This window comes from Streptomyces sp. NPDC059917 (genome assembly GCF_042730635.1).
Taxonomy (GTDB): domain Bacteria; phylum Actinomycetota; class Actinomycetes; order Streptomycetales; family Streptomycetaceae; genus Streptomyces.
This window is the reverse complement of record NZ_JBHWLC010000008.1, coordinates 92,836-148,172: the sequence shown is the minus strand read 5'-3', so window position 1 is coordinate 148,172 and position 55,337 is coordinate 92,836. Positions and strand designations below refer to the sequence as shown.

The following is a 55,337-nucleotide window of genomic DNA, read 5'->3' as shown; positions in this document are numbered from 1 at the left end:
GCCCCACCGTCGCCAGGAGCCGGTTCCCGTCCTGGTCGATGACCTCGAGCGCGGACCCCGTGCCGGTGACGCGCTCGACGCGGATCGGGGTCGTCCCCCGGAAGGAGACCGTGATCCCGTACTCCTGCGCCAGGGCGGCCGCGAGGACCTCCTTCTGCACCTCGCCGTAGAGCGACACCGACAGCTCGGGGCCGTCCGGGTCCTGCCGCAGGCCGATCAGCGGGTCCTGTGCGGCGAGTTGGGTGAGGGCGTGGTGCAGGGCGCCCCGGTCGCCGGGGTCCATCGGCACGACGACGCTCTCCAGGGAGGGCGCGGCGAAGACCCGCCCGTAGGGGCGGCCCTCGGGCTCCTGACCGAGCACGTCCCCGATCCGGACCGCCGACAGGCCGTGCAGCACCGCGATCTGGCCGGCTCGGGCCACCGGAGCGCGCACCGCGGCGCCCCGGTCGAAGACGGCGAGGTCGGTGACCTTGGGCCGGGCGCCCGTGCCCGCGACCGGGACCCGGTCGCGGACCGCGAGTCGCCCGGCGAAGAGCCGGGCGTAGGCGATCCGCTCGCCGCCCCCGCCCCGCTCCACCTTGAACACCCGCGCCGACAACGGCGCCCGGTCATCGCCGCGTTCGGCGGGGAGGAGGTGCTCGATGCCCTCGACGAGGTCCGCGATCCCGGCGCCGGTGATCGCCGAGCCGACGTACACCGGGTGCACGCGCCCGCTGCGGGTCTGCGCGACGAGCGCGGAGCGGAGCCGCTCGTGGGGGACGGACCGCCGGTCGGCCAGGTAGGCGCCGAGCAGGTCGTCGTCGTGGGTGGTGAGCACGTCCAGGAGGCCCTCCCCGAAGTCGGCGTCGTCCCGGGCGAAGGCGGCGACCTCGGCCGAGGCCGCGCCGAGGTCGGCCACGACGCGCCCCATCGGGACGACGGGCACGTCCAGGGCGCGCCGGACCTCCCGCAGGACGCGGGCGTCGTCGGCGCCGCGCCGGTCCACCTTGTTGATGAACACCAGGGTCGGGATGGCGAGCCGCTTCAGCGTCCGCATCAGGACGCGGGTCTGCGGCTGCACGCCCTCCACCGCGGAGACCACGAGGACGGCGCCGTCGAGCACGCCGAGGACCCGCTCCACCTCGGCGATGAAGTCGGGATGGCCCGGGGTGTCGATCAGGTTCACGGAGAGCGCCGAACCACCGCTTCCGAGCGGGAAATTGACCACCGCCGACTTGATGGTGATGCCACGGCGGCGTTCCATCTCCAGGCTGTCGGTCAGGGTGCTGCCGGCATCGACGCTGCCGATCTCGCCGATGACCCCGGCCGCGTACAGCAGCCGTTCGGTCAGGCTGGTCTTACCGGCGTCGACGTGGGCCAGGATGCCCAGGTTGAGCGTGCGCGAGGTGGTGTGCACAGAGCGTCATGTCCTTCAGGTGGATGATCGTTCCTTTCGCGGGGGACATGGACGGACGGCGCATCGATCGGCTCCTCTGTGACGTCGGGTTCCCCCGACGCTCGCACACCGGGCGCACCCGCGGCCACCGCATTTCGCCGCCGGGCGGGGGGACGTACGACCGTCGCACGGAGCGCTTGCGATCAAAGTCCTCGCGGTCGCACGGTGTTGACGTGCTCGGGGTCACGCCCGGGCGCCCGGAGTTCCCCGGTGGGGATCGGTCATCGGCGTTCTGCCGCCGGTCCCGTGGTCGGCCGTTGCCTTCACGCCGATCCACGCACCAGGAACCCGGCTCGGGCTCATTCTCGCGTGGGGCGGCGTCCTGTCGGTGCTGCTCTTCGTGCTCCAGGGGTTGATCAAGCAGGTCCACGAGGTCGTCGTGGCCCTGCGCCCGCTCCTGGAGGGCCTGCGCAAGTGGTCCCGCGCCCGGTCGCGGCGCCGCGGTCGGGAGCGCCGGTGAGCGGGAGACCCCGCCTCCACCCCTCCCCTCCAACGCCGCTCTCCACCCCCGTTCTCCACCCCCTCTTCCACCCCCGATTCCACCCCTGGGTCCAGGTGCCGCCGGCCGATCCGCAGCAGTCTTGAGGCATGACAACGACCGAGTGGATCACCGACATCGCCCTCCTGCTGATCGTCTTCCGCCAGCTCCGGGAAGGCCGGCTCGACCTCAAGTCCTTCCTGATCCCGCTGGGGATCGTGGCCTTCGTCGCCAACTCCTACCTCGACACCATTCCCACCGAGGGCAACGACCTGGTGCTCATCGGACTCCTGGTCGCCGTCGGCGCCGCGCTCGGCATCGCGGGTGGCGTCTACACCCGGATCCGGTCCCTCGACGGGCACGTCCTGATCAAGGCCGGTGCGGTGTCCGCGGTCCTGTGGGTCGTGGGCATGGGTGCCCGGATGGGCTTCCAGCTCTGGGTCCAGCACGGCGGCGCCGCCAGCGTCGGGCGGTTCAGCGTCACCCACCAGATCACCAGCGACAAGGCCTGGGTGGCGGCGTTCGTCCTGATGGCCCTCACCGAGGTGGTCACGCGGCTGGCGACGATCTACATCCGGAGCCGGAGCGTCGCCGTGACCCGCCCCGTGGCCGTCCTCGACCGCACCGCCTGACCGTGCAGTACGTTCAGCACATGCCCACGACCCACAGCGCTCCGCCTCCGGGAAGCACACCGCCCCCGGAGGCGGTCCCGCATCCGGTGCCCGGCCAGGACCCCCGCGTCCGGTGGGCCCTGACCCTGACGGTGATCGTCGTCGGCCTCGTGACGGTCCGGCCCATGGGCTTCACCGGCCGGGGCCTGGCCGTCGCCGTGCTCTTCGCCCTCTGCACGGCCGCGCTGCTGGCCCGGGGCCTGCCGGAGAACGAGACGACCCAGCGGTTCGCCCCCCTCTGGCTGGGCGGCGGAGTCCTCGCCGCGGCCGGTCTGATCGCGGTGAGCAGCAGCGGGACGGGCTACCTGTTCGCCTTCTTCCTGTCCGGTCACATCGGCTACCGGCTGGAGACGAAGTGGGCGCTGGCCCTCGCGGCACTGTGCAGCGCGCTCTGCGCGGGCGTCCTGTACTTCCACCTCGGGCCGGGACACCAGCAGGTCCCGTGGACCCTCGGCCTCTCCACGGGCACTCCGGTCCTGGTCGGCATCCTCAACCGCAGCCAGCGCCAGGCGGTGCGGGCGGTGATCGCGGCCTCCGAGTCGGCCGAGCGCGCGGCCCGCGCCGAGGCGCGCACGGCCGTCCTGGCCGAGCGCGGCCGGATCGCCCGGGACGTGCACGACGTACTGGCGCACTCGCTGGCCGGGATCAACATGCAGCTGGAGCTGACCGACGCGCTGATCGAGACCGGTGACATGGAGAAGGTCCGGGAGGCCAACGCCAAGGCCCACGCCCTCGTCAAGGAGAGCCTGCGGCAGGCCCAGTGGACCGTGCACGCGCTGCGCGAGGACGCGCTGCCGCTGGTGGAGAGCCTGACCGCCATGGTCGAGTCCTCGGGCCACCGCGACGCCCTCACCGTCACCGGTACGGTCCGTGAACTCCCGACCCGGGTGACCCAGAACCTGCTGCGGATCGCCCAGGAGGCGCTGACCAACTCCGCCCGGCACGCGCCCGGGGGAAGCGTCGGGGTGGAGCTGACGTTCGCCGCCGGATCGACGACACTGAAAATCCGCAACGGCCCCGGCACCCGCGAGGTGACCTCGGGTCCCGGCAGCGGGATGGGGTTGATCGGCATGCGCGAACGCGTCGCGCTGCTGGCAGGAACCGTCACCGCGGGCCCGGTCACGGAAGGGCCGGACCGGGGCGGCTGGCACGTGGAGGCAGTGATCCCGGGATGAGCGAAGTGAGCGAGCAGCAGCAGAAGTTGCGGGTGGTCGTCGCCGACGACCAGGCCGCCGTCCGGGAGCCGCTCGCCGCGGTGCTCGGACTGTCCGAGGACATCGAGGTCGTCGCGGCCGCCGCGGACGGGACCGAGGTGCTGGCGGCGGTCGCCGCCGGTCCGGTGGACGTGGTCCTGATGGACCTGCGGATGCCCGTCATGGACGGGATCGAGACGACCCGCCGGCTGGTCGAGCAGCACCCGGGGGTGGCGGTGGTGGTGCTCACCACCTTCGCCGACGACGAGTCGATCCTGGGCGCCCTGGGCGCGGGAGCCCGCGGGTACCTGACCAAGAACGCCGGGCGCCAGGACATCACCCGGGCCATCCGGGCCGCCGCCGCCGGCCAGTCCGTCCTCGACCGCGAGGTGCAGGACCGGCTGCTCGCGTCCGTACGGACCACGGCGTCGACGGCGTCGCCCGCGACGCGGACCGCCCTGCCCGCCGACCTCACGCCCCGCGAACGCGAGGTCCTCACCCTGATCGGTCGGGGCCTGCCCAACCGCGGCATCGCCGAGAAGCTCTTCATCAGCGAGGCGACCGTCAAGACCCACATCAACAACCTGTTCGCCAAGGCGGACATCCCCGACCGCGCGGCCGCCGTCCGCCGCGCCATCGAGGCCGGTCTGGCCTGAGCGGCGGGTACGGCCGCCCCGGCCCACGTGCGGTCCTGACGCCGGGGTCGGGGTCGACGGCCGCCCCGCGGACCCGACCGCGCCCCCGGACCCGACCGCGCCGCGCGGTTCCTCAGCGACCGGCGCCGGGCCGAGCGTGGCGGTCCACGGTGGCCTCGACGATCCGCACGAGCAGCTCTCCCGCGTCCACGATGCTCGCGTTCTGGGCGCTCACCTGCGCCCCTTCGAGGGTGAAGGTGATCTCCGCGGCGGCGCCGTCCGGATCGGCCAGTCCGGCGCGGTCGCACAGGGCGGTGAGCCGACGCAGTTGGGCGGCCTTGTGGGCTTCGATCAGCCGGCGCGCCGGGTGCGTGCGGTCGGGCAGTTCGGCCACGGAGTTGATGAACGGGCACCCCCGGTGGGAGATCTCGGGAAGTCCGTCGGCGATGAACCGGGCCACCCCCAGGATCTGCGCCCGGGGGTCGTCGGGGTGCGCGTGTTCCACACGGTCGAACACCGCGGCGTAGTCGGCCGCGACAATGCGCAGCCATTCCTCCACCAGTGCGTCCTTGGTCGCAAAGTGGCGGTAGAGCGCCATCTTGGTGGTCTCGGCCCGGTCGGCGATCGCCTGGACGCCCACCGCTTTGATCCCCTCGCGCGAGAAGAGTTCCTCCGCCGCGTCCAGGATCCGCTCCCGGGGCGGCAGCTTGGCCACCCTGCTCTGCCTGCCGACCCTGTCCGTGCTCGACATGCGGCCCTCCTTCGGTCCGGTGGGTGATCGCACCGCCTGATCACGATGCTACGGTACCGATCAGTCCCGCACGATACCGCTCGGTATCATCAGATACCGAGCGGTCCCGTCGTGCCCTGAACGACACCCCTGGACGGACGAACATGAAGCTCTCCGAGTACGTGACCCACGACGGCGTCGGCCTCGCCGACCTGGTGGCCCGCGGCGACGTGACGGCCGCGGAACTCGCCACGACCGCCCAGCAGGCGTCGGACCTGGTGAATCCGCGGATCAACGCCGTCGTCGAGACCTGGCCCGGCGAGGACGCACCGACTCCGGGCAGCACCGCGCTGGCCGGGGTGCCCTTCCTGATCAAGGACATCGCCATCACGATGTCCGGCAAGCGGGTGGAAATGGGCAGCCGGCTCACCGCGGGCACCGTCGCCGACGCCGACTCCTCGCTCATGACGCGCCTGCGTCGCGCCGGGCTGGTCACGCTCGGGCGCACGGCCACCCCCGAATTCGCCTACAGCACCACCACGGAAGGCGTCCTGTACGGCGCCACCCGCAACCCCTGGGACCCGACCCGCAGCCCCGGCGGCTCCAGCGGCGGCGCGGGAGCCGCCGTGGCCGCGGGCATCGTCCCGATCGCGCACGCCACCGACGCGGCCGGCTCCATCCGGGTCCCCGCCTCCGCGAACGGCCTCTTCGGTCTGAAGCCGACCCGCGGCCGGATATCCATGGGCCCCGACGCGGACGAGGTGTTCAACGGGCTCGCCGTCCACGGCGCCCTCAGCCGGTCGGTGCGCGACAGCGCCGCGCTCCTCGACCTCGTCCACGGCCCCGAGGCCGGCGACCCCTACGCGGCGCGGCGGCCGGAGCGGCCGTACGCGCACGAGGTCGACCGCTCCCCCGGCAGCCTGCGGATCGGCCTCCTCACCCGCCCCTGGAACGATCGGCCGGCCCACGCCGCCGTCGTCGAGGCCACGCTGCGCTCCGCACGCCTCGCCGAGTCCCTGGGACACCGGGTGGAGGAGGTCCGGGTCGACCTCGGCGTCGGCTGGGAGGAGTTCGTCCTGGCCAACGCCCGCCTGTGGAGCACCAATCTGGTGCCGTGGATCGACGCCGGCGCCGCCGCCTGCGGGCGACCGGTCGATCCCACCACCGTCGAGCCCGAGATGCTGGCCAGTTACGCCTACGGACGGCGGGTCAGCGGACCCGAGTTCGTCGACGCGCTCGCGCTGCGGGGCCGCGTCGCGCGCGCGATCGGCCGGTACTTCGCCGACCACGACCTGCTGCTCACCCCGACCCTGCCCGAACTGCCCGTCCCCCTGGGCACGTACGCCCGGGGCGCCGAGGGAGCGGACGGCCTCGGCTGGGTCGAGCGGCTCTTCGACCGCTCCCCCTTCACGGCCGCGTTCAACGTCGCGGGCACCCCCGCGATGTCCGTCCCGCTGGAGAGCGACCCGGCCACCGGACTGCCCGTGGGCGTCCAGTTCGCCGCCGCGTACGGACGCGAGGACCTGCTCTTCCGGCTCGCCGGGCAGTTGGAACGGGCCGCTCCCTGGGCGCGGCGGACCCCCGCCGTGTGGGCCGGGCGCCCTTAGCGCGGTGCGGGGGGCGGTCGGCTCGGGTCCGTCCCCCGCGGCGTCCGGCCCACCGTCCCTCAAGCGGCGGGCTCAGGAAGGACCTTCACGTAACCGTCGGTTCCGTGCACGCGGATCCGCTGGCCGTCCCGGATCCGCCGGGTCGCCCCTTCCACGCCGACCACGGCCGGCAGTCCGTACTCCCGGGCGATGACCGCGCCGTGGGTCATCAGCCCTCCCACTTCCGTCACCAGCCCCGCGATCCCGACGAACAGCGGGGACCAGCTGGGGTCCGTGAAGGGCGTGACCAGGATGTCGCCGGCTTCGAGATCGGCGTCCGCCATGTCCAGGATGACGCGGGCCCGGCCTTCGACGGTCCCCGCGGAGACCGCGAGTCCGATCAGGGAGCCGGCCGGTGCGTCGTCGCGCCGGTACGCCCCGCTGAGGGCCTCGCCGTCCGAGGTCAGGACGCGGGGCGGGGTGAGCGCGTGGTGCGCGCGGAAGGCTTCCGCGCGCTGCCGGACGAGCCCCTCCGGCACCCGGTGCGTGCGCGCGACCTCGTGGAACTCCTGGAAGGTGAGGTAGAAGACGTCCTCCCGCTCGGCGAGCACGCCGGACCGCACGAGGCGGTCGGCCTCCGCCAACAGGGCCTGCTTGTACAGGAAATAGCGGCTGATGATGCCGTACTTCGGGTACTCCCGGTAGCCGATGAAGGTCCGGAGCCGGTCGATGGCCCGCTTGACCTCGGCGGCCTTGGCCTCGCCGTCGGGCAGGGCCAGCAGCCGGGTGAGCACGTCCCGTTCCTTCTCCCGCGCCTTGCGCCGGCCTTCCTCGAAGCGCCGTTCGGCGGCGCCCGGCGCGAAGTTCCTGATGTTGTCGAGGATCACGGGAACGAGCGTGCCGGGGCGCTCGCTCCAGCGCGGGCGGGTGATGTCGATCTCGCCGACGCAGCGCATGCCGTACCGGTCGAGGTAGGCCTCCAGGGCGGCGCGCGCTTCGGTCCCGCCCGGGAGCGCGTCCAGCGCGACCAACCCGTCGGGCCCGTCCGGCCCGTCCGCGAGTGCCTTGCCCCCGACGCCCTGGAGGAACGCCACCACCTCGGGGTGCGGGCGGATCACGTCCGCGAGGTCGAGCAGCTCCAGGCCCATCTCCGAGGTGACGTTGCCGGGCGCGGAGAGCGTGAGCGTGTCGGCCGCGTTCTTCTCGCCGAGCCACTCCTGGAGCGTGTCCGTCAGCCACCACGTGGCCTCCATCCCGGCCATGATCGCCTGGATGCTCAGCGGGTCGGCCAGGACGCGCTTGTGCTCCTCGAACGCCTCCAGCAGGAAGTCGAACAGCTCCGGTCCGCTCTTGGTCCGGATGTCGCGGGCCAGCGCGGCGACGGACTCCCGGCTGCGCTCGATCAGCCGCGCGACCACGGCCGGATCGGTCTCGATCGGGGTGGGCGGGCCACCGACCGGCGGCCCTGCGGGCACCGCGTCCGGCAGCGACGGGACGAAGCCCTCGCGGCCCAGTACGGTCTCCAGGGCGTCCCGCATCAGTGGATCGCCCTTGCCCAGGGCGTCCAGGAGTCCCTCGCGGCTCGCGGGAGAGGCGAGGCGCCGGGTCACGTCGACGAAGAGCCGCCCACCGGCCTGGTGCATCCCCACCATGGCCGTCAGCTGCCACATCGAGTACCCCAGCGGCCTCATCGGGTCGGTCATCATCTGGCCGTGCCCGACGGAGACGTAGACGCGGTTCTCCTCGGGGCCCTGCCCACCGGCCCCGGCGGCGGGAGCGGGGACGGACGCGGGCGGGGGGACCGGTACGGGGAACAGCGTCGTGATCGGGCGGCTCTGGACGATCTGGAAGCCGTCGCCCGCCAGGCACCACTCGATGTCCTGCGGAGCGCCGAAACGCGCTTCGATCCGCCGTCCGAGTCGTACCAGCCGCACGACCTGGGCGTCGGTGAGCGCCGGCTCCTTCGCCCGCCGCGGCTCGACCGCCACGTCCCGCGTACCGCCACCGGTGAGGGCCCGCACGGCCCGCTCCTTGACGGCGACCGCCTTGGCGACGATCTCATCGCCCCGCACCTTGTAGACGTCGGGGTTCACCAGACCGGAGACCAGTGCCTCGCCGAGGCCGAAGCCCGCGTCCACGGTGGCGACCTTCCGGTCGCCCGTGACCGGGTCGGCCGTGAAGAGGATGCCGGCCGCGTCCGGGAGGACCATCCGCTGCACGACCACGGCCATCCGGACCGTGCGGTGGTCGATGCCGGCCCGTCGGCGGTAGGCCACGGCCCGGTCGGTGTACAGCGAGGCCCAGCACCGGCTGACGTGACGCAGGACCTCCTCGGGTCCCACGACGTTCAGGTAGCTGTCCTGCTGGCCCGCGAAGGAGGCCGTCGGCAGGTCCTCGGCGGTCGCGCTGGAGCGGACGGCGTAGGCGGCCCGCTCTCCGTACCGCCCGAGCGAGCGGGTGATCGCCGCCGCGACGTCGGCCGGGACGGGAGTCTCCTCGACGGTCCGGCGGATCCGCGCGCCGAGCGCGCGGGCCGCCTCCTGGTCGGCCGGGTCCAGGCGCGCCAGCCGGTCCAGCTGCTCCTGGAGCGACGGCTGCGACGCCACGACCCGTTGGAAGGCGTGCGTGGTCACGCAGAAGCCGTCCGGCACCACGACGCCTTCGATCCGCGCCAGGGCGCCCAGGTGCGCGCCCTTCCCGCCGACGACCGCGAGCCGCGTCTCGTCCACCTCCCCGAGTCCGCACACGTACCGCTCGGTCATCGCGCTCTCCATGCCTTCATGCCCCTCGTTCGCCCAGGTTGTGGACCAGATCGATGATTTTGCGCCGTGCCGGGGGCCTTGCCGCAAGCCCCCCTGTGCGCTATATCTTGATAGTGGCGAGGAGAGGTCTCCTTGCCCTTTTTCTTTTCCCGTCGGCCGGAGCCGACGAGCGCTTCGCGCCGCCTCCCTCCTCCCCCCACGCGGTCCGCGCCGACCTGCGCCGTTCCCGATTGCGGGATATCAAGGAACGGGTACACGAGCGCGGGAGCCGACCGCCGCCCCCCGGCCGAGGAGTGGGTTCCCTTGGAGTTCGAGGTCAATGGCGCCCGGCACGCGGTGGACGTGGAAGACGACCCGGCGGCCGTGGACGTGGTGCGCGACCGGCTGGGCCTGACCGGTACGAAGCTGGTCTGCGCGGGCGGGGTGTGCGGCGCCTGCACGATCCAGGTCGACGGTGAGCCCCGGGTGTCCTGCCTGACACCGGCGGTCCTGCTCTCCGGCCGCCGGGTGACGACGGTGGAGGGCCTCTCCGGCCATCCGGTGACGCGTGCCTTCGCCGCGGCGGACGCGCTCCAGTGCGGCTACTGCACCCCGGGGTTCGTGGTCGAGGCCGCGGCCTTCTGCGACCGGTGGCGGGCCGCGCACGGCCGCGGTCGTCCGGCGCGGGAGGAGATCGCGCAGGCCCTGTCGGGCCACCTGTGCCGGTGCGGCGCCTACGAGGGGATCTTCGCGGCGGTGGCCGCGGCCTGCGCGGGTGACCACGACGCGGCGCCGGCCGAGGGGCAAGCACCGGCCGTCGCGCGCACCGAGGCCCCGGAGAAGATCGACGGCTCCGCCAAATACACCACGGACCACCGCCCCGAAGGGCTGCTGGAGGGCGTGATCATCCGCTCGCCGCACGCGCACGCCCACGTGCGCTCCCTGGAGGCCGGCGAGGACCCCCTCGTCTCGCTGCTGCCGCCCGACGGCGTGGTGCGCTACGTGGGACAGCCGGTGGCCGCGGTCGCGGGGCCGGACCGGGCCGCCGCGCGGGCGGCGGCGGCGCGGGTGCGCGTGGACTACGAGGTGCTGCCCGCCGCCCTGGACGTGCGCGAGGTGCGGGCCGGGGAGGGCCCGTTGGTCTACGCGGACAAGGCGGCGCGCAAGCGGGCGCCGGGCTCCGGCGAAACGCCCCAACTGGTGCCCGCGCGCTGGCGCGGCAACCTGCGCGGCCCCTCCGCCATGAACAGCCGCCCCGCCACGGCCGTGCGCCGCGTCCTCGCCGCCCGGGACCGCAGCCCCGAGCGGCTGGTGGAGGCGGTGTTCACCACCTCCGCGCAGACGCACACCCCGCTCGAACCGCACGCCGCCCTGGCCCGGTGGATCGATGGCGCCCTCCACCTGGAGGTGTCCACGCAGTCGGTCAAACGCGTGGCCGAGCTCGCCGCCGAGCGCTTCGGCGTGCCCGTCGACCGGGTGGTGGCGCGGGCCGTCCACGTCGGCGGCGGCTTCGGTTGCAAGATGGGGCTGACCTCCGACGTGGTCGCCGCTGTGGAGCTGGCGCGGCTGCACGGGGCTCCGGTGCGGGTGGTCCTGGACCGGGACGAGGAGCTCGTGGACGGCGGGTACCGGCCCGGCACCCGGATCCGGCTGGCGATGGCCGCGGACGCCGACGGTCGGCTGAGCGCGCTGGTCATGGACGCGGACAACGACGGCGGGGTCGCGGTGGGCGGGACCGTCGCGGCGCTGGCCCGGTTCGTGTACGGGAAGGCACCGCGCCGGTTGCGCGACTTCGACACGGTCACCCACCGGGCGCCGGGCGCCCCGTTCCGCGGGCCGGGCGGACCCACGATGTGCTGGGCCCTGGAGCAGGCCGTCGACGAGATGGCCCACCGGCTCGGCCAGGATCCGATCGCCCTGCGGCGGCGTTGGGACGGCAACCCCAAGCGGCACGCCCTGTACGACTGGGCGGCCTCCCTTCCCGTCTGGTCGGGTCCCCGGGGCGGCAGCGGGCGGTTCCGCCGCGGCGTCGGCGTCGCGGCGGCCAACTGGCTGTACTTCCTCGATCCCGTCACCGAGGTCGAACTCACCGTCGAGGACGGCACGGTGGTGGCCCGCTGCGCCGTACAGGACATGGGTACGGGCTCGCGGAGCGTCCTGCTCCGGGCCGTCGCCGCGGGCCTCGGTGTGCCGGAGGCCCGGGTGCGCGCCGAGATCGGCCACAGCGACACCGTCCACGGGCCGACCTCGGGCGGCAGCCGCACCACGCCGTCCCTGGTGCCCGCCGCCGCGGACGCCGCGGCCCGGCTGCGCGACGCGCTCGGCGGCGGTGACGTCGGCGCGCGGCTCGACACGGCGCACGGCCTGCGGGTGGTCGGGCGGCGCCCCCGGGACCGCCGGGGCTTCGTGACCCCCTTCCCCCTGGGCGGCGTGGCGATCGGGCGCGGCTTCACCGGATCGGTGCAGGTGTCCGAGGTCGAGGTGGACACGCGGCTCGGGATGATCCGTCCGCTGCGCGTGTGGAGCGGCATCGCCGCCGGCCGCATCCACGAGGAGCGACTCGCCCGCAGCCAGTGCGAGGGCGCGGTCATCCAGGGGATCGGTTACGCCTTCTACGAGGAGCGGCGGACCGATCCGGTGACCGGCCGGGTGCTGACCGAGAACCTGGAGGACTACCGCGTCCCCGGGATCGGCGACACCCCCGAGATCACCGTCCACTTCCATCAGGAGGGCTTCGAGCACGTGCCGGGCGGGGGCGTCGGTCTCGGCGAGATCGCCACCTTGCCGACGGCGGCGTGCCTGGCCAACGCGGTCCACGACGCGACCGGTTGGCGCCCGTACGACATGCCCATCCGCCCCGACCGGCTCCTGGAAGGACTGGGCACATGAGCAGCACCGAGCCCGCCCTGGCCGACCTCTCCGCCGCCGTCCTGGCCCGTGGCGGCGAGCTCCGCGCGGGTGGCACCGACACCACCGCCCGGCAGCGCAGCGGGGTCGCGTCCGGGCCCTTCACCGACCTCGCCGGCGCCGAGCACCTGCGCGGGTGCACCCCGCTGCCCGGCGGTGGACTGCGGATCGGCGCCCTGACCACCCTGGCGGCGCTGGCCGCCGATCCGCGGCTGCGGGACGGCTGGCCCGGCATCGCCCTGGCGGCGGGGGCGGCGGCGACCCCGCAGATCCGCGCCGCCGGCACCCTGGGCGGCAACCTGTTGCAGCGCAACCGGTGTTGGTACTTCCGCAATCCGCACGTCAGCTGCCTGCAGAAGGGCGGGACCGACTGTCCCGCGCGGGCGGGCGACCACCACTTCGGCGTGGTCAGCGGTGACGGTCCGTGCGTCGCCCCGCATCCGTCCACCCTGGCGATGGCCCTGCTCACCTACGACGCCGACGCCGAGGTCCACGGCGAGTCCCCGCGCGCCGTGGCCGACTTGTACGGCGACGGCGACGCCCTGCACCGCGGCGACCACCTGTTGGCGCCGCAGCGCATCCTGACCGCGGTCCGGCTGCCCGCCCCGCTGCCCGGCGAACGCGCCGCCTACCACCGGTCCACGAGTCGCGCGTACGCCGAATGGCCCCTGGTCGAGGCCTCGGTCCGGCTCGCCTTCGACGGCTCCACGGTGACGCACGCGGCCGTCGCCGCGGGCGGGGTGGCGCGCGTACCGCTGCGGCTGCCGGAGGTGGAGGCGTCCCTGATCGGCCGGGAGGCCACTGCCGCGGTCCTCGCCTCGGCGGCCTCGGCGGTGCTGGGTCGCTGCCGCCCGCTGCCGCGGACGGGATACAAGGTGGGGCTCTTCCGCGACACCGTGCTGGAGACCCTGGAACGAGCCGCGGGAGGGGCCGTCGCGGGAGAAACCGCGTGCGCCGATTGATCACGGTGGGTGACACTGTGCGGATGAGCTCCGCACCCTCCCCGACCGCGCGCGAACGCGCCCTTCGCCACGTCTCGGACCTGGCGTCGGGCCCGGCAATGGACCCGACGCTGCGGGTGACCCTCAACTTCCACCCGGACCGGCTGCTGCGCGGCGAGCCGATCCTGGACGCCATGGCCGGGGACGGCGGCTACCGCTCGCAGTTCGTCACGGGGACCAGCAACGGCGGGCTGACCGCGCATCCGGGCGGTGACCGGTGGCATTGGGAGAGCCGGATCTTCGGCGGCGCGTACGACGACGCGGGCGCCGACGAGCGGCCCGTCTACGGCGCGTTGAACTTCCGTCGCAAGCCCGTCGGCGGGGCGCCCCGGTTCGGCTCGGCCCACTTCCGGTTGGCCTCCGAAGCGCTGGAGCGGACCACCTTCTGCTACCCGGACAGCTTCCTGGAGCCCTCGGACTTCGGTGTCGCGGCCCGCATGGGGCTCGTCGAACTCGCCCTCGCCGATCGTCAGGACGCGCTCGACGACTACGTCGAGGCGCAGGTGCACGGACCCGTCCTGCCGCGCCACCACGCGGAGGCACTGGTCCTGGACCCCTGCTACCGCGGCACGGCCGTCGAGGCCGCGGCGGGGCGCCTGGGCTGCCCGGTGGAGTGGCACCCCGGCTTCCGGCTCTCCGTCGAGGAGCTGCGCCGCCACCCCGACTACCGCGGGCAGGAGTACGTCGACCTCGCCGCGGGCCTCGCGGTCGACGGCGTCCTCGACCCCCGCAGCATCGGAGAAGCGGTCCGCGCGGGCCGCCACGACCCCCAGTCGCTCAAGAAGGTCTGGCACTACCTGGCCCGCTTCGGCGCCCCCGGCGGCGACGGGGCGTCCGACCGGGCCCTCAGGCGGACTTCGGTGTGAGACGGCGGGCGCCGGGGGACGGAGTGGCGGGGAAGAGCCGCGGGGGGCGGTGCCCGGCCGCGGCGAAGGCGGTCGTGACGCGGCGGGCCACCGCGTCCTGCCGCGCCTCCTCCACCAGCGCGATGACGGAGCCGCCGAAGCCCCCGCCCGTCATCCGGGCGCCGAGCGCACCGGCGGCCAGCGCCGCGCTCACGGCCAGGTCGGTCTCCGCGCACGAGACCCGGTAGTCGTCGCGCAGGGAGGCGTGGCCCGCGGTGAGGATCGGGCCGAGGGCCGCCACATCGCCCTCCCGGAGCCGGGAGACGGCCTCCTCGACCCGGGCGTTCTCGGTCACCACGTGGCGCACCAAGGGGGCGAGTTCCGCCGGTAGGGCCGCCAGGGCCCGCGGCAGCTCCGCGGGGTCCAGGTCGCGCAGGGCGGGCAGCCCAAGCAGTGCGGCCGCGCGTTCGCAGCCGGCGCGCAGGGCGGCGTACGCGCCGTCGCCGAGGTCGTGGGAGACGCGGGTGTCGATCACCAGCAGGCACAGCCCCCGGCTCCGGAGGTCGAGGGGCACCTGCCGGTGGTCCTGCGGGGTGCGGGCGTCGAGGTGGAGGGCCGCCTCGGCGGTGCAGCACGTCGAGGCCATCTGGTCCATGATCCCGCAGGGCACGCCGGCGAAGGCGTTCTCCGCCCGCTGCGCGATCCGGGCCGCCTCCGGCCCGCTCAGGCCCAGTCCGTACAGCGCGTCGCAGGCGACGGCGACCGCGCACTCCAGGGCGGCCGAGGAGGACAGGCCCGCGCCGGTGGGCACCGTGCTGTCGAAGTGGAGGTCCGCTCCCCCGACCCGGTGGCCCGCCTCGGCGAGGGCCCAGACCACGCCTGCCGGGTAGGCGGCCCAGCCCGTCACCGCGCCGGGGGTCAGGGCGGCCACGGACACCTCGGTGATCCGGCCGTCGCCCTGCGCGCTGTGCAGCCGCAGCCGCCCGTCCGTGCGGGCGCGGGCGGCGAGCTGGGTGTTCTGCGGGAGCGCCATGGGCAGGGCGAACCCGTCGTTGTAGTCGGTGTGTTCACCGATGAGGTTCACCCGCCCCGGCGCCGCCCAGATCCCGTCCGGGGGGCCGCCGAAGAGGCGCGCGAAGGCGTCCGCGACACCGTCGGCGCGGTGGTCGTCCGCGTGGAGGTCGTCCGGGTGGCGGTCGTCGCCCCGCTGTGCGCTCGGCTTCATGCCAGGGCCTCCCGCAGTCGTCGTGCGGCCGTCTCGGGGGCCACGTCGTTGATGAAGGCTTCCGTCCCGGACTCCGTCCCGGCGAGGAACTTGAGCTTGTCGGGCGTGCGCCGCACCGTGAACAGCTCGAGGTGCAGGGCCAGTTCCTCCCCGTGGGTGCGGGGGGCCTGGTGCCAGGCCGAGATGTACGGGGTGGGGCCCGGCCCCTCGGGCCGCCCCGGCACGGGGAACAGCCGGTCGAAGCGGCGCAGCAGGTCCAGGTACAACTCCGGGAACTCGGCCCGTTCGGCCTCGCTCAGGCGGGTCAGGTCGGGGACGCGGCGGTGCGGGTAGAGGTGGACCTCGTACGGCCAGCGGGCGGCGTAGGGGACGAAGGCGGTCCAGTGCTCCCCGGCCGTCACCACCCGGTCGGTGGCCGCGCGGGCGTCCGCCAACAGGTCCTCGAAGAGGTTGCGTCCGGTGCGCGCGCGGTGCGCGGCCGCGGCGGCCGTCATCTTGGCGGTGCGCGGGGTGACGAAGGGGAAGGCGTAGATCTGGCCGTGCGGGTGGGCGAGCGTCACCCCGATCTCGACCCCCCGGTTCTCGAAGCAGTACACCTGCTCGACGCCCGGGAGGGCCGCGAGCCCGGCGGTCCGGTCGGTCCACGCGTCCAGGACCAGGCGGGCGGCGCGCGGGGTGAGGTCGGCGAAACCGGCCCCGTGCTCCGGGGTGAAGCACACGACCTCGCAGCGTCCGACCTCGCCCGCCAGGGAGGGGAAACGGTTCTCGAAGACGGCCACCTCGTAGTCGGCGGCGGGGATCTCGGTGAGCCGGCCGTCCCGGGAGGGGCACAGGGGGCATTCGCCCGCGGGCGGGTGGTAGGTGCGGTCCTGCCGGTGGGAGGCGATGGTGATCCAGTCACCGGTCGCCGCGTCCCGCCGCACCTGCGGTCGGCTGCTCACCCGGTCCAGGGGGCGCAGGTCGGGCGCATCGCGCACGGCGCCTTCGTCGGTGTCGAAGTAGATCAGTTCGCGGCCGTCCGCGAGTTTCGCGAGGGTCTTCTTCACCCGCCAAGACTAAACAGATCTCAAAGCAAATCAACAGTCTGGCGAGGCCATTCCCACAGGACCGAACAACAATCCCATGCTATCTTGTTGCTTTCCGACCGGATTCCCCTGATAGCCGGGAGTGACCCCGTGGCCGAGCAGGCTGCGCAACTGGCCCACCAGCGACGCGCGTTGATTCTCGAAGCGGTCCGACGCGACGGCTCGGTACGGGTGGCGGAGCTGGTCGAGCGGCTCGGCGTCTCGGACATGACGGTCCGCCGCGACCTGGAAGCCCTGGCCCGCGACGGCTCCGTGGAGAAGGTGCACGGCGGGGCCGTCGCCACCACGGGGGCCAGCGGGCACGAGCCCGGCTTCGACGCCAAGTCCGATCTGGAGGGGGCGGCGAAGGCCGCCATCGCGGACGCGACCGCGGCGCTGGTGGAGCCGGGCAGCGTCGTGGCCGTCTCCGGCGGCACCACCGCCCATGCCGTGGCGGCCCGGCTGCTCGGCGTCCCGCGGCTCACCGTCGTCACCAACTCCCTCCCGGTGGCCGACCTGCTGCGGTCGGCCGGCCGGGGCGGCGGGGCCCCGGCACCCACCCTGTTGCTCACCGGCGGCTCCCCCACCCCCTCGGCCGCACTGGTCGGCCCGCTGGCCGACCTGGTGATCGCCTCGCTCCACGTCGACCTGCTGGTCCTCGGCGCGCACGGGGTGACCGAGGAGGCCGGGCTGACCACACCCAACCTGATGGAGGCCCAGACCAACCGGGCACTGGTCGCCTCCGCACGGCGGGTCGCCGTGGTGGCCGATCACAGCAAGTGGGGGGTGGTAGGGCTCAGCGGTTTCGCGGCGCTCGACCGCGCCGACTGGTTCGTGACCGACGCGGGCATGCCCGCCCCCGCCCGGGCCGTGCTCGGCGAGCACGTGGGCGAACTCCTCGTCGCCGGAGACTGACCGGCTCACCGGCTCCTTCGAGGAGGAGCACCGCCGGATCCGCGCTTCTTACACGCCTTTGCCGCAGCTCTTGCCCGGCCCTGTCACGGGCCGGGCAAGGTCGTGTCCACACCGCAGGACGCGACGAAGGAGCGGACATGAGCACGTACACGAGCGGGGCCCGGAAGACGGTACTGGCCGTGGGCACGATGGCACTGCTGCTCTCGGCCGTACCGGCGGCGAGCGCCGCCGATCCGGCCGGGAGCGGCCCGAAGTGGTGCCCCACCGTGGCGGGCCACCAGGTGGACTGCGGCTCGCTGCGGCGCCCGCTGGTGGCGGGCAAGCCCGAACTCGGCACGATCGGGGTGAGTTACGCGGTCGTGCGCCACCGGGGCCAGGGCGCCGCGAAGGGCACGGTCGCGGTCAACCCCGGCGGTCCCGGCGAGGTGGCCATCGGCAAGGCCGCCGAGTTCGCGGCGGGGTTGGAGGACGTCCTCGACGACCACGACCTGCTGCTCGTCGACCCGCGGGGCACCGGCGCGTCCGAGCGGATCCCCTGCGGGGTCACGGACGCCGAGTACCGCTTCGGCACCCGCCAGCAGCAGCGCGACGCCGTCGCGCGCTGCGCCCGCACCCTCGGCCCGCGCGCCCAGGGCTACACCACCGCGGCCACCGCCGACGACATCGACGCCGTCCGGGCACGCCTGGGCGTGCGCCAACTCAGCCTCTACGGACTCTCGTACGGCACCTACTTGATGCCGGTGTACGCGAGCAGGCACCCCGAGAACGTGCGCAACATCGTGCTCTCCGGGGCCTACCCGCACGACTTCGACCCGCTCGTGCGGCCGAGCGCGCAGGCCGTCTCCCTGGCCCTGCGCCGGGTGTGCGAACGCTCCGTGCCCAAGGCGTGCGACGGCGACAAGGCCGTCCGGGACCTCGCCACCACGGCGGCGCGGCTGCGGGAGCGCCCCCTCACGGTGCCGATCGTCGCCGAGGGCAAGACGTACCGCGAGCGGTTCACCGAGGGCAAGCTCGCCCAGCTCATGTTCGAGTCCGCGAGCCGGGGCGCGGGGATGGCACCGGCCGAGCCGTCCCTCCTCGGCAGCGCCCCGTGGGCCCTCGACCGCTTCGTCAAGGGCGACACGGAGCCGCTGCGCCGCCTGGTACAGGAGGAGGGTTCCTCGGGCAGCACGGAGGACCAGGCCCCGTACATCGCCGTGGTCTGCAACGACTACCGCAAGGCGTGGGCCACGGACGCCCCGCTGCCCGTGCGCTGGCAGCAGTACCGCAAGGCCCTCGCGGGCGCCGGGCAGGGCGACTTCGGCGCCTTCAGCGGCCAGGGGTTCACCGAGGGTCCCACCGACGGCGGGGACGTGTGCATCTCCTGGCCGCGCGAGAACACCGGGCGCCCGCAGCCCACCGAGCTGCGCCTGCCCGACGTCCCGGTGCTGGTCCTCTCCGGGGACCTGGACGCCAACACCCCCGACGCCAACGGCCGCCTGGCCGCGGCGAAGTTCCGCGACGCCGCCTTCTTCTCCGTGCGCAACGTCGGGCACGTGCCCGAGCTGGAGTCCAGTGGTTGCGTCACCGGCGTCACCACCCGCTTCCTCCGTACCGGCGCCCCCGGCGACACCTCCTGCTTCGGGGCCGTCGCACCCCTCGCCGTCACTCCCGTACGCCGCTGAGGGCCGACGTCGTGACCACCCCCGGCAACGGCGAAGATGATCACATGACTGAGGTGAACGAGAACCGTCGCACGGTGCTGGTCGTCGAGGACGACCCCGGCGTGCGCAGCACGTTGGACCAGCTCCTGCGCTTCGAGGGGTATCGCGTCCTGCTCGCGTCCGACGGGCTCGAAGCCCTCGCCGTGCTCGAACGGGAGTCCCCCGACCTCGCGGTGGTGGACGTGGTCATGCCCGGCCTCGACGGTCTGGCGCTGTGCCGGATGCTCCGACGCCGCGGCGACCGGCTGCCCGTACTCGTCCTGACGGCGCGTCACCAGATCGGTGACCGGGTCGCCGGTCTGGACGCGGGCGCCGACGACTACCTCTCCAAGCCCTTCGCCACGGAGGAGCTCTTCGCCCGCATCCGCGCGCTGCTGCGCCGCACCGACTCCCAGGACCCCGCGGAGAGCGCCGTGTTGGCGGTCGCGGACCTCACCCTCGACCCCGGTGCGCGGCGGGCGCACCGGGGCGCCCGGCCCCTGGACCTGACGAAGACCGAATTCGACGTGCTGGAGCTGCTGTTGCACCACCAGGGCTCGGTCCTCACCCGCACCCAGATCTACGAGCGCATCTGGGGCTACGACTTCGACACCACCTCGCGCTCCCTCGACGTCTACGTCGGCTACCTGCGCCGCAAGACCGAGCAGGACGGTGCGCCGCGGCTGATCCACACCGTGCGCAACGTCGGCTACACCGTCCGGGCCGCCTGATGTTGCGCGCCAAGATCACCCTGGTCGTCATCACGGCGGCCGCGCTCGCCATGACGCTGGCCGCCACCCTGTCCTACCGGGGCGTCAGCGACGTCGTGGCCGAGCAGTTCGACCGCGCGCTCGACGAGCGTGCCGTGACGGCGGTCGCCCTGCTGGGCGTCGACCGTACGCCCCCGGTCCGGCCGGACACCACCGAACAGGTCCTGAGCGCCGCGGGCGCCGTGCGCCCGCTGGACCCCGCACGCCCGGCGCTGCCCGTTCCGGAGTCGGCGCTGGCCGTGGCCCGGGGCGCGCGGGCCTCCGCGCGCGAGGACATCACCGTCGACGGTGCGCAGTACGGCGTCCTGACCGTGTCGTTGCCCGGTGGCGGGGCCGTCATGGTCGCCCAGCACTACGCGGCCGCCGAGCGGATCGACCACGCCTTCCTGTGGCGGGTCCCCTGGACGACCGTCGCCGCCACCGCCCTGTCGGCGTTGCTGAGCTGGCTCGCCCTGGACCGCATCCTGCGCCCCGTGCGCCGCCTGGCCCGGGTGACCCGGGACATCACCACCACCCAGGACCTCACCACCCCGCTCCCTCCGGCCGGGCGGGACGAGATCGGCCAGCTGACCCGGAGCTTCACCAGCATGCTCGCCGCGCTGCGCCGCTCCCGCGACCAGCAGCAGCGGCTGGTCCAGGACGCCAGTCACGAGCTGCGCACCCCGCTCACCTCGGTGCGCGGCAGCGCGGAACTGCTCCAACGGGGGCGCGGTCGGCTCGCCCCCGAGGACGAGGAACAGATCCTCGGCACGCTGGTCACCGAGGCGGCGGCGCTCGACACGCTGGTCCGCGAGCTCGTCGACCTGGCCACGGACCGCTCCACCGAGGAGGAGCCGGCCGAGGTCGATCTGCCCGCCGCGGCCGAGGAGTCCGCGCACCGCCACCGGCAGCGCACGGGCCGGACCATCACGGTCACGACCCGTGGCCCCGTCCCGGTGCGCGCCCGCCCGCGGGCGGTGCGCCGCTGCGTCGACAACCTCCTGAGCAACGCGCTGAAGTTCAGCCCCGAGGACACGCCCGTCACCGTCCACGTCGAGGGCGCCCGGCTCTTCGTGCGCGACGGCGGTCCCGGCATCGCGCCGGACGAGCGGACCGCCGTCTTCGACCGCTTCCACCGCGGTCCGCGCACCCAGGCGGTGCCGGGCTCGGGCCTCGGGCTCGCGATCGTCCACGATCTCGTGACCGCCGACGACGGCGCCGTCTTCGCCACCGCGGCCCCGGACGGCGGCGCCGAGGTCGGCTTCGACCTCCCGCCCCACTCCCCGACGGGCCGGTGACGCGCCGCGCCGCCGGATTCCGTAGGTTGAACCCCCGTATGCGGCCGCCCGCGCGGGGCGGGTGGTGGCCGTACCGGGACGGCCCGGGCCTGCGGGACGAGACAGAGCTCGTCCGCGAGATGTGGGAGATGTGCGGCGACGAGGCCGACTTCGAGGTGGATCCCGCGTCCATCGTGGCGTGGGCCGTCACATCGGGTGCGGACATCTACTGCTGGGACACCACCGACGACGACCCGGACCGGTGGCCGGTCCTGATCTGCGGGAGGCACACCAGCCCCGAGTTCCAGGTGCACCCGCGCGGCATGGCCGCTTTCCTGCACGGCCTCCTGGGCGACGCGGAGTTCCGGGAGCGGAAGATCAGCGTGGTCCTGGGGGGCGAGGCCTCCTTCGTCAACTGGCGCGACCGGTAGCGGGCGTCCACGCCGCCTCGGAGGGTGCGCCGGGGCGCGGCACGGTGGGGGTCCGTGCCGCGCGCCGGGTCGTTCGGGTGCTACTTGAAGAGGTGGCCCCAGTCGTAGACCTTGCCGTCCTTGAGCACCAGGTTGTGCTCGCCGCCGGGGGACATCCCGCTGACGCCCGTCCTGGCCGCCGGGGCGTCGCACAGGTCGGGCCAGGTGCCCCAGCCGGTGACTTCGCCGTTCTTGAGCGCGAAGCTGCACCGCTCGGAGGCGAAGACGGCGGTGACGCCCGTCTGCGCCGCGGCCGGCACCGTCAGGTGCTCTCCCCCGTAGCCCCAGACGATGACCTTCCCGTCCTTGAGGGCCAGCAGGTGGCCCGAACCCGCCGCGATGGCGGTGACTCCGGACGTGGCCCCGGCCGGCACCGAGCGCAGCAGTTCGTCGTGGCCCCAGACGATGACCTTGCCGTTCTTGAGGGCCATGGTGGTACCGCCGGCCACCGCGATGGCGCTCACGCCGGACGTGGCCTCGGCCGGCACGGTGACCGCGCCGTCGTTGTTCTCGCCCCAGGCGATGACCTGGCCGTTCTTCAGGGCGACCGAATGCGCCCATCCGGTGGCGATCGCGGTGACGCCCGACTTCGCGGCGGGCGGCACGACGAGCTGCCCCCGCGCGCCGTCACCCCACGCGAGCACCCCGCCGTTCTTGAGCGCCAGCGCGTGCTGCGGCCCCGCGCTGATCGCGGTGACGCCCGACTTCGCGGCGGGCGGCACGGTGGTCTGGCCGTAGTCGCTCTGCCCCCACGCCGTGGTCCTGCCGTTCTTCAGCGCCAGGCTGTACCGGGGCCCCGCACTGACGGCGGCGACGCCGGTCCTGACCTCGGTGGGCACGGTGATCTGGGTGAACGCCGCGAAGTCACCGTTGTCGGTGTCCCGGGCGATGCGCGCCCGGACCTGCACGCCCGCCTGCGTGAGCGACGTGACGTCGACGGTCCCCGGACCGCATTGCCGTACCGAGGAGGTGCCCCACCAACGGAGCGGCCGGGGCTTGCCGATCCATTCCGAACCGACCTGGACGTAGTAGCAGGCTTCCGGGTCGGGGTCGGTGACGGTCAGGCTGCCCGTCAGGCGGTACCGCCGGTCCTGCGGCTCGGTCCCCACCGACTCGCTGGTGATGACGCCCTTGGCCGAAGCACCCTCGATGGTCTGGTTCCACGGCTCGCTCCACGGCTCCGCGGCGGGCGCCGCCGACGCGCTCGTGGTCCCCGCCATCAGCAGCGCGCCCGTCGCAGCCGCCACGGCCCATAGTTTTCGCACGGATCAAAGCCTTCCGTCGTCACGTTTCACTGGTGGTGCCGACCGGCCCCGGGCCCGGCGAGGGCGCCGCGCTCCGGGCCGACAAGGCCCCCCAAACGCTATGCAGTTGGCTTATTGCACCGGTATCGCTCACTGATGCGTCCGTTACCCGTCATACCGGGTCGGACGTCCGTGTCCCGTTCACGCGGGTGCGCACAGGGCTCGGCGGACGGTGGTGCGCAGCCAGTGGTGGGCTCCGTCGGCGGTGTGCCGGGGGTGCCAGGCCATGCCGATGGTCAGGTTCGGCAGGTCCAGGGGGATGTCCAGGAGGCGCAGCCCGAGGGCGCCGGCGTCGTGGGTGAGCGGCGAGGCGGCGGCGCCGGGAAGTGCGGCGGGGACCAGGCAGACGACGTCACTGCGAGCGGCGAGGGCCATCGCGGCCAGGTGACCGGGCAGGACGACGGTGACCCGCCGGTGCAGGCCCCGCTCGGCCAGGGCCGCGTCGAGGGGGCCGGTGAACCGGCCGCGGCGACTGACCGCGACGTGCGGGGCGGCGGCCAGTCGGGCCGGGGTCAGCGGACCTTCGGTGAGCGGATGGTCCGGTCGGACGGCCGCCATCATGCGCAGGCCCACCAGTTCCTCGGTCCGCGTCTCGGGGTCCACGTGGTCGATGGACCCGATCTCCAGGTCGATCCGACCGTCGCGCAGCGCGGGTCCGTTCTCCAGCTCCTCGGCCATGATCCGGAAGGAGACCCCGGGCGCCTCCCGCTCGGCCAGTCGCAGCAGTCCCGGTGCCAGCGCCGCGCCGACCAGGTCGGCGGCCTGGAGGGTGAACGTGCAGCGCAGGCCCGCGGGGTCGACGCTCGCGCCGGGACTGAGCAGCGCGCCCAGACCGCGCACCACCGCGGCGGCCTCCTCGCGCAGGGCCAGGGCGCGGGGGGTGGGGACCATGGCCTGACCGGCCCGGACCAGCAGGGGGTCCTGGAGGACGCGGCGCAGCCGGGCGAGGGTGCGGCTCATCGCGGCGGGCGACGTGTGCAGACGTGCGGCGGCCCGGGTCACGCTGTGCTCGGCCAGCAGGGCGTCGAGCGCGACGGCGAGGTTGGCGTCGATGACCGGATCGGGGTCACCAGCGGGGCCATGAACACTGCTCACCAGCATTATTCCATTTCAGTCAATGATTGCGTGCCGATGTTCCCATTGTGGCATCACGGGCGGCTCAGCAGCATGGAGGACGTACCGAACGACCGGCGCGCGACCGACGCGGGGCGTGCCGCACCATCGACATCCACGAGGTTTTCATGATCGTCATCACTGCTCCCACCGGGAACATCGGCCGTCACCTGCTCGCCGAACTGCTGGAGTCCGCCCCCGCCGCGGGCGAGGAACTGCGCGTGATCGTGCGCGACCCCGCCCGGCTCCCGGACGCGGCGCGCGGCCGCGTCGAGGTCGTCACCGGCTCGCACGCGGACGCCGGGGTCCTCGACCGGGCCTTCGAGGGTGCGGACGCCGTCTTCTGGCTCGTCCCGCCGGACTCCTCCCTGACTCCGCGGGACGCCTACACCGGCTTCACCCGCCCCGCCGCCGAGGCGCTCGTCGCCCACCGCGTCGGTCGTGTCGTCGGCGTCTCCGCCCTCGGCCGCGGCACCCCGCTCGCGGAGCGGGCCGGGCTCGTCACCGCCTCCCTCGCCATGGACGACCTCATCGCCGGCACCGGGGTCGCCTACCGGGCCCTGGCCAACCCGTCCTTCTTCGAGAACCTCCTGGAGGAGACCGACTCGATCCGCGACCGGGGCGTCTTCACCGACTCCGCCGATGCCGACCGCAAGGCCCCCTTCGTCGCGGTCGCCGACATCGCGGCGACCGCCGCCCGGCTGCTGCTCGACCGTACGTGGACGGGCACCGACAGCGTCCCGGTCCTCGGGCCGCGGGACCTGTCCCCCAACGACGTCGCCCGCATCCTGACCGAACAGCTCGGCCGTCCCGTCCGCTACGAACGCCAGTCGCTCGACGCGATGTACGCCGACCTCGTCGGCTACGGCCTGAACGAGGCGTTCGCCCGGGGCGTGGTCGACATGAAGCGGGCCAAGGACGAGGGCCTCGACGCCGGGGTGGCCCGCACCCCCGGCACCGCCTCCCCCACCACCTTCGAGCAGTGGTGCACGCGGACCCTCGTGCCCGCCGTCCTCTCCTGACGCCCCGAGCCCTGCACGCTGCACGCTCGACGCCCGGCTCACCGTCGCCCGGCTCGCCGACGCCCGGCTCCTGAGGTCCGGCGCACACTCCCGTCCCGTTCCCGTCCCCTTCGGAGGAATCCCGATGCCCGACCAGAAGACCGAACCGCCCGTCACGGCGTTCATCCTCGTCAAGACCCGGCCCGAGTGGCTCGCCCTGACCGTCCGGGAACGCGTGGACGCCTTCACCACCGAGGTCCTCCCGGCCATCGAGGCCAGGACCAGCGGCGTCCGGTCGCGCTTCTACGACACCGAGTTCTACTCCGCGCGCGTCACCGACGTCTGGATGTGGGAGGCCGAGGACCACCACGCCTACCAGCTCCTCATCGACGCGCTGCGCGAAACCCCTTTCTGGGACCGCTACTTCGAGGTCGTCGACCTCCTCGTCGGCACCGAGAACGGCTACGCGCGCACGTACGGCCTCGAACCCGTGGCCTCCATCACCACCTGAGGCGCCCCGCGCGGCGGTGGTCTCCGCTACAGGCCGGGGTGGCGGTGGGTCGGTCGGCCGTCGAGGACGGTGAGCAGTACGGGGAGGGCGGGCAGGTCCGTCGCGGAGGTGCTGAGCGGGTCCCCGCCGAGGACGGTGAGGTCGGCGCGGTGGCCGACGGCGATCCGGCCCACCTCGTGCTCCTCCCCCGCCGCGTAGGCGGCGTTGACCGTCATGCCGCGCAGGGCCTCCAGCCCCGTCAGGGCCTGTTCGGGGCCGTGCGGGGGCTGCCCGAGATCACGGGCCGGGCGCCGGTGACGGGCACCCGCCATGACGCCCAGGGGCGGGAAGGGGGCGATGGGCCAGTCGGAACCGAGCACGACGGTGGCGCCCGAGTCCCACAGGTCGCGGCAGCGCCAGGCGCGTGCGGCACGCTCCTCGCCGAGGCGGCGCGACCAGTTGTCGGTGTGATCGGCGCGGGTGAAGTCGCAGCAGTGGGTGGGCTGCATGGACGCGAGGACGCCGAGCTCGGCGAAACGGCTCAGGGTGTCGTCGGGAACGGTCTCGATGTGCTCGATCCGGTGCCGGATCCCGCTGCCTCGGAGGTCCCCGCCACCCCCGGCGACCCCGACGGCGCGCGCCTGCTCGACGGCGTCGAGTGCGTGCCGTACGGCCGCGTCGCCGATGGCGTGCGTGGCCGTCGGCACTCCGGCCCGGTGGAACGCTCCGATCACTTCGGTGTAGACCTCGGGATCGGGCCAGAAGGCGTGCGTGGACTCGCCGTGGCAGTCCGGGCGTTCCAACCACGCGGTGCCGTTGTCGATGGTGCCGTCCATGAACAGCTTGACCCCGGCGACGCGCCACAGCCGACCGCCCGCGCCCTGCTGGTCGACGAGCGCGCGCACCCCGTCCGCGTCGGTGCCCGGCTGACACCAGGGCGCCACCCGCAGGCGCAGCGGGAGTTCGTCCGCCGCGTCGAGTTCGGCGAGGAGGTCGAGGCTGATCCCGTTGGCGTCCATGACGTGTCCGCCGGTCAGCCCCGCCGCGGCCATGGACCGCAGCGCCGCGGCGAGCCGGTCCCGCTGTTCCTGCCGGGTGGCTTGGGGAGCGACGCGCTCGACCAGGTCGCAGGCGGCCTCCTCCAACAGCAGTCCGGTCGGTCGGCCGCGCTCGTCGCAGACGACCTCGGCGGACCCCTGGTCGAAGGTGCGCGGCCCGTCCACCCCGGCCAGTTCCAGGGCGCGGCGGCTCGCGAGCGCCGAGTGGGCGTCGAAGAGGAGCAGGAACGCGGGAACGCCGTCGAGCACCGCGTCGAAGGGTGCGGTCCCGACGGGGACGTCACCGAAGACGTTCGGGTCGAGCCCCCACCCGGACAGCCACTCGCCGCGCTCCAGCCCGCTCACCCCGCGCGCCAGCACCTCGCGCACGTCCGCCAGGTCGCGGCAGCCCGACAGGTCGATCCCGTGGGTGAGTTCGGCCCCGGTGACGGGGTGGACGTGACCGTCCACGAGCCCCGGCGTCACCACCGCCCCCTTGAGGTCGACCACCGTGGTCGCGGAGTCCGCCAGCGCCCGGATCCCACGGTCGTCGCCGAGGGCGGCGATCCGTCCACCGGATACCGCCAGGGCCGTCTCCGGCAGGAACGCACCGCTGACCGGGTCGAGCAGGCGGGCGGAGAGCAGAACGAGGGTCGTGCGCACAGCGGCTCCAGGGTGATCGGGCGTTGAGGGGGCGGGGCGGAGAGGCGAGGCGGCTGGGTCGAGGTGGAGTGGGCGAGGTGGAGTGGGTCGGGACGGCGGGACTCAGTCGGACGCGTCGCCACCGTGGGGGGCCTCGGCGCACAACGTGCCGTGGGGCAGGCCGAGTTCACGTTCGGCGGTCGTCGCCACCATCCGGGTCACGGCCTCGGGTCGGTCGTCGCGCGCGCCGGTGTTGGCGTGGGCACCCAGTCCGTCGAGGACGACCAGGATCTGGATCGTCGTCGCGTACGGGTCGTCGGTTCGGAACTCGCCCCGCTCGATCCCGCGGCGGAGCAACGCCTCCAACCGCCCGCGCCAGGCGGCCTCCTGCTCGGAGACCCGCGCGCACAGCACGGGCCGATAGCGGCTGAGGTGGCGCGCGTTGATCCAGAGCCGACTGATGTCGTCGTACGCGTCCCCCGACGTGCGCGCGAGGAACCGGGCCAGCTCCCGGGTGGGCCCCTCCCCCGCGACCCCGGCAAGCTCCACCGAGTCGGCCGACCCGGCCGACTCGAACGGCAGCAGGGCGTCCAGCTCCGCACCGGCCGCGTTCCCGAACGCCTCCGCGACCAGGTCCTCCACCGAGGGGAAGTAGTGACTGATCAGGCCCGGCCTGACCGCGAGTTCGTCGGCGATCCGCCGCAGGGTGACGCACTCCAGCCCCTCGGTCAGCGCCACGGCCGTGGCGGCGTCGACGATCTCCGCCCGCCGGGCCTCGGGGGACTTCCGGATCCGTTTGCGCTGAACGCTTGACGACATACCGGGGATGCTATTGAGTGACCGACCAATAAGCAAGCAGGTGGCAACGCCCAGCGCTCGGAGGTCCACATGGCGTCCACGGTTCCCGACCCCCGCCCCGGAACGCACGACACTTCCGGCGCGGTGCGGGCCGCTCCGGAACGCACGGGCGGGATCGAGGCCCACGGCATCGATCAGATCCCCGACGCGGCACGCCACGGCCGCCCTCGAGACCTCTTCACCGTCTGGGCCGCGGCGAACGTGAACTACCTCAGCCTGGTCGTCGGCGGCGCCCTCGTCCTCATGGGACTCAGCCTGTGGCAGGCCCTCACCACGATCGTGGTGGGCAACCTGTTCTGGCTGTTGACCGGGCTGCTCGCGGTCTCGGGCCCGGCCTCGGGCACCCCCAGCGAGGTGATCACGCGGGCGCTGTACGGCGTCCTCGGCAACCGCGTCAACAACGCGATCGGGGGGTGGCTCGTCTCCGTCTGCTACTTCGCCCTCAATCTGGCCGCCGCCGCGACCGCCGCGTTCTCCCTCGCCGATCGGGCCGGGATCACGGCGGGCACGGGCGTGCGGATCGCGATCGTGCTGGGCATCGCCGCCCTCACCCTGGTCATCAGCGTCTACGGGCACGCGCTGATCGTGAAGCTCTACCTGCCGATCACCCTGGTGCTCGCCGCCGTCTTCGCCTGCGTGACCGTCGCGGTCGTGCGACACGCCGACTTCTCCTACCGGCCCGCCGCGCCGCTCACCGGCGCCGCCCTGTGGGCCGCGCTCGTCGCCGGCACCACCCTGGTCGCCTCGGCCCCGCTCTCGTACACGACCAGTGCGGACTTCTCCCGCTACCTCCCGCGCACCGCGTCACGCGGGGCGATCGTGGGCTGGACCGCCTTCGGGGGCTTCCTGCCGGGCGTCGTCGTCTGTTCGTTGGGCGCCCTCGCCGCCACCGCGGTCGACATGACCGACCCGCAGAACGCGCTCCAGGGGCTCCTGCCCGGCTGGTTCGCCCCCTTCTTCCTGCTGTCCCTGGTCCTGGGCACGATCGCCCTCAACGCCCTCACCGCCTACAGCGCGGGCCTGGCCCTGCAAGCGGTCGGCCTGCGCATCCGCCGCTCCGTCAGCGTCCTCTTCGACGGCACGGCCGCCGTCGCGCTCACCCTGTACGGCCTGCTCGTCTCGAACCTGCTCGACACCGTCAGCAACGCCCTCCAGCTCATCGTCGTACTGATCGGCCCCCTCACGGCCGTGTACGCCACCGACATCGTGCTGCGCCGGGCCCGTTACGACGGCGCCGCCCTCTGCGACGAGAGCGCCCGGAGCGACTTCTGGTACACCGGCGGCGTCAACTGGGCGGGCGCGCTCGCCCTCTTGGCGGGGGTGGCGAGCGCGGCCCTCTGCGTCGACACCCTCTACACGGGCCCGGTGGCGCAGCTCGTGGGCGGCCTGGACCTCTCGCTGCCCGTCGGCATGACCGTGGCGTCCGCCCTCTACGCCGCCACCATGCGCGACTCCCCCACCGTCCGGGCGGCCCGCACCGGCGGCTGAGGGCCGGGCCCCGAGCCCTCAGCCCCGCCGGTCTTCGACGGACCAGTCGTCGCCCAGCTCACGGCGCAACGCCTCCAGCGCGGCGTCGGCTTCCCGCCCGAACGACGCGTGCTGCTCGCCGGACCAGGGGGAAGGGCCCGCCGGGTCGTCCCAGTCGAGCGAGGACTGGTACAGCTCGGCGAGTCGGCCCAGCTCGTCGCGCAGGACCGCCGTGAGGGGCAGCCGCTCCAGCACGCAGGGATATCCGTAGGGGCTGTCGAGGCCGGGCCCGACCGACGGGTCGGGCCACAGGGGGGTGTCGACACCGTATTCGAAGAGGAAGCGCAGGCGATGTGGCATGCCGAAGCCTCGCACGCCCCGGTGAACGGGGTCCTGCCTCAGGGGCGGTCGAGGCCCCAGGTCTGGAGGACGTACGGCCTGCCCTTCTCCTCCCCCTTGATCAAGGGCACGTCGAGGACCCGGAAACCGGCGCCGGTGGCCACGGCGACGCTGGCGGCGTTCTCGACCTCCAGCTCCAGGATCACCTGCTCCGCGCCCAGTTCCTCGAAGGCGTAGCCGGCCATCACCCGCACCGCACGCGCGGCCAGGCCCTGGCCCCGGTGCGCGGGACCGACCGCGTAGCCGAGTTCCGTGCCCTCGGGGGCGCGCTTGAGCATCACCTCGCCGAGCGGTGCGCCCCCGTCGACCGTGATGGCGAGCAGGACGGCCGTGCCGTCCGTACGGAGCTTGCGGGCCCGGTCCAGCCGGGTGCGGGCCGCCTCGTCGTCGAAGGGGGAGACGATGGGCGTCCAGTACGCGATGTCCGGGTGGTCGAACAGAGCGGGCATCGCCTCCAGGTCGGACTCCGTCCAGTCGCGCAGGACGAGACCCTCCCCCGTCAGCTCGACCCGGTCGGGAAAGGACGGCGTGGTGCTGCTCATGCTGGGAAACCTCCGCGGCTGGTACGGGACGAGGCAGGATATCCGGGAGCCCGCCGCCGGTCCTGCGGATTGTCCGGCGGCCGCCGTCCGCCACCCGCGCCCCGGGCGGGCCACTGCCGCGATGTCCGCCCCGCGCCGTCGGGGCGGGGTCTCTTTTCGGGCATGCGCGATCTTCCTCCGAAAGCGGCCGCGCCCGGGGGAACTTCTCCTGGACAGAGCCGTCTTGGCCTTGATGGAGTGGCCGGCATGTCCAAGCTCCACCCTGAGGCCGAGCGGCGAGTCAGCACGCTCGAACTGTTCTTCGACCTGGTCTTCGTCTTCACGATCACGCAGCTGACCGTGATGCTCGCGCACGACCTGGACGTCGCCACCGCGGCTCGCGTGGCGCTGATCTTCATCGTGCTCTTCTGGATGTACGGCGCGTACGCCCACCTCACCAACCAGGTGCCGCCCGACCGCACCTCACGGCGGCTGCTGCTCCTGCTCGGCATGGGCGGGTTCCTGGTGTGCGCCCTGTCCGTCCCGCGGGCCTTCGGCGACACGGGGGCCGGGGTCGCCTTCGGCCTGGGCTACCTCCTGGTGGTCGTGGTGCACGGCGCCCTGTACTCCCGCAGCCACGGCCGCAACGCGCTCTGGTACGCGATACCCAACTCCCTGGCCGCCCTGTCCGTGACCGCCGCCGGTCCGGCCGTCGGGCTCCTCGCGGACGCTCTGTGGGTCAACGCCCTGGTGCTGCAGTTCGTGACCCCGTACATCGCCCGGCTCGCCCCGGGGCGCAGCGACGGCCGCACCGCCGTCGAGCTGCGCAGCCAGCTCGGCGGGCTCGATCCCGCCCACTTCGTCGAGCGGCACGGGTTGCTGCTGATCATCGCCTTCGGGGAGTCGGTCGTGGCGATCGGCATCGGGATCGGCGACATGGCGATGTCGGTCGCGGTGGCCGGCGGCACGTTCCTGACCCTGGCCCTGGTGGCCGCGCTGTGGTGGACGTACTTCGTGCGGGACGAGAGCGCGGCGGAGGCCGCCTTCCGCGGTACGGCGGTGCCGGATCGCTTCGCGCTGGCCATGCGGGCCTTCTACTACTCGTTCCTGCCGATGCTCCTGGGCATCGCCTGCCTGGCCGCCGGAGTCAAGAAGGTCCTCCCCCACCTCGGCGAGCCCCTGCACACCGCCCCCGCCGTGTCGCTGGCGGCCGGGGTGGCCCTGTTCCTCGCCGGTGAGGTCGCCTTCCGCGCCACGCTGGGGCTGCGGCCCCTCGCGTACCGCGCGGCCGCCGTTCCCTTCGCCCTCCTCACCGTGCCGGTCGGCCACCTCCTGTCCGGGCTGGCCCAGCTCGTCGCCCTGGTGGGCGTGGTGGTGGCGATGCTGACGGCCGAGGACCGCTGGGCCGCGGCGTCCGGGGTGCCCGCCGAGCCCGATGAGCAGGCCGTCCCGGCTGCCCGGCAGTGACCATCTCCACACGGCGGACCGGGATTGTGGGGCGCACGGCGGCATAGGCTGCTGCGGTGGTAGTGGAGCAACGACGTCCCCGCGACCGGGTGGGGCGGAGCGCCCCGTACCCGGTCGTCGCCACGGCGTGCCTGGTCCTCGCCGTGGCCGCGGGCTGGAGCACGATACTGCTCGTCGTCCTCGGGCACGTGGTCCCGGGCTGGGCGGTGAGCGCCTTCCTGCTCGCCCTGTCCCCGGCCCTCGCGCGCGCCCTCGCCGTGCGGCACCGGGCGACGGTCGACCGCGCGGCGCCGTGGTGGGCGCCACTGCCCCGGTTCGTACGCGTCCTGCTCACGGTCGCCGCGGCAGTGGGCAGCGCCCTCGGAGCGTTGGACGACCTCGGTGCGGACTACCACGTCCTGCGCCCCACCGGCCCGCACGGCTGCACGGTCGTCGTCCGGGAGACGTCCTTCCTGGTCGCCGGCAGCGGCGAGGCCTACGCGGTGGGCCCGACGGGCTTCGCGTGGCGGTCATCGGCCTCCTGGACCACCGATGACGGCTACCGCCCCATCGCCACGGGCACCTACGACCTGAACTGGACCCGCGACGACGGCACCCTGACGGTGCACGGCACCCCCACCGACCCGGTCTTCACCGGCGGCCCCCACACCCTCACCTGCCGCTGACCACCGGCTCGTCGCGACAGCACGGGCCCGACGCCGCACACCGAGCCGTCGATCCGGCGGAACAGCCGAGCTCGATGAGCGGCCGTTCGATGACGCGGCCGGGGCGCCGGTCGTGGGTACGTCCCGGGCTCGTTACGGAACCGCCACAGCGCGGCGGCCGCGAGAACCGTCGGGGAGGTGGTGCTGTGTTCACCGGTGCGTGCCGGTGCAGGGCCGGTCGTGAACCTCGGGGAGAGCTCATGCGGTACTCATCAGGTGTCCGGCGGACCGCGGCAGCGCTGGTGGCGGCGGCGGCGGTCACCGCCCTCGCCGGAGGCTGTACGCCGTCCGGGAGCGACCCCGCGGTCGGCAAGCCCTCGGCGTCGTCCACGCCGACCGCGCCGACCGCGCCGACCGCCAGCTCCTCCCCCGTCGGGAGCACGTCCGGCGGCGCCGGTGCCCCCAGCGCCGGGCATTCGTCACCGACCCCGGCGGGTGGTACGAAGCCCTGCACGGCCGACCAGGTCAAGGTCTCCGACGGCCACCAGGCCGACGTCCGGCCGTCGGGTACGGGGACGGGGGCCGCCCTGGTCTCGGTCACCAACTCCTCGACGCACCCCTGCACGCTGCGCGGTTTCCCGACCGTCGCGGGAGCCGGCAACGGCTCCCCGGAGCACAACTCCCCGCTCGCCACCACCTCCACCGGCTCCCCCGCCACCGTCTCGCTGGCCCCGGGGGCCCGCGCCTGGACGAAGCTGACCTTCGTCAACGTCCAGGGCGAGGCCGACGGCTACTGCGTGTCCGGCGCCAAGCCCGTCACCTTCCCGACGCTCGTCATCGGTGTCCCCGGAGCGGGCGCGCACCAGATCGCCATGGACGACGGCGTCTTCGCCGAGTGCGACAACAAGGTGACCGTCACCGCCTTCTCGTCGACCAAGCCCTCCTGAGGGCCGACCGTCGTGGGTTCAGCCGTCGCCCCGGACGCATTCGATCAGGTAGTCGCCGTTCTCCGGGTCGACGCTCACCCCGTGCGCCTCGCTGTGGAAGCCCGGGAAGGCCCGGTCGAAGGATTCCAGGGCGCGCAGGTACCTCAGCAGCGGTCCGTCGGTGGCCCCGACGGACTCGCCGGGCATCAGGACGGGGATGCCCGGCGGGGTCACGGTGACCATCGCCGCGGCCACCCGGCCCGCGGCCTCCGCCAGCCGTACGCGCTCGGTGCCGCCCCGGATCAGGAGCTGGTAGCAGTGGCGCGGCGGCGCGACCGGCTCCGGGAGGTCCTGGAAGGCCGCGTCGAGGGCGCCGATCAGCTCGGCGCGGGTGAGGTGCTCGTGCATCTGCCGGCACAGCCCCGCGAGGGTGGTGCGGCCGTACCGCCGGGGGAAGCTCGCGACCAGAGCCGGTAGGACGCGTTCCAGCGGGGCGTCCGCGTCGTACAGGGCCTTGAAGTCCATGAGGGCGTCCATCAGGGTGCCCCACTTGCCCTTGGTGATGCCCATAGAGAAGAGGACCAGCGTCGTGTAACTGTCCGTCTTCTCCACGACGATCCCGCGCGCCTCCAGATAGGCCGTGAGGATCCGGGCCGGAATGCCCCGGTCGCCGGTGGTCCCGGTGGCCGTGACCCCGGGGCACGTGAGGGTGACCTTCACCGGGTCCAGGAGGCAGTAGCCCTCGCTCAGCCCGGTGAAGCCGTGCCAGTCCGCGTCCGGTTCCAGGTGCCAGCAGGAGGGCTCGCGGCTCAGCAGGGAGGGGGGCGCGTCGGCGAAGGCGATGCGCGCGCCCGTCGCCGGGTCGGTGACCGACTCGGGCTGCCACACCCCGAAGAACCAGTCCGGCCGGTCGGCGGCGGCCGCGATGCGGCACCCGGTGCGGACCACGGCCTGACGGAACCGGATCGCCTCGGTCACCGCCTCGTCGATCAGCCACTGCCCCTGCGGTCCGTCCATCATCGCGGCGGCCACGTCGAGGGAGGCGATCGCCGGATACAGCGGCGAGGTGGTGCCGTGCATCATGAACGCCTCGTTGAAGCGTTCGTGCTCGACAGGGGCCCGCGGCGCGGAACGGACGTGGACCATCGCGCACTGCGACAGGGCGGCGAGCAGCTTGTGCGTGGACTGGGTGGCGAAGACCGTCGGCCGACCCGGCCCCGCGCCGCCCCCGTCGCCGTCGCCGTCGCCGTCGCCGTCGCCGTCGCCGTCGGGGAAGGTGTCGGGCCCGACCGCCATGCCGTACCGCCCCGCGTACAGCGGGTGGAAACGGGCGTACGCGAACCACGCCTCGTCGAAATGCAGCCTCGGCGTGCTCGGCGCGAAGGCCCGGGCCGCCGCGACGGTGTCGTAACACAGCCCGTCGTAGGTGGAGTTGGTCACCACCGCGTACTGGGCCGCCGGTGAGACCGCCCCGGCCGTGAGCGGGTTCGCGGCGATGCTCGCGGCCACCGCCGCCGGGGCGGTCACGGCGGGTGGCAGGGGGCCGGCGAGCCCGTAGCCGTTGCGGGTCGGCACCAGGTAGACGGGCCGCGCACCGGAGATCACGAGCCCGTGCAGGACCGACTTGTGGCAGTTGCGGTCCACGAGCGCGATCTCGTCGCTCGTCACGCTGTAGTGGCCGACCATGCGGTCGGCGGTGGAGTCGCCGTGCAGGACGAAGTAGGTGCGCTCGGCGCCGAAGACCCGTGCGGCATTGCGCTCGGCCTCGCCGATCGGGCCGTTGTGCTCGAAGAGCGACCCGAGCTCGCCGACAGAGATCGACAGGTCCGTCCGGAACAGCCGCTCCCCGTAGTAGTCGAAGAACGCCCGCCCGGCCGGGGACTTGAGGAAGGCGACGCCGCCCGAGTGGGCGGGCGTGTGCCAGGAGTACTCGTGGGAGTCCTCGAAACGGCGCAGCGCCTTGAAGAAGGGGGGCAGGAGCTCCCGTTGGTAGCCGCGGGCCGCCGCCGCGACGCGGCCCGCGATGAAGGACGGGGTGTCCTCCAGCGGCCAGACGTACCCGACCACCGTCTCCGAGACCCACAGCGGCAGCCGCTCCAGGTCCTGGTCGAAGTCGTCCGCCATCACCAGGAACACGGGGAGGTCCTTGAACCGCCGCCCGATGTGCCGCAGCACCTCCCCGCCGCCGCCCTCTTCGACCGCGCTCCCCGACGTCCGCGGCAGGTCCCAGGCGACCGCCGCCGCCACGATGCCGGCCTCGGTCTGCAGGGCGGCCCGCGCGTCGCGCGCGCTCGGCGCCCAGCGGAGCAGCAGCCCCTGGTTCTCCAACTCCTTGCCGATGCGCCCCAGTTGTTCGGCGCTGATTCCGCCGCCCAGCGGATCCTCCCGCAGGGCCAGTAGGACCGTACCGCTCGTCATCCCCGGCTCCTCGCGCATCCCCGGATACGGCAGCCCGTACCGGGCCACAGTGTCCAGGTCCCGGGGGTGCCCCTGCCGACCTTCGCCGCGGGTTCACCCGAAGGTGGGCGCGCCGGTTCCCCCGGGCCGGGCGTCGGCGGACACCGCCGGGTGTCGGCGGGCGCTGTGCGCGAGGCGTTCGGCGAAGGCCTCGACCAGGCCGCGGAGTTCGTCCGGGCGCTCGATCACGAAGGGCCGGTCCAGCGAGGCCAGTACGGCGGGCAGCCACTCCAGCCGCTCCACCCGCAGTTCGACGCGGCACCGGGGCTCCGCGTCCCGGGATTCCGACGGTGTGGGGGTCGCGGGGGCTGCCGGGAGTGCGGTCACGATCGCGATTCCGGCGGGCAGGCCCGCACGGACCGCTTCGACCGGCCCCTCGATCCGCAGGACCACCTCGTGCCGGTGCGGAGCCGTCGCCAGGCCCGTGAGGACCCGCTGCGCCGGATCGACTCCGGCCGGCGGTTCGAACGACCCGGGCAGGACACGGACGTCGGTGACGCGGTCGAGCCGGAAGGTCCGGTCCTCGCCCACCGAAGGGTCCCGGGCGGTGACGTACCACCGGCCCGCATGGGCGACGACCCCGTAGGGGTGCAGGGTGCGCTCGCTCCGTCGGCCGTCCCCGGCGGTGTACCGGATCGAGACCGGCCGGTGGTGGTGCACCGCATCGGCCATCGGGAGGAGCACCGAGGGGTCCGGGGCGGCGGGGGCGACCGGCCCGCCGGGCGGATCCGTGAAGGCGAGGGCGCTCAGCACCGCGTCGAGCCTGCGGCTGAGCCGCTCGGGCAGGACGCGACGGATCTTGGCCGCCGCCGTGTCGGTCGCGGTCGCACCCGTCGAGGCCGTACCCGTCGAGACCGTACCGCTCGAAGTCGCGTCCGGCGCGGGCCCGTCAGGTGCCGCTTCGACCGGCGCCGCGGTCAGGCCCGCTCGCCTGCCGGCGACCAGGCCGAGGAGCACCGCGAGCGCTTCGTCGTCGCTCAGCATGAGCGGGGGCATGCGGTATCCGGGGGCGAGGCGGTAGCCGCCGTAGCGGCCGCGCACCGACTCGACGGGCACGTCGAGGTCGATGAGGTGGCCGACGTAACGCCGCACGGTGCGTTCGTCGACGTCGAGGCGTTCGGCGAGTTCGGAGACGGTCCTGATGCCGCCGGACTGGAGGAGCTCCAGCAGGGCGAGGACGCGAGCGGTGGGACGGGCCATACCGGGAATCTTCTCAAAGGGCCGGTCGAATACCGGACGGATTCCGCCCGGTATTCGCCGTAGCGTCGGGTCCGTCACGCACACCGACCGGCCACGAGCCACAGGAGAACACCCATGAACCTCGTCTCCCTCCGCATCATCACGGGCGACGTCGCCCGCCTCGTCGCCTTCTACGAGCGCGCCACCAAGGTGGCCGCCACCTGGGCGGGCGAGGACTTCGCCGAGCTCAGGACCGCCTCGGGCACCCTGGCGATCGGCAGCACCCGCACGGTTTCCCTGTTCGCGCCCGGCTCGGCCCGCCCGGCCGACAACCGGAGCGTCATCCTCGAATTCCTCGTGGCCGACGTGGACGAAGTCCACCGTGACCTCAGCGGCTTCGCGGCAGAAGGCGCGGCGGACGTCGTGAGGGACTGCGCGGTCGACTTCGCGGTGGACTGCGCGGTGGACTTCGTCAACGAGCCCACCACGATGCCCTGGGGGAACCGTTCCCTCCTGGTCCGCGACCCCGACGGCAACCTCGTCAACTTCTTCACCCCCGTCACACCGGCCGCCGTCGAGAAGTTCGCCCGCTGAGACGGCGCGGGCCCACCTGGCGAAAGTGCGGCGCCTTGATGTCCGGTGACGGTCTTGACGCGGAGAAACGTAACGAGATGCACTAAGCGCACGGAACCCGCCCATTCGGGGGGTGCCGGTCGGGGTACCGGTGCGTGCGCCAGCGGGGGCTGGCCGCCGCGTCGGTGGGGGATCTCGTCACACGGGGGTGTGTCAGTGGGGCTCGAGCGCGCACGGCGGTCCGCTGTGAAGGCCGCGGCATTGTTCCGGATCGCGCACCTCGTGTACGCGACCGACGTCGTGGGCGCCGTCGCGCTCGACTGGCGGAGCATCGGTCTGCTGGCCGCCGTGGCCGCCGTCACCGTGTTCGTCTACGGCTCGGCCCTCCTGCGCGGCGGCTTCCGGCCGTCGTGGGTCTGGGCCGACGTGCTGCTGACCGGCTGCGCGCTCCCGTGGGTGGCCGTGGCCGCCATCGGCGACGGCCCGGCGGTGGAACCGCACGGTTGGCTGATGGTGCCCGCCCTCTCCGCGGCGGCCGCCGCCGTGGTCACGCTCGGTCGACGCAGCGCCGCCCTCGCCGTCCTCGTCATGCTGTTCACCTCGCTCGCCGTCCACCAAGCGGTCGCGGCCTCCTCCACTCCCGCCCTCCTGGAACACTTCACGGCGGTCGTCGAGGCCGTGGCCGTCGCCGGACCGGGCTGGTGGTACCTGCGGCGGCAGGGGAGGCTGCTGGACATCGCCCAGGAACGGGCCGTCGTCGTCGAGAGCGCACGGGCCCGGCAGGCGGAGCGGGCCGCGCACCACGCCGCACTGCACGACACCGTGCTCGCCACCCTCACGACCATCGCCGCCGGGCGGGTGGACGTGACCGCGCCGGGATTCCGGGACCGCTGCGCCCGCGAAGCGGCCTACCTCCGACGGCTCGTCCAATCCGGCACCCTCGAAGAGCCGCACCGCTACGACGGCCCGCCCGCCCCCGACCGGGTCGGTACCGCGGCCGCCCTGGAAGAGGCCACCCGCGCCGCGGAGAGCCTCGGCCTCAAGGTGACCTCGCAGTACGACGCGGCGCCGGACCTGCCGCGCGAGGTCGCCCGGGCCCTGGCCGCGGCGGTGACCGAGGCGTTGAACAACGTGCGCACCCACGCGCGGACCCCGTCGGCCTACCTCACCGTCTTCGGCCGGGCCGGCGGCGTCGAGGTGACCGTGGCCGACCGCGGCGTCGGCTTCGACGCGACCGCCGGGTGCGGTGCCCGCGCCGGCACCGGACTGCGCCGCTCCGTGCACGGCAGGATGGTCGCCGTCGGAGGCAGCGCGGAAGTGGACAGTCGCCCCGGCGAGGGGACCCTGGTCGCATTGCGCTGGCCCGCGTGATCGACATCGCGGTGGTCGACGACGACCGCATGCTCCTCGACGGGTTGCGCGCCTGGTTGTCCGGCCAGCAGCGCCTGCGCCTCGTCGCGACCGCGTCGACGGTCGACGAGCTGTTGGCCCCTCCGGCTCCGGCACCCGCGCCGCCCGCACCCGCACCCGCCCCCGCTCCGGCGCGGACCGCCGCCGTGGTGCTCCTCGACCTCGTGCTCGGGGACGGCTCCCGCCCGGAAGCCAACGTCCGCCGGGTGCGGGCCGCGGGGAGCAGGGTGCTGGTCATCAGCACGATCGCCGATCCCGCGATGGTCGTCGCGGCCGTCGCGGCCGGGGCGGACGGCTACCTCACCAAGGACCACGCCCTGGACACCCTGGTGGAGGCCGTCGAGACCGTGGCCGCGGGCGGCACGGCGCACTCCCCCGAACTCGCCTTCGCCTGGGTGCGGGACACCACCGCGACCCGACCGCACCTGGCGCCCCGCGAGCGCCAGGTGCTGCGCGACTACGCCTCGGGGCTGACGCTCAAGGCCACGGCCCGGCGCGCCGGGATCAGCGTCTACACCGCGAAGTACTACCTGGACCGGGTGAAGCAGAAGTACCGGGACGTGGGACGACCGGCGTTCACCAAGATCGACCTGGCCCGACGGCTCGACGAGGACGACCGGTCCCGGTGACGGTCCGCCGCACGACCGACGACGGCGTCACGGCCGGGCGGCTCCGAGGGTGTCGGCGGCCTTCTCGAAGCGGTGTTCCGTCGGATTCAGGACCTCGCGGAGATGGCCGAAGTAGCCGGTGCGCGCGGTCGCGTCGAGCACCCCCAGGACGAAGGCGGCGCATCCGGTCCCGTGGTGCTCCCACATCGGGCCGCGCCCCTCGTTGTAGAGGACCGTCCACTCGTCGGGGTGCCGGCCGGGCCGCACGAGCCAGTAGAGGAACGCCCCCGTACCCTCCTCGAACGCCCACGGCAGGACGCGGGCCCCCGCCTCCAGCAACTCGGCGGGCTTCGCCTCGCCCGCCTCCCACAAGTAGGCGAGGTCCTCCTCCCGCTCCGCCGTCCGCAGGCGCAAGTCGCAGTCCTGGTAGGCGGAACCGGGGACCAGCAGCCAGATCGTCCCGTCGAAGACGCCGTCGCCGTAGGTCTCGACGAGCCGCTTGTAGTCGGCGGGCAGGGCGATGCCGAGGGCCCGCTCGGTCCGTTCCCAATCCACGGCGGGCGGCGGATCGGCGGGCGGCGGGCAGAGCCGGACGAGGGCGTCCACGGCATCGATGCCGTCGGCGGGAACGGCGGGCTCGGACGAGGTCGGAGTGGTCACCGGACGGACGCTACTGGAGGCCCGCCGGGCGCCCGTCGGCGGGTCCGTCGGCGGGTCCGCGTCACGGGTCACCGCTCAGCCGGGCGAACAGGCCGTGCGGTGAACGCCGTTGCGCACGGACGGTACGTCACCTGGCGTACGGCGTGCCGCGGCGCGACCCACGACAGGCGACATGCGACATGCGACATGCGACGAGCAACGAGCCGTCGGCCACGGGCCGCTCGCCCTCAGCTGGACTCGCGGACGACCAGGTCCGTCGGGAGGACCCTGCGCGACGCCTCGCCCTTGCCCGTGGGTGCGGCGGGAGCGGGTCCGTACTCCCCCGCGATCTTCTGGAGCAGCAGTCGGGTCATCGTGCGGCCCATCTCCTCGATCGGCTGGCGCACGCTCGTCAGCGGCGGGTCCATCAGCCGGGCCACCGCCGAGTCGTCCACCCCCACCAGGGCGACGTCCTCGGGCACTTTGCGTCCCGCCTCGCGCAGTACGCCGCGCGCGCCCGCCGCCATCACGTCGGAGGCCGCGAAGACGGCGTCCAGGTCGGGGGCGCGTTCCAGCAGCTCGCGCATCGCCGCCCTGCCACCGGCCTCGGTGAAGTCGGCCGTCGCCACCAGCGCCTCGTCGGGCCCGATGCCCGCCTCGGCGAGCCCCGCGCGGTATCCGCCCAGGCGCGCGCGGGCCACGTACATGTCCAGGGGGCCGCTGATGGTCGCGATCCTGCTCCTGCCCCGCCCCACGAGATGGGCGACGGCCGCCCGTCCCGCGCCGATGTTGTCGGAGTCGACGTAGTCGACGGGTTCGCCCTCGGAGCGCCGGCCGTTCATGACGACCGGGAGCCCGAGCTGCGCGATCCGGTCCGGCAGCGGATCGTCACCGTGGACGGACGCCAGGAGGACACCGTCGACGCGCCGGGCGGCCAGATAGTGCTCGAAGCGCTCCCGCTCGGCCTCGGTCCGCACCAACGTGAGCAGCAGTTGCTTGTCCGCTTCGGCGAGCTCGGCGCTGACCCCGCGGATCAGATCGAGGAAATACGGCTCCGAGAAGAGCCTGGCCTCGGTCTCCGGAATCACGAGGGCCACCGCGTCGGTCCGCTTGCCGGCCAGGGCCCTGGCCGCCTGGTTGGGTACGTAGCCCAACTCGGCGACGGCCCGGGCCACGGCCTCCTTGGCCTGCTCGCTCACCCGTGGCGAGCCGTTGATCACCCGGGAGACCGTTCCCCGACCGACGCCGGCCAGGGCCGCCACCTCTTCCAGGGTGGGTCTGCCGTTCTGCCGCACGCTCACGGAACTCCCCTCGTACGCCATCGCGCTCCGCGCCGGGCGCCGGCCCGGTCGACCGACCGGGCAAGGCGGTGGAACCCGCCCCGTCGCCGCAGCACACGTTACGGCGATCGAGCGCCATGGGAGCGCTCCCACGCTACCCTACCCACCCCGCGAGGCCGTCGATCACCTCCGCGCCGGGGAGCCGGGCGCCGGAGGGGATCGGGCAGGCGGCGAGCGTGGCGGACCATCCGCGGGGGCCGACGGGAGCGCGCATGCCCCCATTGTGCACGGCCGCTTCGGGGTGGCCGGGTCAGTTCGCGGGGTGCTGGGTTCCCTGCTGGCGCGGGACCCGGTTCAGCCGGGAGGCGTCGGGCCGGCAGTGGGCGGCGGTGCGGCGGCGGCCGGGGAACGGGTTGCGTCGCGCGGGGGCGCTGGGTGCGAGCGCCAGCAGGGCGATGGTCATGAGGACCGCGACGAGGATGAGCACGATGGCGAAGGTCATCTTCCTGCCTTCCGTCGAGTACTGGCTGTTGCCTATAGCTACTTGGTGTAACCAGAATGCGATCTTCTAAACGCCCCGGGGGACGTTTACCTCGCGAACATGCGCAAGGGCCCCCTCAAGGGCCCTTGCGGAACAGGACAGTTCGCGCTCGCGTCAGGTGGCGAGGTTCGTCACCAGGGCGAACCAGTCACCGGCCAGGTAGTTCTTCTTCCAGGAGTCGATCCGCTCGGTCGAGATCTTGTACTTCTTGGCGATCTTCTCCTTCGTCGCGTCGGAGTCGTCGGCCAGCAGGATCAGCACGATCCGCACCCGGTCCACCACCGTCAACTCCGCCTCCGGCTTGTCGGGCAGGTCACCGAACCGGAAGCAGCCGAATCCACCGGACGTGCCGGGCTTTCCGGGTTCACCGGGCTTCCCGGGCCGCCCGCCCTTGCCGCCCTCGCCGCCTTCGCCGCCCTCTCCGCCGCTGCCGCCCGTGGCGCAGTTGGCGGGCTGCCCCGGCAGGGCCGAGGAGACGGTGCCCGCGGGAGCGTGGGACTGCGCTGCTTGCGCGGCGCACGCCGTGCCGGTGACGAAGGCCAGGGAGGCCGCCGCCAGGACGAGCGGACGCTGCCAGGAGCTTGTGAACATGACGGGTTCTCCGAATCGGTGAGCGCCCGAGTGGCCGTGCCACGAGCGGGAGTTGCGGGTGAGTGGGGAGGTGGGCCGGGGGCGACCCGAAGGCCTCCCCCGGTCCGGTCGGGCGGGCCGGTCAGAAGATGCTGGAGCCTCCGGTGCCACCACCGCCGCCGATGCCGCCGAAGAGCCCGCCGTGGCCGCCCTTGCCGCCCTTGCCGCCGCCGCCGCCCTGGAAGACGCCGTCGCCGCCGTGGCCGCCCTTGCCGCCGTTGCCGCCCTGGAGGATGCCGTCGCCGCCACCGCCGCCGTTGCCGGCGGTGCCGCCGAACAGACCGCCGCCGCCGTCGCCGCCGGTGCCGCCGTTGCCGCCGATCGCGCCCTCGCCGCCACCACCACCGCCACCGCCGCCACCACCGGAGAGGACACCGGTGCCGCCCTTGCCACCGTTGCCGCCGTTACCGCCGACACCGGTGACGCTGCCACCGCCCGACCCGCCGGAGCCGCCGCCCCCGCCGATCAGGCCCCCGCCGCCCTCGCCGCCGTCCCCGCCGGCACCACCGGCGGACGGGAAGGCCATGGCCACATGAGCGGGCATCGGAGCCGCCGACGCCATGGAGGCGGGGATCAGGACCCCTCCCGAGATCATGGCCGCCGAAGCGAACAGCGTCGCCAGGCGGAATCCACGGCGGTTGGTACGGACGACGTTGTTGGTGCGCGCCTTACGGTTCATGACCTTCTCCTACGGATGATGAGTGAACGAATGGACTCCCCGGCATTCGGGGATTTCTTTATCCAGGGATATTCGGAATTCCTCCGAGGAGGTTTTTCCTTCTCTCCCTCGCTGCCTCGTTTCCTTTTCGGTGAGGCCCGCATCACCAGTAGGCCCCACGGCCGCGCGGCGGTCACGCTCCGGAAACTCGGGGCTTGACACGCCCCGGAGCACCGGTTAGAAGCCCGCACGGCGGCCGTGCGGCGACTCGGGAAATCGGTTGGGCGCGCCCTTCGGGCGCGTCTAACCTCTGGCCCATGATCCAGACGAGGAACGACGAGCCGCGCTGCTACCAGGTGGGGCCCGTGCGCGCCGAGCTCCGCGAGCTCACGACGAGCGACAACCGCGAGGGGCTGCTCGAAGGCACGCCGCACCTGCACCGCCGCATGAATCTGTTCCGCATCGACAAGGCGCTGACGGGCACCGCGCAGGTGTACGTGCACGATCTCGACGCAATACGGGCCGACGCGGAGAGGCAGGTCGACGAATGGCTTCCGCGCGAGACGGTCCGGGCTCGGCTGACGTCGTCGTGGACGCCCGAGGGCATCGCGGAGTACGGGCACACGGCGCTCTCGGTGATGTGGTTCCAATCGCCCGGACAGGACCCCTTCGCCCGTCTCGCCACGGTCCTGGGCCCGCTGGATTGGACCTCGCTCGCCAGGTTCGTGCCCTTCGAGGACTGAGGGTCCTCACGCCACCAGGCGCAGCCAGGCCGCCGCGAGGGCGGCGTGGCCGGCCGGTGTCGGATGGACGCCGTCCGCGCTCCAGTGCTCCGGTCCGGTCGTCGCCGAGAGCTCGGCGAACATGCCGTCGGCGGCGATCAGCCGCGCGTCGTACCTGCGGGCGAGCCTGCGGACGGCCTGGATCTTCGGGTCCAGGTCCACGCGCCACGCGGCTCGCTCCGCCTCCCCGATGAGCACGGAGCCGCCACCGGCCTCGACGACGCCGTGGATCGGCAGGAGGAAGGGCTCGATGAGGATGAGCCGGGTGCCCGCCCGGGCGAGGGGGGCCAGGAGGCGGCCGTAGGCCGTTTCGAACTCGTCCGCGGAGATCACGTACCCCTTCGGGTCCAGCGTGTGCCACCCCATGTCGTTGACACCGACGAGGACCGACACCACGTCCGGGCGCGCGTCGAGCACGTCCGTCTGCCAGCGGGCGGCGAGGTCCATCACCTTGTTGCCGCCGATCCCGGTGTTCAGCCAGGTCACCGGCCGGTCCGGGTGCCGCAGCCCCCACTCGCCCGCGATGCGCAGCGGATAGCCGAAACCGAGGCCGTCCTCGCTCTCCAGCCGTTGGCAGTCGGTGATCGAGTCACCGGTGAACATCACGGTGTTTCCCGCTCGTACGGTGGTCGACATGTGCGCTCCTTGAACCGAACTCTCCTGTGGACAGGGCCGGTCACAAGGTGTCCGACGGTGCCGACATCGGACCGACGGCTCCCGACACGCCGCCGACACCGCGCGCCCCGGACCGGTCGCGGCCCGGGGCGCGCAGGAGAAGGCGCAGGGGGAAGCGCGGGGAAAGCGCAGGAGAAGACGCGGCAGGTCAGACGCCGTCGGCCGCCGCGCGGATGGCGTCCAGTACCACGTCCGGGTGGGACAGCATCGGAACGTGCGAGGAGTCGACCTCGACCACGGTGGCGCCCATGCGCTCCGCTTCGAAGCGCTGGAGTTCGGGGTCGACGGCGCGGTCCTGCCGGGAGATGACGAACCAGCTCGGCCTGGTCCGCCAGGCCGGGTCGTCCGTCGAGGCCCCCAACACGGCCTCGCCCGCGGACACCTGGGTCGCCCAGACCAGCTGTTGCTCGGCCTCCGGCAGGTCGCCGCAGAAGTCGGAGATGCCGTCGCGGTTGATCCACAGGCGCCCGTCCTCGGCGTCCAGGTGCGCGAACAAGGGAGGAGGGGCGAACTTGCCGAGCAGGTCCTGCGGGGTCTCGCCCGCGTCCGGGGCCAGCGCGGACACGTAGACGAGTCCCGCCACGCGTGCGTCCGTGCCCGCGGCGGTGATGACGAAGCCGCCCCAGGAATGCCCAACGAGGATCGCCGGGGAGCTGACCCGGGCGAGGGCCCGGCGTACCGCGTCGACGTCCCCGTCGAGCGTGTCCAGGGTGTTCTGCGCGGACACCACCTGGTGGCCCTCGCGCTGGAGGGTCGGGATCAGTTTGCCGTAGCAGGATCCGTCGGCCCACAGGCCGTGGGCGAAGACGATGCTGGGCTTGCTCGGTGCCATGGCTGCGTTCCTCTGTTTCTGGTCGTGTCCCGCCCCGCGGTCAACTTCTCGTCCCACCGAGTCCACACCAGATCGGTCCCTTCCACCTCCCGGGCGGCCCGTCCCGGGCGGCCCGTCCCGGGTGGCGCCGCGCCGGGCGCGCCCCGGGCGATCAGCGCCTTTCCGCCCGCTCCACGGCCGGCAGCAGGACGGCCGCGCACAGCAGCGCGGCGCACAGGAAGCCGCTCGCGGCCACGAAGGCCACCGGGGTGGCCGTGGCGTCGACGATGCCGGCGGCGTCGGCGGCGTCGTCGTTCGCCGTCAGGACCATGGCGCCGGCGAGCGCCAGCCCGACGGCCCCGCCCAGCTGGCGCAGCGTCTGGCGCAGGACGGAGGCGTCGACCCGCTTGCCCTCGGGCACCCGGCGCATCAGCTCGGCGCTCAGCGCGGGCACCGGCAGGCCCATCCCGATCCCCGCCAGGACCATCCCGGGAACCTGCCACGCGTACGTGCGCGACGGCAGGGCCACCGTCCACAGCACCGTGCCGAGCGTGGCCGCCGCCAGTCCGAGCAGTACGGGGATCCGCGGGGAGCGGTGGCGGTCCAGCAGGTGCCCGGACAGGAGCGTGCCCACGGTCAGCGCGGCGACCAGGGGCACCAGGGAGAGGCCCGTGATCAGGAGCGGCCGGTGCATGGCCTGCCGGAGGAAGAGCGTGCCGTGCACCACGACGATGAGCTGGGCGGCCTGCACCAGGGCGGTGAGCGTCACCGCCACGGCGTACGGGCGGATGGCGAGCAAGCGCAGGTCGAGGAAGGGCTCCGGGGAGCGCAGCACGAGCCGCACCGCCACGCTCAGCGACACCGCTCCGGACGCAAGGACGGCGAAGGTCCGCAGGTCCGTGAAGCCACGGAACCCGCACCAGTAGAGCCCGAGGACGAGCACGGCCACGGACAGGAGCATGAGGAGCGGCGCCACGACGGTGAGCGGTCGCCCCTCCGGTTCCTCTTCGACCCGTGCCCCGGCGGCCAGGCACAGGACCGCGACGGCGACGGGCACGTTGGCGGGGAAGACCGCGCGCCATCCGAGGTACTGCGTCAGTACCGCGCCCACCACGGGCCCGAGGACGAAGAAGACCTGGGCCAGCCCGGCGTACGCGGCCAGTGCCCGGCCGCGTTCGCGCTCCTCGTACAGGCCCGTGATCAAGGTGGTGGCCACCGGGATCATCAGCCCGGCGCCGGCGCCCTGGAGGGCCCGTGTCAGGAGCAGGAAGGGTTCGGCGGCCGGACCGTACGGGGTGAGTCCGCAGCAACCCGACGCGGCGGCGAAGAGCAGGATCCCGAAGCGGAAGGTGGGCAACAGGCCGAAGCGGCGGGCGACCATGGCGCCGACCGGCGCGAACGCGGCCAGCGCGAGGACGTAGACGAGTGCCACGCCGTGCAGTGCGTACGTCGTCAGCCCCAGGTCCCGGGCCATCGGGGCGAGGGCGACCGCGACGACGGTCTGGTCGAGCATGATCATGCCGCCGGCGCACCCCATGGCGGCGAGCACGAGGCGCCTGCGGGGTGGCCCCGTCCGTCCGCTTGACCCGATGTGTCGCACCGGTCCCCATGCTGGCACGGGCGACGGCGGCGACGCGTCATTGAACCGGTGGACGCCTGGGACCCGCCCGGGCCGGGAGGCCCCGGGCGGGGTCCTCGGCCCCTCGGCCGCTCCTACTGCTTCGCGAAGTGCCAGGTGACGTTGATCTTGCCCTCGTGGGAGGAGGCCAGCGCCTTGAAGGCGGCGGGGGTCAGGTCGAGGTCCCCCCGGCCGGCTCCCGGCGCCCGGTCGAGCACCTTCACGGTGATGGACTTCCCCTTGTAGGTGACCACGATCTCCTCCCCGCAGTGGGGGCCCGGGTAGCCCTGTCCGTAGAGGGACGGGTCGATCGCCGCGACGAGGTCGTCGGCGCCGAAGACGTACCCGCACGTCCCCATTCCGGGCTGGTAGGAGGTCGCCCTGCCGCTGTACTGCTTCTGCGTCGGCGGGTGCGTGGGGGTCTTCGTCTGCCTGCCGGGCTCGGGGGACGACGTCTTGGAGGCGCTCGGCACCGGGCTCCGCGTGGGGCCCGGGCCCGTCGTGCCGGTCGGCGCCGCGGGCGGCGTCGTCGAGACGTCCGGTTCCGGGGCGCGGGTGGAGCGGGACGGCTCGCTCTCGGTCGGGCCGGGCGACACGGGCTGCCCGGTACCGCTCGACGCCGTGACGGCGACGCCGGTGTCCTCCGAGGCATTGGCGGTGGCGACGGTCACGACGGCGGCGGCGCCGACGGCCAGCACGGCCGTGGCCGCTACTACGGCGATTCTTGGTCTCATGGGTCTCTCTCTGGACTGCGCGTTTCCGGACGCCGGGCGTCCGGTGGGCGCGCCCATGATCACGCGCCCCGCTAATGCTTCGCTAACGCTCCCCGGTCGGCCGCGCGGCTCAGCGGATGCAGCCGACGATCCGTACGGAGACCTGCGCGCTTCCCGTGAGTCCGGAGGCCGGGTCGGTGGCGGTGAAGACGAGCGGGTACGTGCCGTCGGGCAGCAAGGGGACGGTGAAGCGCCCGGACGGCCCGGCGCCGAGGGCCACGGCGCCGTTCGGCCCCTGGATCTGCCAACCGGTGCGCTGCGGATCGGTGATGAGCTGCTCCCCCGGGTGTGCGCGGGCCGTCCCGGCGAAGGTCTCCTGGCAGCCGCGCCGCAGAGCGGCCCCGCTGCCGGGTGCGTCGATGGTCACCGTCGGCCGCGTGGGCGCGGACGGGGGCGCACTGGTGCGCGGGGTGTTGCCCGGGCGGCTCGGGGTCGCGGGGGCGGAGGTGCCCGGGGAGTTCGGTGTGCGGGGGGTCGTGGACGGGCTCGCGGAGCCGGAGGGGCTCGGTGACGGTGACGCGCCGGTGGTGGAGGGAGCGGGAGAGGGCGTGGCGGCGGGCGGCGCGACCACGTCCAGGGGCGGAACGTCCACCCGGGTCACGGGCGGCGGCGCGGCTCCCCCGTCCGGTGCGGTGGGCTCGGCGTCGATCTTCGCGCAGACGGCCGCGGTGACCATGTCCTGGGCGGCGGGGATGTCCGAGGTGCGCAGCGGCTGGTCGTCCCCGCCGTGGGGGTGCGTGTCGAAGTAGCCGTTGCCGGTTCTCGTTTCGCGGTCGCTGTGCTCGATCCACGCCGAGTCGTGGTAGAAGCCGCCGGGTTTCTGCTGGTTGACGCCGGTGACGTGCCACGCCTTCACCTTGGTGCCCGACGGTTCCCCGGCCGCGGGGGCGTCGGCCGAGGCGAAGAGGTAGCCGTCGCCGAAGTAGCGTTGGGGGGCCTCCAGGGCGCCCCGCTCGTTGGCGGCGGGAAAGGAGAAGCCGCCGCCCACCACGAAGTGGCCCTTGGGGCAGGTGACGGTGGCGTCCGCACGGCCGCCGGCGGCGACCGGCACCTTCGCGGTGACGACGGAGGCGTCCTTCAGCTTGACGCAGACCGGGCGGGCGCCGACGGCGAAGTTCGACTGCGGGGGCTGGGGGTCGAGGATCCGGGTCTTGCGGAGGATGTCCTCGGAGCGGGGCATCGGGAACGGCTCGCTGCTGAGCGCGGTGCCCGGGTTGACCGAGAGCCGCCAGGGCGCGGCCCAGGCGGAGCCCGGCACCGCCGCCGCCGGTATCAGGGAGTCCAGCGGTACGGGCTGCACGGGGCGTGCGGCGATGATCCGGCCGGCTCGGAACTCGCTTCCCACCATGGTGTAGGCGTTGCCGCAGTGCGGGTCGCCGAGCGGGTCGCCGACCGCCTCGACGTACGGCCCGTCGGTGGTCAGGTCGCGGATGGGTTCGGTGCCGGGCGTGCCGAGGATCTTGTTGCCGCGGTCCTTGAAGGCGTGGGCCCGCCAGGTGAAGTCCAGGCCGGGCTGCTTCTCGACCTCGGCGTTGACGCACAGTGCGTACGTCGTGAGCGTGGCGGGTGCGTCACCGGGGTTGTAGGCCACCACGGCCCAGGCGGAGGCGCCGAGGAACTGGCTGCTCGTGGCGAAGCCGCTGCCGGTGAGGGCGTACCCGCCGCCGAGGGCGCTCTCGTGCGGCAGGCACGCCGCTGCCGCCGCCTGCTGCCCGCCCGCCCCCACCGTCGCGGTCGTGCTGCGCTGGACCACGGTCACCGGTGTGCCCCGGTTGACCCACCACACGCCCGCTCCGGTCGCCCCCGCGACCACCAGTGTTCCGGCGGTCACCGCGGCTGCCGTCTTCGTGGTCAGCGCGGCGGCCCATTTGGCCACCACATCTCCCGAGCCCATTGCCGCCGCCCCTCCCGACCGACCGCCATGACCGGCTCCAACTGGCTTGATTTCAGCGGAGCGTGGGCACTCTAGCGCTCGGTCGGCTCCACTCACAGGGCCGCGACGGCTCGTTTTCGACGTACCTCGGGGTCGATGGTCAGCCCAGGGTGAGGAGCACTTCGTCGATCTCGGCGTCACGGGCGTCGGCGAAGCCGCGGTCCCGGCCCGTGAGGACGAAGCCGCACTTCTCCAGCACCCTGATCGAGGCGGCGTTGTCCGCCGCGGCGCGGGCGTGCACGGGCCGCGCCGCCTCGAGTTCGAGCAGCTCGGCGAGCGCCGCCGTGGCGATCCCGCGCCCCCAGTGGGCGCGGGCGATCCAGTACGTGACCTCGCGCTCGTCCGGTGGCCCGTAGGCCGCGACGTGGCCCACGACCTGTCCTTCGACCAGCACGGTCCGCATCACGATGGCCCGGTCGGCGCGGATCCGCGCCCAGTGGGCGTCGAAGGCTTCGGGGTCGCGGTCGTGGACGAAGGCCGCCATGTGTCGCGCGGCCGGGTCGCACGCGTGCTCCCGGAAGGCGGGCAGGTCGCTGTCGCGCACCTCGCGCAGGAAGATCATCCAGGGGCTCCTCACCCGACCGGGCCCGGAGGGCCGGTCGTAGGTCGACGGTCCGGCCAACCTAGCGCCCCGACAGGACAACCGGCGCGGGAGGAGGGCCCGTTCGCGCACGCGGCCCCGGTGCGCGCCCGCCCGCACCGGCCGTCAGCGCAGCCATCCGCCCGTCAGCTCCTGGACGGCCGAGCCGTCGGTGTCGGCGAGCTTGAGGGCGACGAAGTCGCGGGCCCACTGGGAGGTCTGCACCCGGAACGGCATCCGCGGCGACTCCAGCAGGTCCACGATCGGCGCCGCCGCCTCGGCCGAGGTCTGCGCGGCGTCGAAGCTCTTCATGGTCCGGGTCACATACGCCTCCAGTGCGGGGGCGTAGGGGCCGGCGGCCGCGAGCAGGGCCGGTACGTCGATGCCCTGGCTGGTGACGAACTCGCTGGCCACGGCGCCCGGCTCCACCACGCTCACCTGTACGCCCGCGGTCGCGGCGACCGGCGCCAGGGACTCCATGAACCCTTCGACGGCGAACTTCGCCGCGCAGTAGGCCTCGTTGAAGGGCTGTCCGATCACCCCGCCCACGCTGGTCACGGTGATCAGGCGGCCGCCGGAGGCCCGCAGGTGGGGCATGGCCGCCCGGGTCAGCTCGACGACGCCGAAGTAGTTGACCTCCATCGCCGCGCGCACCGGCTCCATGTCCATCCGCTCGATGGTGCCGACGAACCCGGCGCCCGCGTTGTTCACCACCGCGTCCAGCCGCCCGTGCTCGGCCACCACCTCCGCCACGCAGTCCGCCACCGACGCCGGGTCCGTCACGTCGAGCCGCTTGACCTGCACGCGGTCGGCCACTCCCGCCTCCTCGGCGGCCGCGAGCAGCGCCCCGGCGCGGGCGGGGTCGCGCAGGGTGGCGACGGTGTGCCAACCCGCCCGTGCGGTGGCCACGGCCGCGGCGAGGCCGATGCCGGAGGAGGTACCGGTGATGAGGACGGTCCTGGTGGTCATGACGGCTCCTTGGGTGCGGGTGCGGGGACGCGCAAAGTCTGTGCGTGCACACACACATTACATTTGTGTGTGCACGCACGCAACGGGGTATCCTCCCGTCATGGCGCACAACGACCTCACCCTGGGCGAGATGACCCCCCGCGACCACGCGTTCTACGGCCTCGTCTGGGCCGGGACGACGCTGAGCGCCCGCGTGGACCAGGCCCTCGTGCGCCGCCACGACCTGCCGCTGTCGTGGTTCGAGGTGATGCTCTGGCTGCACGGCCAGCCCGAGCCCGTCGCCGCCTCGGAACTCGGGGCCAGGACCCTGCTCAGCCGCAGCCAGGTCTCCCGCGTGGCCGACTCCCTCCAGGCCCGCGGTCTCGTCGAGCGCGCCCCGTCCCCGACGGACGCGCGCTCCGTGCGCATCGCCCTCACTGCGGCCGGCCGCCGCACCTTCGCGGAGGCCGACGCCACCCGCCGCGAAACCCTCGCCGAGGTCTTCGACGACCTCCTCGACGACGCGGACATCGCCGCACTGGAGGCCGTATGGGCCAAGCTCAAGGGCAAGCCGCGGGGCTGATCCCGGGGCGGGTAACCTTCGATCCCATGGCTGTCGACTGGCGCACGGAACGTATAGCGAGCGCGCTGCGGGGCGAGAACCCGACCGTGCTCAGACGCCTCGACGCGGGGTTCGCGGCGATCGGGGACGTCCAGTTCCTGCCCGGATACTCGGTGTTGCTCGTGGACGACCCTCAGGTGCTGCGCCTGTCGGACCTGCCGAGGGCGCGGCGCCTCGCCTTCCTCTCCGACATGGATCGGTTGGGGGAAGCGGTCGAGCGCGCGTGCAAGGCCCTCGACCCGGAGTTCCGCCGGGTGAACCTGGAGATCCTCGGCAACACCGACGGCTTCCTGCACGCGCACGTGTGGCCCCGGTTCGCGTGGGAGCCGGCCGATCTGGTGCGCATGCCGGTGTGGCTGTACCCGCGCGAGCGGTGGGGCGACGGGCGGTTCGCCCTCGGCCCCCGGCACGACGGGGTGCGGGAGGCCATCGGCGCGGAACTGGACCGGTCGGCGGACGCGCGCTGAACGGTCCGGGCCCACCCGCTACCGCGTCCGGCGCCGGAAGAGGGCGAGGGTCAGGCCCACCGCGGCGGCCAGGATGCCCGCGCACCAGGCCAGGGCGGTCCAGGGGGCGCCGCCCACGGGCCGGTCCAGCAGCAGGGCGCGCATTGATTCGATGACCGGGGTGAGCGGCTGGTGCTCGGCGAAGCCGTGCAGCCAGCCGGGCATCGTGTCGATGGGCACGAAGGCGCTGGAGGGATAGGGCAGGAACATCATCAGGAAGGTGAAACCGCCCGCGGCCTCGGGCGAGTCGGCGGCCAGGCCGAGGGCGGCGGCCAACCAGGAGATGGCGGTGAGGTAGGCCACGAGGAGCGCCGCGGCGGCGAGGAAGCCCGCCGGGCCCGCCTGGGGGCGGAAGCCGATGGCGAGGGCGACGGCCAGCACCAGCGCGGTGGAGACCAGGTTGCGGAGCACCGATGCGGTGACGTGGCCGGCCAGGATCGGGACGCCGCCGATGTCGAGCGAGCGGAACCGGTCGATGACCCCGTTCTTCATGTCCTCCGCGACGGAGACGGCCGTGGAGGCCGCTCCGAAGCCCGCGCAGAGCAGCATGGCCCCGGGCACCACGTAGGTCACGTACCGGGTCCCGGTGTCGATGGCCCCGCCGAAGAAGTAGACGAAGATCAGCATCAGCATGACGGGCAGCATCAGGGCGGTGATCAGCGCGTCGGGGCGGCGGCTGCTGATGCGCAGGCTGCGTCCGGCCAGAGCCAGGGCGCTCACGGGCAGGGCGGTCATCGGTCGGCTCCCGTCAGGGCGAGGAAGACGTCGTCGAGGGTGGCGCCGCGCAGGGCGAAGCGGTCGACGTCGGTGCGGTCGGGGTCGAGTTCGTCGAGCAGCGCCCGGACGTGGGCGGCGGTGCCGTCGGTCGGCAGGCCGAGCACGAGCGCGTCGGGGTCGTGGTGGACGGCGCGCGGGGCGAGGGCCTCGTAGGCGGCGGCGGTGGCGAGCGTGAGGTCCAGCCGGTGTCCGGCGACGCGGGACTTCAGCTCGGCCGGGGTGCCCTCCGCGGCGATGCGGCCACCGGCGAGGACGGCGACGCGGTCGGCCAACCGGTCCGCCTCCTCCAGGTACTGGGTGGTCAGCAGCACGGTGGTGCCGTCGTCGCGCAGTTCCCGTACCAGCTCCCACATCCCTCGGCGGCTGCGCGGATCGAGGCCGGTGGTCGGCTCGTCCAGGAAGACCACCTCGGGACGGGAGACGAGGCTGGCGGCGAGGTCGAGGCGGCGGCGCATGCCGCCCGAGTACGTCTTGGCGGTGCGGCCGCCCGCATCGGCGAGGCCGAAGCGGTCCAGGAGTTCGTCGGCCCGGACGCGCGCGGCGCGCGGGGCGAGCCCGGCGAGGCGTCCCATCATGCGCAGGGTCTCGGCGCCCGTCAGCAGCTCGTCCACCGCGGCGAACTGCCCGGTGAGGGAGATGCGTTCGCGCACCCGGGAGCGTTCGGTGGCGGTGTCGTGCCCGGCGACCCGGGCGGCGCCGGAGTCCGCGGCGGTGAGGGTGGCGAGGATCCGGACGGTCGTGGTCTTGCCCGCGCCGTTGGGGCCGAGGAGGGCGAGGACGGCGCCGCGCGGGACGGCGAGGTCGATGCCGTCGAGCACGCGCAGTGCGCCGTAGGACTTGGTGAGGCCGGTGGCGTGGATCCCGAGGGCGGACGTGGTCACGTCGTGGGTGGTCACGGGAAGGACGCTCCCTTCTGCGTATTGGATACGCTGTTCTGCGTAAGTAATACACAGAACTAGGATGGGTGGCAATCGACGAGGGGCGGTCATGGCGGACGAGGACAGCGGGACCGGGCTCCCGGCGAGCCTGGAAATGGCCTGGGGGCTGCGCGAGCGCCCCGGCAAGGGACCGCGCCCCACACTCACGCTGCCCCGCATCGTCGCGGCGGCCGTCTCGCTCGCCGCCACCGAGGGCATGGACGCGGTGTCGATGGGCAGGGTGGCCAAGGAACTGGGCGCCTCGACGATGTCCCTCTACCGGTACGTCGCCGCCAAGGAGGAGCTGTACGTCCTCATGTCCGACGCGGGCGCCGGCACCCCGCCGCCGCTACCGCCCGAGGCGGCCGGATGGGGCTGGCGCGAGCTGCTGACGCAGTGGGCGTACGGGCAGCGCGCCACCCTCCTCGCCAACTCCTGGCTGCTGCGCGTCCCGATCACCGCCCCGCCCACCACCCCGAACCAACTGGCCTGGATGGACCGGGGGTTGGCCGCGATGGCCGGTACGGGACTGAGCGAGGCCGAGAAGCTCTCCACGGTCGTCCTGATCGGCGGCCTGGTGCGCAACGAAGCCACGATGGCGGCCGACATGACGGACGCCGTCGTGGCGTCGGGCATGACCCCGCAGCAGGCCCTGGCCCAGTACGTCCGCACCCTGCGGCTGCTCGCGGGCCCCGAGAGCCACCCCGCCGTGACGCGCCTGCTGGACTCCGACGCCTTCACGGGATCGGGAGAGCCGGACTTCCAGTTCCGCTTCGGCCTCGAGCGGATCCTGGACGGGCTCGCACCGCTGGTCTCCGAGCGGGAGCGTCCCTAGACGCGGCGGGCGCCCGGCGGGGGCGCCGGGCGCCCCCCCCGCGCCCCGGGCGGCGGGGGCCCCCCCCCCACGAGCGGGGGCGGTTAAACAAAAACCAGCCCCCCCGCCCAGG

The 55,337-nt window shown here is 73.7% G+C and carries 53 protein-coding genes (1 of these 53 running past the window's edge); 26 read left to right on the top strand and 27 right to left on the bottom strand.

Going from position 1 to position 55,337, the window contains the following annotated elements:
• Positions 1-1,396 carry the 5' portion of a GTP-binding protein gene (locus ACFWAR_RS07550; RefSeq protein ID WP_385774104.1) on the bottom strand. 566 nt of this gene lie to the left of the window's left edge, so only the first 1,396 of its 1,962 coding nucleotides appear in the window; its start codon is at positions 1,394-1,396; its stop codon lies off the left edge, out of view.
• A 367-nt stretch (positions 1,397-1,763) separates the two neighbouring features.
• Here ACFWAR_RS07550 and ACFWAR_RS07545 point away from each other — a divergent pair, with 367 nt between their 5' ends.
• The 4 genes from ACFWAR_RS07545 to ACFWAR_RS07530 all read left to right on the top strand — a co-directional run bounded on the left by ACFWAR_RS07545 (position 1,764) and on the right by ACFWAR_RS07530 (position 4,433).
• Positions 1,764-1,895 (top strand): hypothetical protein, encoded by a 132-nt coding sequence (locus ACFWAR_RS07545; protein ID WP_385774102.1) that lies wholly within the window; start codon positions 1,764-1,766, stop codon positions 1,893-1,895.
• Positions 1,896-2,023: 128 nt separating this feature from the next.
• On the top strand, positions 2,024-2,545 hold the full coding sequence (locus ACFWAR_RS07540; RefSeq protein ID WP_385774100.1) for a hypothetical protein: 522 nt from the start codon (positions 2,024-2,026) through the stop codon (positions 2,543-2,545).
• 20 nt (positions 2,546-2,565) lie between these two features.
• Positions 2,566-3,759: a sensor histidine kinase gene (locus tag ACFWAR_RS07535; RefSeq protein ID WP_385774098.1), complete on the top strand. Its 1,194-nt coding sequence runs from the start codon at positions 2,566-2,568 to the stop codon at positions 3,757-3,759.
• Complete coding sequence (locus tag ACFWAR_RS07530; protein ID WP_385774096.1) at positions 3,756-4,433, top strand: response regulator; 678 nt, start codon at positions 3,756-3,758, stop codon at positions 4,431-4,433. Before ACFWAR_RS07535 ends, ACFWAR_RS07530 begins: the two co-directional genes overlap by 4 nt.
• Positions 4,434-4,545: 112 nt before the next feature.
• Here ACFWAR_RS07530 and ACFWAR_RS07525 read toward each other — a convergent pair whose 3' ends face one another.
• Positions 4,546-5,163, bottom strand: coding sequence for a TetR/AcrR family transcriptional regulator (locus tag ACFWAR_RS07525; RefSeq protein ID WP_385774094.1), 618 nt, complete (start codon positions 5,161-5,163; stop codon positions 4,546-4,548).
• Between the two features lie 143 nt (positions 5,164-5,306).
• Between ACFWAR_RS07525 and ACFWAR_RS07520 the strand changes: the two genes are divergently transcribed.
• On the top strand, positions 5,307-6,749 hold the full coding sequence (locus ACFWAR_RS07520) for an amidase (protein WP_385774092.1): 1,443 nt from the start codon (positions 5,307-5,309) through the stop codon (positions 6,747-6,749).
• 59 nt (positions 6,750-6,808) lie between these two features.
• Here the strand turns inward: ACFWAR_RS07520 and rph are convergent, their stop codons facing one another.
• Complete coding sequence (gene rph / locus ACFWAR_RS07515) at positions 6,809-9,490, bottom strand: rifamycin-inactivating phosphotransferase (RefSeq protein ID WP_385774090.1); 2,682 nt, start codon at positions 9,488-9,490, stop codon at positions 6,809-6,811.
• 303 nt (positions 9,491-9,793) lie between these two features.
• Here rph and ACFWAR_RS07510 point away from each other — a divergent pair, with 303 nt between their 5' ends.
• The 3 genes from ACFWAR_RS07510 to ACFWAR_RS07500 are packed head-to-tail and all read left to right on the top strand — an operon-like array spanning position 9,794 to position 14,243.
• Positions 9,794-12,358 (top strand): molybdopterin-dependent oxidoreductase, encoded by a 2,565-nt coding sequence (locus tag ACFWAR_RS07510; RefSeq protein ID WP_385774088.1) that lies wholly within the window; start codon positions 9,794-9,796, stop codon positions 12,356-12,358.
• Positions 12,355-13,338, top strand: a complete 984-nt coding sequence (locus ACFWAR_RS07505; protein ID WP_385774086.1) for an FAD binding domain-containing protein — start codon at positions 12,355-12,357, stop codon at positions 13,336-13,338. Before ACFWAR_RS07510 ends, ACFWAR_RS07505 begins: the two co-directional genes overlap by 4 nt.
• A 23-nt stretch (positions 13,339-13,361) precedes the next feature.
• Complete coding sequence (locus ACFWAR_RS07500; RefSeq protein ID WP_385774084.1) at positions 13,362-14,243, top strand: DUF3626 domain-containing protein; 882 nt, start codon at positions 13,362-13,364, stop codon at positions 14,241-14,243.
• Here the strand turns inward: ACFWAR_RS07500 and galK are convergent.
• A complete protein-coding gene (gene galK / locus ACFWAR_RS07495) occupies positions 14,224-15,447 on the bottom strand; it encodes a galactokinase (RefSeq protein ID WP_385774082.1) in 1,224 nt (407 codons plus the stop codon). The genes ACFWAR_RS07500 and galK overlap by 20 nt on opposite strands.
• Positions 15,444-16,493 carry a galactose-1-phosphate uridylyltransferase gene (gene galT / locus ACFWAR_RS07490; protein ID WP_385774080.1) on the bottom strand — a complete coding sequence of 350 codons (1,050 nt, stop codon included), beginning with the start codon at positions 16,491-16,493 and terminating at the stop codon, positions 15,444-15,446. Before galT ends, galK begins: the two co-directional genes overlap by 4 nt.
• A gap of 129 nt (positions 16,494-16,622) precedes the next feature.
• Here galT and ACFWAR_RS07485 point away from each other — a divergent pair, with 129 nt between their 5' ends.
• From ACFWAR_RS07485 to ACFWAR_RS07465, 5 genes are all read left to right on the top strand, one after another.
• Complete coding sequence (locus ACFWAR_RS07485; protein ID WP_385774078.1) at positions 16,623-17,426, top strand: DeoR/GlpR family DNA-binding transcription regulator; 804 nt, start codon at positions 16,623-16,625, stop codon at positions 17,424-17,426.
• Positions 17,427-17,563: 137 nt separating this feature from the next.
• Positions 17,564-19,090, top strand: coding sequence for an alpha/beta fold hydrolase (locus ACFWAR_RS07480; RefSeq protein WP_385774076.1), 1,527 nt, complete (start codon positions 17,564-17,566; stop codon positions 19,088-19,090).
• Between the two features lie 44 nt (positions 19,091-19,134).
• On the top strand, positions 19,135-19,839 hold the full coding sequence (locus tag ACFWAR_RS07475) for a response regulator transcription factor (RefSeq protein WP_385774074.1): 705 nt from the start codon (positions 19,135-19,137) through the stop codon (positions 19,837-19,839).
• On the top strand, positions 19,839-21,155 hold the full coding sequence (locus tag ACFWAR_RS07470) for an ATP-binding protein (RefSeq protein ID WP_385774072.1): 1,317 nt from the start codon (positions 19,839-19,841) through the stop codon (positions 21,153-21,155). Before ACFWAR_RS07475 ends, ACFWAR_RS07470 begins: the two co-directional genes overlap by 1 nt.
• A 38-nt stretch (positions 21,156-21,193) precedes the next feature.
• Positions 21,194-21,565, top strand: a complete 372-nt coding sequence (locus ACFWAR_RS07465) for a hypothetical protein (RefSeq protein ID WP_385774070.1) — start codon at positions 21,194-21,196, stop codon at positions 21,563-21,565.
• An 80-nt stretch (positions 21,566-21,645) separates the two neighbouring features.
• Here the strand turns inward: ACFWAR_RS07465 and ACFWAR_RS07460 are convergent, their stop codons facing one another.
• On the bottom strand, positions 21,646-22,851 hold the full coding sequence (locus ACFWAR_RS07460) for an RCC1 domain-containing protein (RefSeq protein WP_385774068.1): 1,206 nt from the start codon (positions 22,849-22,851) through the stop codon (positions 21,646-21,648).
• Positions 22,852-23,049: 198 nt separating this feature from the next.
• The gene (locus ACFWAR_RS07455) at positions 23,050-24,009 is read right to left on the bottom strand and encodes a LysR family transcriptional regulator (RefSeq protein ID WP_385774066.1); all 960 of its coding nucleotides are present in this window, start codon (positions 24,007-24,009) and stop codon (positions 23,050-23,052) included.
• A 140-nt stretch (positions 24,010-24,149) separates the two neighbouring features.
• Between ACFWAR_RS07455 and ACFWAR_RS07450 the strand changes: the two genes are divergently transcribed.
• Together ACFWAR_RS07450 and ACFWAR_RS07445 are read left to right on the top strand one after the other, a co-directional pair.
• Complete coding sequence (locus tag ACFWAR_RS07450; RefSeq protein WP_385774064.1) at positions 24,150-25,043, top strand: NAD(P)H-binding protein; 894 nt, start codon at positions 24,150-24,152, stop codon at positions 25,041-25,043.
• Positions 25,044-25,167: 124 nt separating this feature from the next.
• Entirely contained in the window at positions 25,168-25,533 is a 366-nt protein-coding gene (locus ACFWAR_RS07445; RefSeq protein ID WP_385774062.1) for a darcynin family protein, read from the top strand.
• A gap of 26 nt (positions 25,534-25,559) precedes the next feature.
• On the opposite strand, the gene ACFWAR_RS07440 is transcribed toward ACFWAR_RS07445, so the two are convergent.
• Together ACFWAR_RS07440 and ACFWAR_RS07435 are read right to left on the bottom strand one after the other, a co-directional pair.
• Positions 25,560-27,212 (bottom strand): amidohydrolase, encoded by a 1,653-nt coding sequence (locus ACFWAR_RS07440; RefSeq protein WP_385774060.1) that lies wholly within the window; start codon positions 27,210-27,212, stop codon positions 25,560-25,562.
• 102 nt (positions 27,213-27,314) lie between these two features.
• Positions 27,315-28,010, bottom strand: a complete 696-nt coding sequence (locus ACFWAR_RS07435; protein WP_385774058.1) for a TetR/AcrR family transcriptional regulator — start codon at positions 28,008-28,010, stop codon at positions 27,315-27,317.
• Positions 28,011-28,079: 69 nt separating this feature from the next.
• On the opposite strand from ACFWAR_RS07435, the gene ACFWAR_RS07430 reads away from it, so the two are divergent.
• Complete coding sequence (locus tag ACFWAR_RS07430) at positions 28,080-29,537, top strand: purine-cytosine permease family protein (RefSeq protein ID WP_385774056.1); 1,458 nt, start codon at positions 28,080-28,082, stop codon at positions 29,535-29,537.
• Positions 29,538-29,555: 18 nt separating this feature from the next.
• Here ACFWAR_RS07430 and ACFWAR_RS07425 read toward each other — a convergent pair whose 3' ends face one another.
• Together ACFWAR_RS07425 and ACFWAR_RS07420 are read right to left on the bottom strand one after the other, a co-directional pair.
• Entirely contained in the window at positions 29,556-29,876 is a 321-nt protein-coding gene (locus tag ACFWAR_RS07425) for a hypothetical protein (protein ID WP_385774054.1), read from the bottom strand.
• 38 nt (positions 29,877-29,914) lie between these two features.
• The gene (locus ACFWAR_RS07420) at positions 29,915-30,457 is read right to left on the bottom strand and encodes a GNAT family N-acetyltransferase (protein WP_385774052.1); all 543 of its coding nucleotides are present in this window, start codon (positions 30,455-30,457) and stop codon (positions 29,915-29,917) included.
• Positions 30,458-30,703: 246 nt separating this feature from the next.
• Between ACFWAR_RS07420 and ACFWAR_RS07415 the strand changes: the two genes are divergently transcribed.
• From ACFWAR_RS07415 to ACFWAR_RS07405, 3 genes are all read left to right on the top strand, one after another.
• Positions 30,704-31,903, top strand: a complete 1,200-nt coding sequence (locus ACFWAR_RS07415; RefSeq protein ID WP_385774050.1) for a low temperature requirement protein A — start codon at positions 30,704-30,706, stop codon at positions 31,901-31,903.
• A gap of 56 nt (positions 31,904-31,959) precedes the next feature.
• Complete coding sequence (locus tag ACFWAR_RS07410) at positions 31,960-32,568, top strand: hypothetical protein (protein ID WP_385774048.1); 609 nt, start codon at positions 31,960-31,962, stop codon at positions 32,566-32,568.
• Between the two features lie 239 nt (positions 32,569-32,807).
• Positions 32,808-33,494, top strand: coding sequence for a DUF4232 domain-containing protein (locus ACFWAR_RS07405; RefSeq protein ID WP_385774046.1), 687 nt, complete (start codon positions 32,808-32,810; stop codon positions 33,492-33,494).
• An 18-nt stretch (positions 33,495-33,512) separates the two neighbouring features.
• On the opposite strand, the gene ACFWAR_RS07400 is transcribed toward ACFWAR_RS07405, so the two are convergent.
• Together ACFWAR_RS07400 and ACFWAR_RS07395 are read right to left on the bottom strand one after the other, a co-directional pair.
• Positions 33,513-35,891, bottom strand: a complete 2,379-nt coding sequence (locus ACFWAR_RS07400; protein ID WP_385774044.1) for an Orn/Lys/Arg decarboxylase N-terminal domain-containing protein — start codon at positions 35,889-35,891, stop codon at positions 33,513-33,515.
• Between the two features lie 93 nt (positions 35,892-35,984).
• A complete protein-coding gene (locus tag ACFWAR_RS07395) occupies positions 35,985-37,130 on the bottom strand; it encodes a helix-turn-helix transcriptional regulator (protein ID WP_385774042.1) in 1,146 nt (381 codons plus the stop codon).
• A gap of 114 nt (positions 37,131-37,244) precedes the next feature.
• Between ACFWAR_RS07395 and ACFWAR_RS07390 the strand changes: the two genes are divergently transcribed.
• The 3 genes from ACFWAR_RS07390 (at position 37,245) to ACFWAR_RS07380 (ending at position 39,721) form a co-directional block, all read left to right on the top strand.
• Positions 37,245-37,703 carry a VOC family protein gene (locus ACFWAR_RS07390; protein WP_385774040.1) on the top strand — a complete coding sequence of 153 codons (459 nt, stop codon included), beginning with the start codon at positions 37,245-37,247 and terminating at the stop codon, positions 37,701-37,703.
• A 225-nt stretch (positions 37,704-37,928) separates the two neighbouring features.
• Positions 37,929-39,053, top strand: coding sequence for a sensor histidine kinase (locus ACFWAR_RS07385; protein ID WP_385774038.1), 1,125 nt, complete (start codon positions 37,929-37,931; stop codon positions 39,051-39,053).
• Positions 39,050-39,721, top strand: a complete 672-nt coding sequence (locus ACFWAR_RS07380) for a LuxR C-terminal-related transcriptional regulator (protein ID WP_385774036.1) — start codon at positions 39,050-39,052, stop codon at positions 39,719-39,721. Before ACFWAR_RS07385 ends, ACFWAR_RS07380 begins: the two co-directional genes overlap by 4 nt.
• A gap of 27 nt (positions 39,722-39,748) precedes the next feature.
• Here the strand turns inward: ACFWAR_RS07380 and ACFWAR_RS07375 are convergent, their stop codons facing one another.
• The 5 genes from ACFWAR_RS07375 to ACFWAR_RS07355 form a co-directional block, all read right to left on the bottom strand.
• Entirely contained in the window at positions 39,749-40,360 is a 612-nt protein-coding gene (locus ACFWAR_RS07375; protein WP_385774034.1) for a hypothetical protein, read from the bottom strand.
• A gap of 227 nt (positions 40,361-40,587) precedes the next feature.
• On the bottom strand, positions 40,588-41,661 hold the full coding sequence (locus ACFWAR_RS07370; protein ID WP_385774032.1) for a LacI family DNA-binding transcriptional regulator: 1,074 nt from the start codon (positions 41,659-41,661) through the stop codon (positions 40,588-40,590).
• A gap of 268 nt (positions 41,662-41,929) precedes the next feature.
• Positions 41,930-42,121 (bottom strand): hypothetical protein, encoded by a 192-nt coding sequence (locus ACFWAR_RS07365; RefSeq protein WP_385774030.1) that lies wholly within the window; start codon positions 42,119-42,121, stop codon positions 41,930-41,932.
• 153 nt (positions 42,122-42,274) lie between these two features.
• Positions 42,275-42,751 (bottom strand): hypothetical protein, encoded by a 477-nt coding sequence (locus ACFWAR_RS07360; protein ID WP_385774028.1) that lies wholly within the window; start codon positions 42,749-42,751, stop codon positions 42,275-42,277.
• A 121-nt stretch (positions 42,752-42,872) separates the two neighbouring features.
• Positions 42,873-43,469, bottom strand: a complete 597-nt coding sequence (locus tag ACFWAR_RS07355) for a hypothetical protein (RefSeq protein WP_385774026.1) — start codon at positions 43,467-43,469, stop codon at positions 42,873-42,875.
• Between the two features lie 296 nt (positions 43,470-43,765).
• Between ACFWAR_RS07355 and ACFWAR_RS07350 the strand changes: the two genes are divergently transcribed.
• Positions 43,766-44,191: a hypothetical protein gene (locus tag ACFWAR_RS07350; protein WP_385774024.1), complete on the top strand. Its 426-nt coding sequence runs from the start codon at positions 43,766-43,768 to the stop codon at positions 44,189-44,191.
• A gap of 6 nt (positions 44,192-44,197) precedes the next feature.
• Here the strand turns inward: ACFWAR_RS07350 and ACFWAR_RS07345 are convergent, their stop codons facing one another.
• The 7 genes from ACFWAR_RS07345 to ACFWAR_RS07315 form a co-directional block, all read right to left on the bottom strand.
• Entirely contained in the window at positions 44,198-44,866 is a 669-nt protein-coding gene (locus tag ACFWAR_RS07345; protein ID WP_385774022.1) for an SGNH/GDSL hydrolase family protein, read from the bottom strand.
• Between the two features lie 187 nt (positions 44,867-45,053).
• On the bottom strand, positions 45,054-45,737 hold the full coding sequence (locus ACFWAR_RS07340) for an alpha/beta fold hydrolase (protein ID WP_385774020.1): 684 nt from the start codon (positions 45,735-45,737) through the stop codon (positions 45,054-45,056).
• Between the two features lie 151 nt (positions 45,738-45,888).
• Positions 45,889-47,235: an MFS transporter gene (locus ACFWAR_RS07335; RefSeq protein ID WP_385774018.1), complete on the bottom strand. Its 1,347-nt coding sequence runs from the start codon at positions 47,233-47,235 to the stop codon at positions 45,889-45,891.
• A gap of 194 nt (positions 47,236-47,429) precedes the next feature.
• A complete protein-coding gene (locus ACFWAR_RS07330) occupies positions 47,430-48,068 on the bottom strand; it encodes an RlpA-like double-psi beta-barrel domain-containing protein (protein ID WP_385774016.1) in 639 nt (212 codons plus the stop codon).
• A gap of 109 nt (positions 48,069-48,177) precedes the next feature.
• Complete coding sequence (locus tag ACFWAR_RS07325; RefSeq protein WP_385774014.1) at positions 48,178-50,001, bottom strand: hypothetical protein; 1,824 nt, start codon at positions 49,999-50,001, stop codon at positions 48,178-48,180.
• A 139-nt stretch (positions 50,002-50,140) separates the two neighbouring features.
• Positions 50,141-50,602 (bottom strand): GNAT family N-acetyltransferase, encoded by a 462-nt coding sequence (locus ACFWAR_RS07320; RefSeq protein ID WP_385774012.1) that lies wholly within the window; start codon positions 50,600-50,602, stop codon positions 50,141-50,143.
• A gap of 144 nt (positions 50,603-50,746) precedes the next feature.
• Positions 50,747-51,589: an SDR family NAD(P)-dependent oxidoreductase gene (locus tag ACFWAR_RS07315; protein WP_385774010.1), complete on the bottom strand. Its 843-nt coding sequence runs from the start codon at positions 51,587-51,589 to the stop codon at positions 50,747-50,749.
• Between the two features lie 100 nt (positions 51,590-51,689).
• Here ACFWAR_RS07315 and ACFWAR_RS07310 point away from each other — a divergent pair, with 100 nt between their 5' ends.
• Entirely contained in the window at positions 51,690-52,151 is a 462-nt protein-coding gene (locus ACFWAR_RS07310; RefSeq protein ID WP_385774008.1) for a MarR family winged helix-turn-helix transcriptional regulator, read from the top strand.
• A gap of 26 nt (positions 52,152-52,177) precedes the next feature.
• Positions 52,178-52,657, top strand: coding sequence for a diadenosine tetraphosphate hydrolase (locus ACFWAR_RS07305; RefSeq protein ID WP_385774006.1), 480 nt, complete (start codon positions 52,178-52,180; stop codon positions 52,655-52,657).
• A gap of 18 nt (positions 52,658-52,675) precedes the next feature.
• Here the strand turns inward: ACFWAR_RS07305 and ACFWAR_RS07300 are convergent, their stop codons facing one another.
• Both ACFWAR_RS07300 and ACFWAR_RS07295 read right to left on the bottom strand, forming a co-directional pair.
• Entirely contained in the window at positions 52,676-53,431 is a 756-nt protein-coding gene (locus ACFWAR_RS07300) for an ABC transporter permease (RefSeq protein WP_385774004.1), read from the bottom strand.
• Positions 53,428-54,369: an ATP-binding cassette domain-containing protein gene (locus ACFWAR_RS07295; protein WP_385774002.1), complete on the bottom strand. Its 942-nt coding sequence runs from the start codon at positions 54,367-54,369 to the stop codon at positions 53,428-53,430. The genes ACFWAR_RS07300 and ACFWAR_RS07295 overlap by 4 nt, the downstream gene beginning before the upstream one ends.
• A 91-nt stretch (positions 54,370-54,460) precedes the next feature.
• Here ACFWAR_RS07295 and ACFWAR_RS07290 point away from each other — a divergent pair, with 91 nt between their 5' ends.
• Positions 54,461-55,225: a TetR/AcrR family transcriptional regulator gene (locus ACFWAR_RS07290; RefSeq protein ID WP_385774000.1), complete on the top strand. Its 765-nt coding sequence runs from the start codon at positions 54,461-54,463 to the stop codon at positions 55,223-55,225.
• Positions 55,226-55,337 lie beyond the last annotated feature (112 nt).

Coding starts and splice junctions, on each gene's coding strand:
- ACFWAR_RS07540 (WP_385774100.1), top strand. CDS start 2,024: ATGACAACGACCGAGTGGATCACCGACATCGCCCTCCTGCTGATCGTC.
- ACFWAR_RS07535 (WP_385774098.1), top strand. CDS start 2,566: ATGCCCACGACCCACAGCGCTCCGCCTCCGGGAAGCACACCGCCCCCG.
- ACFWAR_RS07530 (WP_385774096.1), top strand. CDS start 3,756: ATGAGCGAAGTGAGCGAGCAGCAGCAGAAGTTGCGGGTGGTCGTCGCC.
- ACFWAR_RS07525 (WP_385774094.1), bottom strand. CDS start 5,163: ATGTCGAGCACGGACAGGGTCGGCAGGCAGAGCAGGGTGGCCAAGCTG.
- ACFWAR_RS07520 (WP_385774092.1), top strand. CDS start 5,307: ATGAAGCTCTCCGAGTACGTGACCCACGACGGCGTCGGCCTCGCCGAC.
- rph (WP_385774090.1), bottom strand. CDS start 9,490: ATGACCGAGCGGTACGTGTGCGGACTCGGGGAGGTGGACGAGACGCGG.
- ACFWAR_RS07505 (WP_385774086.1), top strand. CDS start 12,355: ATGAGCAGCACCGAGCCCGCCCTGGCCGACCTCTCCGCCGCCGTCCTG.
- ACFWAR_RS07500 (WP_385774084.1), top strand. CDS start 13,362: ATGAGCTCCGCACCCTCCCCGACCGCGCGCGAACGCGCCCTTCGCCAC.
- galK (WP_385774082.1), bottom strand. CDS start 15,447: ATGAAGCCGAGCGCACAGCGGGGCGACGACCGCCACCCGGACGACCTC.
- ACFWAR_RS07480 (WP_385774076.1), top strand. CDS start 17,564: ATGAGCACGTACACGAGCGGGGCCCGGAAGACGGTACTGGCCGTGGGC.
- ACFWAR_RS07475 (WP_385774074.1), top strand. CDS start 19,135: ATGACTGAGGTGAACGAGAACCGTCGCACGGTGCTGGTCGTCGAGGAC.
- ACFWAR_RS07470 (WP_385774072.1), top strand. CDS start 19,839: ATGTTGCGCGCCAAGATCACCCTGGTCGTCATCACGGCGGCCGCGCTC.
- ACFWAR_RS07465 (WP_385774070.1), top strand. CDS start 21,194: ATGCGGCCGCCCGCGCGGGGCGGGTGGTGGCCGTACCGGGACGGCCCG.
- ACFWAR_RS07455 (WP_385774066.1), bottom strand. CDS start 24,009: ATGCTGGTGAGCAGTGTTCATGGCCCCGCTGGTGACCCCGATCCGGTC.
- ACFWAR_RS07450 (WP_385774064.1), top strand. CDS start 24,150: ATGATCGTCATCACTGCTCCCACCGGGAACATCGGCCGTCACCTGCTC.
- ACFWAR_RS07445 (WP_385774062.1), top strand. CDS start 25,168: ATGCCCGACCAGAAGACCGAACCGCCCGTCACGGCGTTCATCCTCGTC.
- ACFWAR_RS07435 (WP_385774058.1), bottom strand. CDS start 28,010: ATGTCGTCAAGCGTTCAGCGCAAACGGATCCGGAAGTCCCCCGAGGCC.
- ACFWAR_RS07430 (WP_385774056.1), top strand. CDS start 28,080: ATGGCGTCCACGGTTCCCGACCCCCGCCCCGGAACGCACGACACTTCC.
- ACFWAR_RS07425 (WP_385774054.1), bottom strand. CDS start 29,876: ATGCCACATCGCCTGCGCTTCCTCTTCGAATACGGTGTCGACACCCCC.
- ACFWAR_RS07420 (WP_385774052.1), bottom strand. CDS start 30,457: ATGAGCAGCACCACGCCGTCCTTTCCCGACCGGGTCGAGCTGACGGGG.
- ACFWAR_RS07415 (WP_385774050.1), top strand. CDS start 30,704: ATGTCCAAGCTCCACCCTGAGGCCGAGCGGCGAGTCAGCACGCTCGAA.
- ACFWAR_RS07405 (WP_385774046.1), top strand. CDS start 32,808: ATGCGGTACTCATCAGGTGTCCGGCGGACCGCGGCAGCGCTGGTGGCG.
- ACFWAR_RS07400 (WP_385774044.1), bottom strand. CDS start 35,891: ATGACGAGCGGTACGGTCCTACTGGCCCTGCGGGAGGATCCGCTGGGC.
- ACFWAR_RS07395 (WP_385774042.1), bottom strand. CDS start 37,130: ATGGCCCGTCCCACCGCTCGCGTCCTCGCCCTGCTGGAGCTCCTCCAG.
- ACFWAR_RS07390 (WP_385774040.1), top strand. CDS start 37,245: ATGAACCTCGTCTCCCTCCGCATCATCACGGGCGACGTCGCCCGCCTC.
- ACFWAR_RS07370 (WP_385774032.1), bottom strand. CDS start 41,661: ATGGCGTACGAGGGGAGTTCCGTGAGCGTGCGGCAGAACGGCAGACCC.
- ACFWAR_RS07365 (WP_385774030.1), bottom strand. CDS start 42,121: ATGACCTTCGCCATCGTGCTCATCCTCGTCGCGGTCCTCATGACCATC.
- ACFWAR_RS07360 (WP_385774028.1), bottom strand. CDS start 42,751: ATGTTCACAAGCTCCTGGCAGCGTCCGCTCGTCCTGGCGGCGGCCTCC.
- ACFWAR_RS07355 (WP_385774026.1), bottom strand. CDS start 43,469: ATGAACCGTAAGGCGCGCACCAACAACGTCGTCCGTACCAACCGCCGT.
- ACFWAR_RS07350 (WP_385774024.1), top strand. CDS start 43,766: ATGATCCAGACGAGGAACGACGAGCCGCGCTGCTACCAGGTGGGGCCC.
- ACFWAR_RS07345 (WP_385774022.1), bottom strand. CDS start 44,866: ATGTCGACCACCGTACGAGCGGGAAACACCGTGATGTTCACCGGTGAC.
- ACFWAR_RS07340 (WP_385774020.1), bottom strand. CDS start 45,737: ATGGCACCGAGCAAGCCCAGCATCGTCTTCGCCCACGGCCTGTGGGCC.
- ACFWAR_RS07335 (WP_385774018.1), bottom strand. CDS start 47,235: ATGATCATGCTCGACCAGACCGTCGTCGCGGTCGCCCTCGCCCCGATG.
- ACFWAR_RS07330 (WP_385774016.1), bottom strand. CDS start 48,068: ATGAGACCAAGAATCGCCGTAGTAGCGGCCACGGCCGTGCTGGCCGTC.
- ACFWAR_RS07325 (WP_385774014.1), bottom strand. CDS start 50,001: ATGGGCTCGGGAGATGTGGTGGCCAAATGGGCCGCCGCGCTGACCACG.
- ACFWAR_RS07320 (WP_385774012.1), bottom strand. CDS start 50,602: ATGATCTTCCTGCGCGAGGTGCGCGACAGCGACCTGCCCGCCTTCCGG.
- ACFWAR_RS07315 (WP_385774010.1), bottom strand. CDS start 51,589: ATGACCACCAGGACCGTCCTCATCACCGGTACCTCCTCCGGCATCGGC.
- ACFWAR_RS07310 (WP_385774008.1), top strand. CDS start 51,690: ATGGCGCACAACGACCTCACCCTGGGCGAGATGACCCCCCGCGACCAC.
- ACFWAR_RS07305 (WP_385774006.1), top strand. CDS start 52,178: ATGGCTGTCGACTGGCGCACGGAACGTATAGCGAGCGCGCTGCGGGGC.
- ACFWAR_RS07300 (WP_385774004.1), bottom strand. CDS start 53,431: ATGACCGCCCTGCCCGTGAGCGCCCTGGCTCTGGCCGGACGCAGCCTG.
- ACFWAR_RS07290 (WP_385774000.1), top strand. CDS start 54,461: ATGGCGGACGAGGACAGCGGGACCGGGCTCCCGGCGAGCCTGGAAATG.